This is a genomic window from Sulfitobacter sp. EhC04 (genome assembly GCF_001650875.1).
Classification (GTDB): domain Bacteria; phylum Pseudomonadota; class Alphaproteobacteria; order Rhodobacterales; family Rhodobacteraceae; genus Sulfitobacter.
On the sequence record NZ_LXYI01000042.1, the window covers coordinates 55,122 to 111,282 of the forward strand.

Genomic DNA, 56,161 nt, shown 5'->3' on the forward strand with positions numbered 1-56,161 from the left:
CCATGAGCGCCTATCTGGCCGCAGCCTGCCGCAGTGCGGTAGCACCGCGTGACGGCGCGCTGTCCGCCCTGTCGCTGCATGAACTGGGCGCGCCGGTGATCACCGCCGTTCTGGCGCAGGCGGGGCTGGCTGGCGAGGATGTCGATGAGTTGATCGTCAGCAATGCGCTGGGGGCGGGCGGCAATCCGGCGCGGGTGCTGGCGCTGGCCGCCGGTCTGCCCGAACGGGTGGCAGGGCTGAGCATCGACCGCCAATGTGCAGGCGGTCTGGATGCGGTTGTCCTGGCGCGGCAGATGGTTCTGGCGGGCGCTGCGGATGTTGTTGTGGCGGGGGGCGTCGAAAGCTACTCGCGCCGCCCCCTGCGCCTGCGGCGCTTTGCGGATGGCCGCCCGCCAGAGGCTTATGAGCAGGCCCCTTTCACCCCCTGGCCCGACCGTGACCCCGACATGGCAGAGGCCGCGCAGGCGCTGGGGGCCATGCTGGGCATCAGCCGGGAAGAACAGGACACCTGGGCCATGGCCAGCCATGCCAAGGCGCGGGCGCATGTAGCGGCGGCCGGAGAGATCACCCCCGTCGCGGGGCTGACGGTGGATGCCTTTACCCGTGATCTGCGGCCCGCATTATGTAGGCGTGCCAAGGTTCTGACCGGCGACATCACCACGGCCAATACCGCCGTGGCCGCAGATGGCGCGGGATTTGTGGTTGTGGTGTCCAACCGGGTTTCCCGGCACCTGCACGGGCCAACGATAAAAATCCTCGGCGGGGCGACGCGCGGCGGCACCCCGGACATGCCCGGTCTGGCCCCGGTCGCCGCAATTGAACATGTGCTGGCCAGTGTCGGCAGGGCCGCGCGTGACCTGCAGGCCGCCGAGGTGATGGAGGCCTATGCGGTGCAGGCCATCGCCTGTGTGCGCGGGGCTGGCATTGATCCGCAGATCGTCAACACCGGCGGCGGGGCGCTGGCGCGCGGGCATCCTGTGGGAGCCTCCGGCGCGATCAACGCCGTGCGGCTTTATCATACGCTTTGCAGGACGGGCGGGACCGGGCTGGCCGCCATTGCCGCTGCCGGCGGCATCGGGACCGCCCTGTTGTTATCCGCGTGACAGCAGGCTTGCGGGACGTGCCCGCGCCAGACCGGCGGTGATCAGGCCTGCCAGGACGGCCTTGACCAGATCCCCTGGAATGAAGGCGGTCACCAGGGACAGCGACTCAAGCGCGCTCTTGTCCAGCGCTCGCATCAGGCCCGCGACGCCGAAAACATAGATCACGACGATCCCGCCCAGCACCGATGCGATCCCGGCGGCCCATGCCACCGGCAGGCGGCGGCTCCGCTCCATGATCAGGCCACAGACAAAGGCACCGACCGGCCAGCCGATCAGAAAGCCGGTGCTGGGTGTCGCAAAGACGCCGAGGCCGCCGCGCCCGCCCGCCAGCAGGGGAAGGCCAAGGGCCACCAATGCGATGAACAGCAGCACGGCCAGACCGCCGCGCCGAGCGCCCAGAACCGTCCCGCAGAGCATGACGCCCAGCGTCTGCGCCGTGATCGGCACGCCGAAGCCCAGGGTGAACTTGGGGATCAGGCCAAGTGCCGCGATCAGGGCCGCGAACAGGGCGATGAGGGTCAGTGAGCGTTCCATGGGCAGGTTCCTTTTTTCTGTGACCCGCAGCGGTAGGGGCTGCTGGCGGAGCCGTCAAGCTACAACCCGCCCCGCGCGCGCAGGGCGTCGGCCACATGTTCCGCATCGTCAATGGCCAGCACCGCGAAGGGCGTGATGATGCGCCAGCCCACGCGCCGGACGGCGCGGGCGCGCCATGCCAGTGCCAGCATGCGGCCCTTGTCGGCAAGGACGGGGGTAAAGCGGATCACCAGCGCCATCGCCAGTTCCACCACATCCGTGCGCAGGCCAAAGGCCCGAAACGGGGTGAGCAGCCAGCGCACAACACCCATCATGTCGCTGAGGCGGGTGGTCATGGTGACCAGATTGGCCAGCGCCACGGCGGTCATCATGCGCATCACGATCACCAGCCCTGCCAGAAGGTCGGCGGTCACCAGATGCCACAGCAGGATCACCGCCGCAAAGATCCACAGCGGTTTGAGCCGGACAACCCCAGTGCGCAGGAACAGCGCCCCCGGCAGCGCGTAAAGCCCCAGTGTCAGGGCCAGAAAAACCCCGTGCCACAGCAGCGCATCGGTGGCGAACAACACCACCGTCGCCGCGCAGAGCGCCGCCAGCTTGGCCCCGGCGGGCCAGCCGTGGGCGCGGGTCTCAACCGGCGAGGTCAGAGAGATCATCAGCCGCCCCCAGTTCCATCATGCGTGTCTCGAATGCCTGCAATACGGTCTGCGGCCTGCCCTGCTGCATCACCGCGCCCCCCTCCAACCAGAGCACATGATCGTAGTCGCGCACCATGCCGGGATCGTGGGTGATATGAACAAGGGTCGCGTCCAGCCCCTTCAACACCCGCGACAGGTGCATGGAGGTGGGAATATCGAGCCCGGCAAAGGGTTCGTCCAGCAGGATCACCTGCGGGCGCATGGCGAGGATCGACATCAGGCAGACCAATTGCCGCTGGCCCTGCGACAGCTGATGGATCGCGGCGCGTGCCCAATGGCCCTTGTTGAATTGCCCAAGGATCGCCTGCACCCGATTTGTCACCTTTGCAGGCGCAAGGCCCATCTGGGTAAGGCCAAAGGCGATTTCCTCTTCCACGGTGGGAAAGATGATCTGGTGGTCAGGGTTCTGGAACAGGATGCCCACGGCAGAAAGCGCCGCCTTGCGGTCCTTTGCCACCTTGGTCCCGGCGATGCGGACCTGCCCGCTGTCAGCCGCGACCAGCCCTGCGAGCACACGTGCGAAGGAGGTCTTGCCCGATCCGTTGCGCCCCACCACGCCGATGCGGCGCGCGTCGCTGACCAGGGTAACATCGGACAACACGGTCGCACCATTCGGCGCATATGTGATGTTCTGTGCGTCTATCAGCGGCATGAGACGAGACTGTTCCGGCTGGGTTCAAGGCGCTATCGCCTAGCATGTCTGGCCGGGGTGTAAAGACAACGGCGGCCGATTGCACCCGTTTTGGCCCGCGTTCCTGAGGCGGATTAATCCCGTGGCGCAGTCCAAGACCCGGGCAGATCGCCCTTGGGAAAGCGGTTGGGGGCCTTGATGTGGCTGAGAATCCAGTTCGGGCCCGCCATCAGCTTGCTCAGGGTCGGGCTCTGGTTCACCTGCGCCTTGAGCTTTTCGATCTGCATCACATTGTCGACGCGCCGGTCCAGAAAGGCCCAGCTGCGCGCGTGGCCTTCGCTGTCGTCACCCAGCCAATACAACACGGTCGAGGAATAGACACCGGCCAGGGTGGCCCGTTTGGTGTACCAGTTTACATCCTCGGAGGTGTCGCCCAGCGCATCCCAGATGGCATCGCAGGTTTCCCAGATCAGTTTCGCCCCATCGGGCGCATATTGCGGCAGGGCAAACAGGGTGGTGCCGCGCCGGACCAGTTCCTTGTCCTGCACCTGCTCCAGCCGCAGGCGAACCGCCCGTGCCACGCGGTCGCGGAACCGCAGGTCCTGAAGGTTTTCGGATTTCAGCGCGGCCAGCATCGCGGCGTCCCCCTGCCGGTGATAGGCCACGGCCAGATCGACCGCCCCGCGCGGACAGACCGCGCGCGCCACTGTCGGGTCCACACCGCTCTCGTCGATGGCGGCCTTGAATGTCACCTCCGACCAGCCATCGAAGGGCACATGCATCAATGCCGCATCCAGCAGTCTGAGCTTGGGGTCGCTTGGTGCCTTGGTCATGTTGCGCTCCTTTTTTGCGGTCCTGTCGGACTTGTTTTCTTTTTCTGCGGTCCTGTCGGACTCGACAAACAGTTTCAAGGTTGATATAGGGCCATTTCCTGCAAATCCTTGCAACTTTTTCCTAGAAAGGTGGTGACAACCACATGCAGGTTAGTGTTCGCGACAACAATGTCGATCAGGCCCTCCGGGCTCTGAAGAAAAAGCTCCAGCGCGAAGGCGTGTTCCGTGAAATGAAGCTCAAGCAACATTTCGAGAAACCGTCCGAGAAAAAAGCGCGCGAGAAAGCTGAAGCGATCCGCCGTGCCCGCAAGCTGGCACGCAAAAAAGCGCAACGCGAAGGCATGATGTAAATCATTCCCGCGATGCCGGAAATCAGAACCCCCGTGGCCCCGTGCTGCGGGGGTTTTTCATTGGCCGCAGGGCCTGACCCGCGGGCGACACATCTGGTGGCCGGTGTGGCGCAGCGCCATAGCACCCCGCCTCAAATTTGCTTCGCCAATTCCCTGCCGCGCTACGCGCTCTCCGTACATTGGCGATGTGGTCTACCTCAGGTCAAAAGCGGGACGCTGTAGTCACACTGGAAGCGCGGTTGTCTTGCAAACGGTGCGCAGGGCAAAGCTGGACTGCATTGTCTGTACACCCGGCAGCCGGGCGAGGTGCTGGCGGTGGATGCGTGCGAAGTCCTCGGTGTTTTCGGCCACCACTTTCAACAGGTAATCCGCAGAGCCCGCCATCAGGTGGCATTCCAGCACATCGGGAATCCGCGCCACCGATTTTTCAAATGCGTCCAGTGTTTCGTCGGCCTGGCCTTGCAGCGTGATCTCGACAAAGACGGTTGTCGGCACACCCAGTTTTCTGGGGTTCAGCAGGGCGACATAATCGCTGATATACCCGGCCCGTTCCATCCGCTGGACCCTGCGGTGGCAGGCGGAGGGGGACAGGTGGACGTCGTCCGACAATTCGGCGTTGGACATGCGTCCGTTGCGTTGAAGTGCCCGCAGGATACGGCGATCAATCTCATCAAGAGTCATCGGCGCAATACTTTGGCGTGTTTGTTCATCATGACGCAATGATATCCTGAATAATACCGATCACACCACCTAAATTCGTGCCCCTTTGCATGCCGGATCGCCCATGCTTCCGCCAATCAATCAACAGGGGAAACATCATGAAAATCGGCTGCCCGAAAGAGATCAAACCGCAGGAATTCCGCGTTGGGCTGACCCCGTCGGCGGCGCTTGAGGCAACGACAGCGGGGCACGAGGTCCTGATCGAAACCGGCGCAGGTGTTGGCGCAGGTTTCGAGGACAGCGATTATCAGGCCGCCGGTGCGCAGATCATCGGCACCGCGAAGGAGGTTTTCGCCGCCGCCGACATGATCGTGAAGGTCAAAGAGCCGCAGGTCGTGGAGCGCAAGATGCTGCGCGAGGGCCAGGTGCTGTTCACCTATCTGCACCTTGCCCCCGACCCCGAGCAGACCCGCGACCTGATGGAATCCGGCGCGACTTGCATCGCCTATGAAACCGTGACCGACCGCATGGGTGGCCTGCCCCTGCTGGCACCGATGTCAGAGGTTGCGGGACGTCTGGCACCGCAGGTCGGCGCATGGACCCTGCAAAAGGCCAATGGCGGGCGCGGTGTGCTGATGGGCGGCGTGCCCGGTGTGAACCCCGCCCGCGTGATGGTGATCGGCGGCGGTGTTGTCGGCACACATGCGGCGCGGATCGCGGCGGGCATGGGCGCGGATGTGACCGTGCTGGACCGGTCCCTGCCCCGGATGCGCTATCTCGACGATGTCTTCGGCGGCACCTTCAAAACCGCCTATGCCTCGGCCCAGAATACCATGGACCTGGCGCGTCAGGCCGACATGATCATCGGCGCGGTGCTGATCCCCGGTGCCGCGGCCCCCAAGCTGATTTCCCGCGCGCAGCTTTCCGAACTGAAACCCGGTGCAGCACTTGTCGATGTGGCGATCGACCAGGGCGGTTGTTTCGAGACGTCAAAGGCGACCACCCATCAGGACCCGATTTATGAGGTTGATGGGATCATGCATTACTGTGTGGCCAACATGCCGGGTGCGGTTGCGCGCACCTCGACCATCGCGCTTGGCAATGCGACCATGCCCTTCATGCTTGCACTGGCCAACAAGGGCTGGCGTCAGGCCTGCGAAGAGGACGAACACCTGCTGAACGGGTTGAACGTGCATGCGGGCAAGCTGACCTATCACGCGGTGGGCAAGGCGCTGGGGATCGACGTCTTGTCGCCCCGGCTTGCGCTGAAGGCCTAGCAGCAGCGAGGCGGCTTGCGCTGCAAGCCGCCGGGCGACAACTGCCTTGGCCGGAAACAGGAACGGATCACTTGCCCTTGGCAAGCTGGTCGCGGATTTCCAGCAGAACATCCAGTTCCGACGGGCCGGTTTCGACTTCTGGAGCGACCTCTTCTGGGCTTTCGGCAGCCGCTTTGACGCGATTGACCATCTTGACAAGCATGAACACCACAAAGGCAATGATCAAAAAATTGATGACCGCCATGATGAAGGCACCATAGGCAAAGACAGCGGCACCCGCCTCGCGCGCCGCTTCCAGTGAGGCACCGGCAGGCACGTCACCGGCCAGCACGGCATAGTTGTTGGTAAAATCCGCACCGCCCGAAACCAGGCCGATGATCGGATTGATCAGATCGCCGACCAGCGAGGTCACGATGGCGGTAAAGGCCGCGCCGATGATGATACCGACGGCCATGTCCATGACATTGCCCTTGGCGATAAAGTCCTTGAATTCGTTAATCACAACATGTCCCTCTCTCCGGTTTTCGCGCGGACGGCTTGCGGTCCGTTCAACGATGCACATTTGTTAGCACACCTTTGCACAGGCGGAAGTCTGTTACTGCGGGGAAAAACAACTACGTTGCATCATGGAACCAAAGGAGCCCTCCATGTCAGCTTTCGATTCTTTCCCCATCGCCCGCAAATGGCCCCCGCAGGACCCAAGCGTCCTGCAGCTTTATTCCTTTCCCACCCCGAACGGGGTCAAGGCCTCCATCGCGCTGGAAGAAATGGGAATTCCCTATGAGGCACACAAGGTCACCCTGTCAGACGCCGATGTGAAAAGCCCGGAGTTCCTGTCGCTCAATCCCAACAACAAGATTCCGGCGATCATCGACCCGAACGGGCCCGATGGCACGCCCATAGGCCTGTTCGAATCCGGCGCGATCCTGATTTATCTGGCGGAAAAGTCAGGCAAGCTGATCGGCAGCACCGCGACCGAAAAGGCGCAAATCATCCAGTGGCTGATGTTCCAGATGGGTGGCCTTGGCCCGATGCTGGGCCAACTGGGGTTCTTCTACAAATTTGCCGGGTCCGAGTGGGAAGACAAGCGACCCCGGCAACGTTACATCGACGAGGCCAAGCGCCTGCTGAATGTGCTGAACCTGGAACTTGCCGACAAGGACTGGATCGCCGGTGACTATTCGATCGCCGACATCGCCATCGCACCCTGGCTGCGCGCGCTTGATTTCTATGGCGCGAAAGACGTGCTGGCCTGGGAAGACCATACCAATCTCGTGGATTACCTGAAACGGTTCACCGACCGACCGGCAGTGCAGAAGGGTCTGGTGACACCCCCGAGGGAATGACTGGCACCACCTCCGGGACGGCGGGCAAGCTGTCTGTCAGCATTGGCGGCATGTCAAAGCCGTTGCGCCAGACCACATAAGCCATGATCGGCTGCGCCCCGGTTTCCATCGCATGGGGCTGGTTGCTGGCATGCGTGCTGGTGTCGCCCGCGTGCAGGACTTCGGGTTCGCACCCGGCGCGCATGAACAGGGCATCCCCCGCCACGGTCAGGTACATTTCCTCGGCCGGGTGGTGGTGCCAGCGGTAGTGCAGGTGTGGCGGCATATAGACCATCCACGCGCGCATCCGGTCACTGTGAAACGCGCCGCCCTCGCCGATCAGGCAAAAGCAGCCAAACCGGTCCATGAAATCCTGGCCGATGTCCGTATCCTTGTAGGTTTCGTGCCAAAGCGCTTGGGCACCGGCGGCAAGGAAGGCATCGCGCAGCGCGTCGTTACACCCATCGTACAGCCCGTTTTCAGCCGCCATAAGGGCCGCCGCAGGCACATCGAACGGCACGACATCCTGCCCGCGCAGATCGTCCGGAAAAGGGCAAAAGGCCTGAAGGTCGGGATGCGCCTCGTGGGTGGCGCGGGCCGTGGCCAGAAGATGGTCCCAGACTTTCCGATCCGCCGCTATCGTTTGCATCATCACGCCCTCCCCCAAGCTGGCCGGAGATGTACGAAAGGGCGCATCGCGCGACGCGCCTGATTGCGACGCGGAAAGGTCGAAAACGGGCCGTTCTCAGCCTGGCAGCTTGCCGGTCAGGACATAGCGCAGGATCTGCACCACCTGCGCCGGTTCCGAGGCGACCGCGAGCGCCGCGGCATCCACTTCCTTCAGCGCATGAGCATGGTCAGGCCCGTGCAGGATGATCAGCGATTTGCCCAAGGCGGCGGCATATCCCGCGTCGAATGCGGCGTTCCATTGCTTGTACTGATCGCCAAAGCGCACAACCACCACATCCGCATCCGCAATCCCCTTGCGGGTGCGGATGGCATTCATCTGCGCGCCCTTGCGGTCGTGCCAGAACTTGTCCGCCTCCGCACCCAGGATCGCCACGCCGCAATCGTCGCTGGCGGCGTGATCGGTGACGGGGCCGCTGAACGTCACATTCAGCCCTTTCGCACCTTCGACAATCTGTTCACGCCAGTCGGTGTGAATTTCACCGGACAGATAGACCTTGAGCATCTGTTCCCCCTTAACCGCGCAGAACGCCGCCGGTGGCCTTGGTGACCTTCTCGATCACCTTTGCCCCGACCGCCTCGATATCCGCGTCTTTCAATGTGGCTTCGCTGGGCTGCATCCGTACCGTGATCGCCAGCGACTTTTTGCCCTCGCCCAGCGATCCGCCGATGAATTCGTCGAAAACGCGCACATCCTCGATCAGCGCCTTGTCGGCCCCCAGAGCTGCGTTCACCAACGTCAGGGCCTCGACTTCGGCATCCACCACAAAGGCAAAGTCACGCTCAACCGCTTGCAGATCGCTGATCCGAAGCGCGGCGCGGGTGGCCCCGGCCTTGCGCGGCATGGGGATTTCGTCAGGCCAGATGGTAAAGGCCATGGCAGGCCCCTTGACGTCCATCGCGGTCAGGATCTTTGGATGCACTTCGCCAAAGATACCCAGGATCTTCTTGGGTCCAAGGCAGATGATACCGTGACGTCCCGGATGCCACGCGTCCGGTGCGCCGCGCAGGATCTGCACCCGCGCCGGGGCGCCCATCGCCGACAGTACCGCCTCCGCATCCGCCTTGACGTCAAAGACATCCACAGACCGGGATGCGCCATGTACATCCTTGGGTCCGCTGCGCCCGATCAGCAACCCGCTGATCATCTCGGTCTGTTCGCCCGGCTCGCCGCCCTGAAATGCCGGACCAACCTCGAACAGCGCCATATCCGCATGCCCGCGCGCCTGATTGCGTGCTGCCGCCTGCAACAGTCCCGGCAAAAGCGCCGGGCGCATATGGCTCATGTCGGCAGAGATCGGGTTTTCCAGCCGGGTCTCATCCGTGCCGCCCCCGAAGAGCGCGGCAGAGGCCTGATCAATAAAGCTGTAGGTCACGCATTCGTTGTACCCCAGCGCGGCGGTGGCACGGCGCGCCGCGCTGATCCGACGCTGTGTCGGCGACAGGACAGGGCGCGGCACGCCGGTGGTCAGGCGCGGCAGCGGGCGGCCCTCCAGCTTGGTCAGCGACGCAATCCGCGCCACCTCTTCCACCAGATCCGCCTCTCCCTGCACATCGGGCCGCCATGTCGGCACATGGGCCATGTTGCCCTCCAGCCGGAAGCCAAGCGAGGTCAGCGTCTGGCGCTGATCGCTCTCGGGAATGGTCATGCCCACCAAGGACTGCACCCGTGCCGCATCTAGCTTGTAGGCGCGGGACGTGTCTGGAATCTGCCCCGCCACCACGACCTCGGAAGGCTCGCCGCCCGCGTGATCCAGGATCATCCGGGTTGCATGTTCGATGCCATAGGGTGTCCAGGCCGGGTCAATCCCGCGCTCGAACCGGTAGCGCGCGTCTGAATTGATCTTGAGCGCCCGGCCCGTGTAGGCGGTGCGCACCGGATCGAAATAGGCCGCCTCGACGAAGACATTGGTGGTCTCAGCGGTACAGCCCGACGCAGTCCCGCCCATGACGCCGCCAATGCTTTCCACGCCGTCGGCATCGGAAATCAGGGTCATGCCCGCTTCGAATGTGTATTCCTTGTCGTCCAGCGCCATCATCGTCTCGCCGCCCAGGGCGCGATGCACCCGCAGCGCATTGCCCGCGACCTTGTCGGCGTCAAAGACGTGCAGGGGGCGATTGCGGTCATAGGTGAAGAAGTTCGTGACATCCACAAGGAAGGAGATCGGACGCAACCCGATGGCACGCAGGCGGTCCTGCAACCAGGCTGGCGACGGCCCGTTGGTCACGCCCCGGATCACGCGGCCATAAAAGACCGGACATTGGTCGAGGGTATCTTCTTCAATGCTGACGGTGATCGGACAGGGGAACTGCCCCTCCACGGCCTCGACATCACGCGGCTTCAGCTTGCCCAGCCCCCGCGCCGCCAGATCGCGGGCAATGCCGCGCACGCCCAGCGCATCGGGGCGGTTGGGGGTAATTGCGATCTCGATCACCGGGTCAACCTTGGCCGGATCGTTCTCCGCCAGCCAGTCGACAAAGCGCTGACCGACCTCACCCGAGGGCAGTTCGATGATACCGTCGTGTTCCTCGCTCAGTTCCATCTCGCGTTCGGAAGCCATCATGCCATGGCTTTCGATGCCGCGGATCTTGCCCACCCCGATGGTGGTGTCGATGCCGGGCACATAGACGCCGGGCTTGGCCACAACCACGGTGATGCCCTCGCGCGCGTTGGGGGCGCCGCAGATGATCTGGGTAACACCCTCGTCGGTTTCGACCTGACAGACGCGCAGACGGTCCGCATCGGGATGCTTTTCCGCCGACTTCACGTAACCGATGGTAAAATCCGCCAGTTTCGCACCGCGATCCTCGACCCCTTCGACCTCCAGACCAAGATCGGTCAGGGCATAGGTGATTTCATCGACCGAAGCGGTCGTATCCAGATGCTCTTTCAGCCAGGACAGGGTGAATTTCATCGCGCGGTTCCTCGTGCATGCGTATCACGGGTTCGGTACCCGCAAACGCCGGGGGTTTCAATGAAAAGCCCTGCATTCGGCGCGCGACGCCCCACCCTTTCATTGTTCTTCAAATACACCAATGCCCGGCCAGCCCCATGCGCCACCCTGACGGTGAAGGCACATCCGGTCCCGGCCTGTGTCAGTCCCGCCCGTTCGCGCGCGCGGCAAGGTCTTCCAGATCGCCGAGGCGGTACAATTTCACCTCGCGCCACAGGCGCAATGTCGGTTTGGCGGCAAAGAAGAACGACCCAACCAGAAACAGCCAGGTGCCTGTCACCTGCCATGCGTCGGAAAAGAACATCACAGACCCGATGATGAACATCAGGGCAGCCAGAAAATCGACCGTGGTATAGGCGATCTCGAACCGAGCATAGATCCGGCGGTGCGCCGCTGAGTCGTCTCGCCTGTCACGGTGAAACAGCCTCATCTGCGCCCCTTACCTGCTCAACCCACCATGCAAATTCGGTTGATCCAACGATGCGAACCCATAGTGCCGCAGCCAGCGCAGGTCTGAATCAAAGAACGCCCGCAGGTCCGGCACGCCGTATTTCAGCATCGCGATCCGGTCGATCCCCATGCCAAAGGCAAAGCCCTGCCACTGCTCCGGGTCCACGCCGCCAGAGCGCAGCACATGCGGGTGTACCATGCCACTGCCCAGCACCTCCAACCAGCCGTCGCCTTCGCCGATGCGCAATTGGCCGTCGACCCAGGAACACTGGATATCGACCTCTGCCGAGGGTTCGGTGAAAGGAAAATGCGAGGCGCGGAAGCGCGTCTTGATCCCGTCGATTTCGAAAAACGCGGCAAAGAACTCCTCAAGCACCCACTTGAGGTTCGCCATGGAGATATCCTTGTCGATCGCCAGCCCCTCGACCTGATGGAACATCGGCGTGTGGGTCTGGTCATAATCCGCGCGGTAGACACCGCCGGGGCAGATGATGCGCAGCGGCGCGCCCTGTGCCTCCATCGTGCGGATCTGCACCGGGCTGGTATGGGTGCGCAGCACATGCGGCGGGCGGTTATCACCTTCCGCGCGCGCCATATAGAATGTGTCCATCTCGGCCCGTGCCGGGTGGTGGCCGGGGATGTTGAGCGCGTCGAAATTGTACCAATCGGTGTCGATGCGCGGCCCTTCGGCCACGGAAAATCCCATTTCGGCGAAAATCGCTGTCAGCTCCTCGGTCACCTGGCTGACCGGGTGGATCGTGCCCTGCCGCCGGGCGCGGGTGGGCAGGGTCACATCCAGCCATTCGCTGCGCAGGCGTTCATTCAGCGCCGCATCGCCCAGCGCCGCCTTCTTGGCGGCCAGGGCCGAGTTGATTTCGTCCTTGAGCGCGTTCAGGGCGGGGCCGGCGACCTGCCGTTCTTCCGGGGTCATCTTGCCCAGCTCGCGCATCTTGAGTGCGATTTCGCCCTTCTTGCCGACAGCGGTCAGACGGATGTCCTCCAGCGCGGCCTCGTCGCGCGCGTCAGCGATACGGGAAAGGTATTTGGTTGATAGGTCTTCCATGGCGGCCTCGCATGCTTCTGCTGCCCTGCTAGCCGCACTGCCCCTCGATTGCAAGATGGCGGGCGGGAACCAGGGCGTGGCGTCGATGGTTGCCCCGGTAAGCACCCCTAAACGAGAGAATTTCATGTCCCGCAAAACGAATGTCCCCCCGACCACAACCGATGGCGGTATCCGCGTCCAGAGCGACGAACACTCTTTGACCGTGGGTCCGGATGGCCCCATCCTTCTGCACGACCACTACCTTCTGGAACAAATGGCGAATTTCAATCGGGAACGCATCCCCGAGCGTCAGCCGCACGCCAAGGGGTCCGGTGCCTTTGGCCATTTCGAAGTGACACAGGATGTGTCGCGCTACACCAAGGCCAAGGTGTTCCAACCGGGCGCACGAACCGATGTGCTGATGCGGTTTTCCACCGTCGCCGGGGAACGCGGCAGCCCCGACACCTGGCGCGACCCACGCGGCTTTTCGGTCAAGATGTACACCGAAGACGGCAACTTCGACATGGTGGGAAACAACACGCCCATCTTCTTCGTCCGCGATCCGATCAAGTTCCAGAACTTTATTCGCAGCCAGAAACGCCGAGCGGACAACGGGCTGCGTGACCACGACATGCAGTGGGAATTCTGGACCTTGTCCCCGGAAAGCGCGCATCAGGTTGCATATCTGATGGGGGACCGCGGCATCCCGAAGACCTGGCGCGAGATGAACGGCTATTCCAGCCATACCTATTCGCTTGTCAACGAAGCGGGAGAGCTGTTCTGGGTCAAGTTCCACTTTCACACCGATCAGGGCGACGGCAACGCTCATTTCACGCAGGAAGAGGCCGACAAGATGGCCGGTGCCGATGGCGATTACCACCGCCGCGATCTTTTCGACAACATTCGCGACGGCAACCACCCGAGCTGGACGCTGAAGTGGCAGATCATGCCCTATGAGGATGCCAAAACCTACCGGATCAACCCATTCGATCTGACCAAGACCTGGCCGCACGCGGACTATCCTCTGATGGAGGTGGGAAAGCTGGTACTGGACCGCAATCCCACCGATTTCCACACAGAGATTGAGCAGGCCGCTTTTGAGCCGAACAACATGGTTCCCGGTGTCGGCCTGTCCCCGGACAAGATGCTTCTGGCGCGTGGATTTTCCTATGCCGATGCGCACCGCGCCCGGCTGGGGGTAAATTACAAGGAAATTCCCGTGAACAAGCCGCAGGCTCCGGTTCATTCCTATACCAAGGATGGTGCGGGGCGGACCCGGAATGTGACCGATCCGGTATACGCCCCCAACTCCTATGGCGGCCCCGCCGCGCAACCCCTGCCGACCGAGGCCGGGTTGTGGCACGCGGATGGCGATATGGTGCGCAGCGCCTACACGCTGCGCAAGGACGATGACGACTGGTCGCAGGCCGGCGCATTGGTGCGCGACGTTATGGACGACGCCGCGCGTGCGCGGTTGGTGAACAATGTCACCGGACATCTTTGCGACGGCGTCAGCGAGAAGGTCCTAATTCGGGCGTTCGAATACTGGCGTAACATCGACGACGATATCGGCAAGCGAATCGAAGAAGCGGTCCGCGACAAGCTGGGAGGTGAATCCAAGGCTCCCGGCATGGCGTCTGCGGTCAGCATCGGCGGGGGCGGGAACGCGGACTGACGCATTCTGCTCCATGGGCCTCACAACAAAAAACCCCGCCGATCCGGCGGGGTTTTGCGTATTTCTCAGGGCCGTAAGTCTTACGCGGCGAGTGACGCCTGCGCCTGCTTGACGATCGCGCCAAAGGCTTCGGGCTCGTGCACGGCCAGGTCGGCCAGAACCTTACGGTCCACTTCGATACCGGCCAGGTTCAGACCATTGATGAAACGGCTGTATGTCAGCGATTCGTCATGGGACCGCACAGCAGCGTTGATCCGCTGAATCCACAGTGCGCGGAAATTGCGCTTGCGGTTCTTGCGGTCGCGTGTGGCGTATTGGTTGGCCTTGTCTACCGCCTGCGTGGCGACCTTGAAGACGTTCTTGCGACGGCCATAGTAGCCTTTGGCCGCCTTGACGATCTTCTTGTGACGGGCGTGGGTGACTGTACCACCTTTAACTCGGGACATCTCGGTTCTCCTCTATCAGCGGTCGTAGGGCATATAGCCCTTGATGATCTTTGCATCGGGCGCCGACAGGACTGTCGTGCCGCGTGCGTCGCGGATGAATTTCTTGGTCCGCTTGATCATGCCATGGCGTTTGCCAGCCTGACCCCCGATGACCTTGCCGGTCGCCGAGACCTTGAAGCGCTTTTTGGCGCTCGATTTCGTCTTCATCTTGGGCATTTCCGTCTCCGTATGTTGAGTTCGGTTATCGCGCGACTCGGCATGCCACATTGGCCGGACGTGCGGGTTGAGTGAGGGCGTATAGGAGGGATGTGCCGATTTGGCAAGTGCCACTGTGCGGTCGGCGGCTCGGGGGACCAGAACCTTGCTCTCATGCGCCAGGTCCATTGGGTCTGCACCCAGTGTCAGGGCATGTAACGCGCGACCACGTTCACGAAAATGTCCGGCACCTCGTTAATTGTGTAGCCCTGCGGCTTGTTCTGCGCCGCATAAAGGATCAGCCCCCCCGCGATCAAGACGGTCAAGGCCGAGGCGCGCGGTGCGCGTTTATCGGACAGGGCCGACAGGATCGACGGGATCGAAAGCGCCCCGATCACGATGCCAAGGACAAGTGCCAGATCAGGGTCCATTGCCGACCACTCCTGATTGAGAAAAACCAACTACTTGAAAAGGCTACTCCGGATCGGATGCAAAAATCAAACGTTCGTCGCAGGGGGCAACGCGCAGGATATTGGTGGTGCCCGGCACGTTGAAGGGCACGCCAGCGGTGACGACAATCAGTTCTTTCTCTTGTGCGAAGCCTTCGGCGAGGGCCGCCTTGACGGCAGCGACAACCGCCAGCTTGAACCGGTCCAGCGGTGGTGTGATCACGCAGTTCGTGCCCCAGCTCAATGCAAGCCGTCGGGCAGTACGCACATCGGGGGTCAGCGCGATGATCGGCACGCGGGGCCGTTCGCGCGCTGTCAGCACGGCGGTGGTCCCGCTTTGGGTAAAGCAGCAGATCGCCTTGATCTCGGTGGTTTCCGCAATCTCGCGGGCCGCGGCAACGATGGCGTCGGCCACGGTTTCGCGATCCGCGATCCGCGAGGCTTCGATGATCTGGGTATAGGTCGGGTCCAGTTCCACCTCGGTGGCGACGTTGTTCATGGTCTGCACCGCCTCGACCGGATAGTCCCCGGCGGCGGATTCCGCCGAAAGCATGACCGCATCGGCCCCTTCATAGATCGCCGTTGCCACGTCAGACACCTCGGCACGGGTGGGCATTGGGCTTTCGATCATGGATTCCAGCATCTGGGTGGCCACGATCACCGGCTTGCCCGCCATACGGCATTTGCGCACAAGACGTTTCTGGATCGGCGGGACGTTCTGCACCGGCAATTCAACACCCAGATCGCCGCGTGCGACCATGATGCCGTCACTGACAGCCAGAATATCGCTGAACCGCGTCACCGCCGAGGGTTTTTCGATCTTGGACAGGATTGCGGCCCGCCCCTTTGCCAGATCGCGTGCCTCGGTCACGTCTTCGGGACGCTGTACAAAGCTCAGCGCCAGCCAGTCCACTCCCAGGTCACAGACGAATTCCAGATCCGCGCGGTCCTTGTCCGACAGCGCCGCCAGCGGCAGCACGACATCGGGCACGTTCACCCCTTTGCGGTTGGAAATGATCCCGCCAATCACCACTTTGCAATTGGCAAAGTCAGCGCCGCATTCCTTGACCTTCAGCCTGATCTTGCCGTCATTGACCAGCAGGGTTGCCCCCGGCTCAAGCGCTTGGAAAATCTCAGGATGGGGCAGGTTGACCCGGCTTGCATCGCCTTCCGCCTCATCGAGGTCGAGCCGGAAATCGGCACCAGGATCAAGTTGCTCGCTGTCGCCCGCAAAGACACCCACCCGCAGTTTCGGCCCCTGCAGATCGGCCAGAATGCCGATGGTGCTGCCAAGGTTCTCTTCGACCTCGCGGATGATCCGGTGCTTTTCGCGGATTTCCTCATGGCTGCCGTGGCTCATGTTCAGGCGAAAGACGTCGGCCCCGGCCTTGTGCAGGGTTTCGATCATTTCGTAGGAGTCGGATGCAGGACCCAAGGTTGCCACGATCTTTACGTTGCGCAAGCGTCTCATGTGCTGTTTCCCTGTTCTTTCATCTGGACCGACGGCCCGTTAAACTTCTTTCCGTTAGCGGTAACACGCATTGCCGCCCAGATGAAGCCCTGCCTTGATAATCACCCAAGGTTTCATGAATGCTAAGCTTGAGCCAGACCCATCCGCCAATCACAGGGTGATTCCGGTTCTCTTCGGCGCATCTGCTTGACACCTGTGCGATGGCCCCCCAGCTTTCAGCAAAAAGGAGATCACCATGCCAAGCCAGCAAGAGATCGAACTGCAAGCCGCCGCCTTTCGCCGTTTGCAACAACATCTGATGCAGGACCGCACCGACGTCCAGAACATCGACCTGATGAACCTTGCCGGGTTCTGCCGCAACTGCCTTAGCCGCTGGTATCAGGAAGCGGCCAACGAGAGGGGCATAGAGATGGGCAAGGAAGAAGCGCGCGAATTGTTTTACGGCATGTCGATGGGGGACTGGAAAAAGAACTACCAGACCGACGCGACATCCGGCCAGCAAGCAGACTTTAAGGAAGCCTTTGCCAAGAATGTCGGCGAAGGCTGACAGGCGATCCGCGCGCCATCCTTCGTTGCAGTGTCTCAGCCGTAGGGGTTGCGCGCGCCGCGATCCTCGCTCAGCGACATCTGGCTGCGCTCCACGATTTTCAGCACCGCGTCGGCCAGATGGGTCCGATCGATTGCCTTGTCCCCCCGCGCGACGCGCAGCTTATGCGCCTCCAACATGACCTCGGCATGGCTGCTGCCCCGCGGCGGGATGAAGGTGTAGCAGGCCAGTTCGATCAGAAACCCCAGCGGGTCCTTGAAATAGATCGAATGCATGAACCCGCGATCCTTGACACCCGAGTTCGGGATGCCACGCTCTGCCAGCCGGTCAAGCACCTGTTCATGCGTCGCCTGATCGACCTCGAACGCCAGATGATGCACGCATCCGGGGTCGGTCGGGGTTCTGTCATGCACGGGCTGGCGGGTTTCGTTGGTGAATATCGTGATCAGCCGCCCGTCGCCGGGATCGAAATACAGATGCCCCTCGTCCGGGTTGTCCAGATTGGGCTGGTCAAAGATGAAAGGCATGCCCAGCACCCCCTCCCAAAAGTCGATCGAGGATTGTCGGTCGGCACCGGTCAGCGTGATGTGATGAACGCCGAGTGACTGAATTTTCTTCATTTGATAGCTCCCCCCTCTGTTTATCCCGCCCAGCCTAACCCAACGGCGACAAGATGCCGAGACTTCCAAGAGCCCCCCTTTCGCCTCAGCGGAGCGAAGCCTATAAGGGCTGCGCGCCCGCCTCTGTCAGAGTCGCGGGCTGATTGGGCTTTTAATCAAGGTTTGCACCGCATGAACATCTTTGGAAATCTCCGCGGCATGTTTTCTTCCGACATGGCGATTGATCTGGGCACGGCGAATACGCTTGTCTACGTCAAGGGTCGCGGGATTGTTCTGTCTGAGCCGTCGGTCGTTGCCTATCATATCAAGGACGGGGTCAAGAAGGTGCTGGCCGTGGGCGAGGACGCCAAGCTGATGCTGGGCCGCACCCCCGGCAGTATCGAAGCGATCCGACCGATGCGCGAGGGCGTCATCGCGGATTTCGACACCGCCGAGGAGATGATCAAGCATTTCATCCGCAAGGTGCATAAACGCTCCACCTTCTCCAAGCCCAAGATCATCGTCTGCGTGCCACATGGCGCGACCCCGGTGGAAAAACGCGCGATTCGTCAGTCGGTTCTGTCCGCGGGCGCGCGGCGCGCGGGGCTGATCGCCGAACCCATCGCGGCGGCCATCGGTGCGGGGATGCCGATCACCGACCCCACCGGCAACATGGTGGTGGACATCGGCGGCGGCACCACCGAAGTCGCGGTGCTCAGCCTGGGTGACATCGTTTACGCCCGCTCCGTCCGCGTCGGCGGCGACCGCATGGACGAAGCGATCATCAGCTACCTGCGCCGTCAGCAGAACCTGCTGGTGGGGGAAACCACCGCCGAGCGCATCAAGACATCCATCGGCACAGCACGCATGCCCGACGACGGGCGCGGCACCTCGATGCAGATCCGTGGCCGCGACCTGCTGAACGGCGTACCGAAAGAGATCGAGGTCACGCAGGCCCAGATCGCCGAGGCGCTGGCCGAACCGGTGCAGCAGATATGCGAGGCGGTGATGACCGCGCTTGAGACAACTCCGCCTGACCTTGCGGCTGACATCGTGGACCGTGGCGTCATGCTGACCGGCGGCGGCGCATTGCTGGGTGATCTGGACCTTGCGCTGCGCGAGCAGACCGGGCTGGCCGTGTCCATCGCTGACGAGAGCTTGAACTGCGTCGCCCTTGGCACCGGCAAGGCGCTGGAATATGAAAAACAGCTGCGCCACGCCATCGACTACGACAGCTGAATCCTGATACCATCGCCACGCCCGCCCACCGGGCAGGAGCCTTTGTGACATGGCCAAAGACCGCTCAACCAGCAGTGATTTTACCGGCCCTCTGCGCCGGTTGCTGCTGGCTGTGCTGATCCTGGTGCTTGGCGCGACCTTTCTTTTGTGGCGCATCGACAGCCCGCGCGTCGAACGGTTCCGCGCCCAGATCACCGACCGGCTGGTGCCCAATATGGACTGGGCGATGGCCCCCGTGACCGGCACGATCAACCTGTTGCGCGACTTCCAATCCTATCAGCGGCTGAGCGAACAGAATCAGGAGCTGCGCAGCGAATTGCGCCAGATGCAGGCCTGGAAGGAAGCGGCCCTGCAACTGGAACAGGAAAACGCCAGGTTGCTGGACCTGAACAAGGTCCGGCTCGACCCGCGACTGACCTTCATTACCGGGGTTGTGCTGGCTGATTCCGGCTCTCCCTTCCGGCAGTCCGTGCTGCTGAACGTGGGCGCGCGCGACGGGCTGGTGGATGGCTGGGCGACGATGGATGGCATTGGCCTTGTCGGTCGCATTTCCGGCGTGGCGCAGAACACCGCACGGGTGATCCTGCTGACGGATGCCTCCAGCCGTATCCCGGCAGTGATCCAGCCTTCGGGCCAGCGCACCATTGTCGCGGGCGACAACTCTGCCGCCCCGCCGCTGGATTTCATCGAAAGCACCGATCTGGTGCGTCCCGGCGACCGGGTGATTTCATCCGGTGACGGGGGCGTGTTCCCGGCGGGGCTGCTGATCGGACAGGTCGCCGAGGATCCCGGCGGGCGTCTGCGCGTGCGCCTTGCGGCAGACTATGAACGGTTGGAGTTCCTGCGCGTGATGCGGCACTACGGCACGGAGAAGGTGACCGACAATGCCCAGGTGATATCCCCCGCAGGCCCCCTGCCCGCGCAGGCCGAAGCAGAGGCCGAGGTGGTCGAATGAACGATCTGTCGCAAACCCGGCTTTGGGCAATGCGGGCGGCGTTCCTGTTCCTGGCGCTTGTGATCCTGTTTTTTCACCTGCTGCCGATGGAAACCACGCCGCGCCGCTGGGCCGGGCCTGACCTGCTGCTTTGCTTTGCCTGCGCGTGGAGCCTGCGGCGCCCCGAATACGTGCCTGCCCTTGCGCTGGCCATCGCCTTTCTGATGACCGACCTTCTGCTGCAACGCCCGCCGGGGCTGTGGGCGCTGCTGGCCCTGATCGGCTGCGAAAACCTCAAATCGCGGGGCCGGTCGCTGCGCGATGGCGGCTTTGCCGCCGAATGGCTGACGGTTGGGATGATCATGGTGCTGATCATGGTCGCGAACCGGCTGATACTTGCCCTTGTTCTGGTGCCTGTGCCGGGCCTGACACTCAGCCTTTCGGAACTGGGCATGTCCCTGCTATTCTATCCCCTGATCGTGGCCGTCACCCATGGGCTGATGCGGGTGCGCAAGACCGCCCCCGGCGATCTGGATGCTTTGGGCCAGAGGGTCTGAGAGGGCATGACATGAGACGCAACCGCGCCGAAAGCGATGCAAACCACACGAAGCTGACCCGCCGTGCTGCCCTTCTGGGTGGCGCGCAACTGCTGTTCATGGGCGGGCTGGCGGCGCGGATGCGTTATCTTCAGGTGGATCAGGCCGACCAGTTCCGACTGCTGGCCGAGGAAAACCGTATCAATATCCGGCTGATCCCGCCCGCACGCGGCGAGATTTTCGACCGCAACGGCTTGCGGCTGGCACAGAACGTGCCGAGCTACCGCATTGTTATGGTGCGCGAGGACGCAGGCGATGCAGAGGCGGTGATGGACCGTCTGGGCCAGATCATCACCCTTGATCCGGAAACCCGCGAACGCGCCATGGCAGAGATCAAACGCTCTGCGCCGTTCCTGCCGGTCACCATCGTCGATGATGTCAGTTGGGATGATGTCAGCCGGGTCAGCGTCAATGCGCCCGCCCTGCCCGGCGTCACGCCCGAGGTCGGGCTGACGCGGGTCTACCCGCGCGGGTCGGACTTTGCCCATGTGGTGGGCCGCGTCGGCCGGGTCAGCCAGGCTGACCTCGACGCGCTGGAAGACCCCGACCAGGTGCTGCGCATCCCGCGTTTCCAGATCGGCAAGATCAATGTGGAGGCCCGGCGCGAGGACATCCTGCGCGGCAAGGCGGGCACCAAGCAGGTGGAGGTCAACGCCACCGGCCGGGTGATGCGCGAACTCTCCCGGCGCGAAGGCGAAGCGGGCAAGGACATACAGCTGACCGTGGACGCCAATCTGCAACAATACGTCCAGGCCCGCCTGAGCGAGGAAAGCGCCGCCGTCGTCGTGATCGACTGCGAAAACGGCGATCTGGCTGCCATCGCGTCAGCGCCCTCCTATGACCCGAACCTCTTTATCGGCGGGATTTCGTCCAAGGATTACAACCCGCTGCTGGAATCAAAGTACCGCCCGCTGGTGAACAAGACGGTGCAGGGCACCTATCCGCCCGGATCGACCTTCAAGATGATGGTCGCCATGGCCGCCATCGAGGAAGGCATCATCGGCCCCGACGAAACCGTCTATTGCCCCGGCCACCTCGAAGTTGCGGGGCGGCGGTTCCACTGCTGGAAGCGCGCGGGTCACGGATGGGTCGATCTGGAAAACTCGCTGAAGCAATCCTGTGACGTCTATTACTACGATCTCGCCCTCAAGGTCGGGATCGAGAAAATCTCGGCCATGGCGAACCGCTTTGGCCTTGGCATCAAACATGAACTTGCGCTGTCCTCTGTCGCCTCGGGCCTGACGCCGACCAAAAGCTGGAAGCGCGAAACGCGCGGTGCCGACTGGGTCATCGGCGACACGGTCAACGCCTCCATCGGGCAGGGCTTCATGCTGGCTTCTCCGCTGCAACTGGCGGTGATGAGCGCGCGCATCGCGACAGGCCGGGCCGTGACCCCGCGGCTGGTCAAGACCATCGACGGCGTCGAACAGCCCAGTGGCGCGGGCGAACCGCTGGGCATGAATGAAAACAACCTGCGCAAAATGCGCCGCGCGATGTTCGAGGTGGTCAACAACCGTCGCGGCACCGGCTACCGGTCGCGCATCATCGCCGAGGAATACCGCATGGCCGGCAAGACCGGCACCAGCCAGGTCCGCAACATCACCGCCGCAGAACGGGCGCGCGGGGTCAGCCGGAACGAAGACCTGCCCTGGGAACGCCGTGACCACGCGCTGTTTGTCAGCTTCGCCCCCTTCGACAAACCCCGCTACGCCGTGTCTGTACTGGTCGAACACGGCGGCGGTGGATCGACGGCCGCCGCACCGATCGCACGGGACGTGATCCTGCAGGCCCTTGCAGGGGGCGAGCCCCCGCTTGAGGCCTATCCATCCGCCGACCGCGGCCGGATCAAGACCCAGCAACGCAAGCTGCGCGAGATGCAGCCCCAGGCCGCGATCAACGGAAACGATCAGGCATGAGTTATCTTGAATACACGGTCAAATCGGTCCCTTCCGGTTTTCGCAAGATCCTGCACCTGAACTGGCCACTCACGCTGCTTCTGGCGTCGGTCTGCGGGATCGGTTTCCTGATGCTTTATTCCGTGGCGGGCGGGTCCTTCACCCCCTGGGCCGAACCGCAGATGAAACGCTTCGGCCTTGGCCTTGCCCTGATGTTCGCAGTGGCAATGATCCCGATCTGGCTGTGGCGGAACCTGTCGGGGCTGGCTTATGGCGTCTCCCTGCTGCTGCTGGTTGCCGTGGCGGTCCTCGGAGAAGAGCGCAAGGGCTCGCAGCGCTGGATCGACCTGGGGTTTATGGACCTGCAACCCTCCGAACTGATGAAAATCACGCTGGTGATGTTCCTGGCCGCCTACTACGACTGGCTGCCCGCCAAGAAGGTATCGCGCCCGTTCTGGGTGCTGTTGCCGGTCATGATCATCTGCGTGCCGACCGTTCTGGTCCTGCAGCAACCCGACCTCGGGACGTCGATCCTGCTGCTGACTGCAGGCGGCGGGCTGATGTTCCTGGCCGGGGTGCACTGGGCCTATTTCGCCGCTGTCATCGCCTCGGGCACGGGGCTGCTGACAGCGGTCTTTCAATCGCGCGGCACCAGCTGGCAGTTGCTGAACGACTACCAGTACCGCCGCATCGACACCTTTCTCGACCCCGCTGCCGATCCCTTGGGCGCGGGCTATCACATCACCCAGTCCAAGATCGCGCTGGGGTCGGGCGGCTGGACCGGGCGCGGCTTCATGCAAGGCACGCAGTCGCGGCTGAACTTCCTGCCCGAAAAGCACACCGATTTCATCTTTACCACCCTGGCAGAGGAATTCGGCTTTGTCGGCGGGTTCAGCCTGCTGGCGCTCTATGCGATGATCATCCTGTTCTGCGTGGTGACCGCGATCCTGAACAAGGACCGTTTCTCTTCCCTGCTGACCCTTGGCATCGCGCTGAACTTCTTTTTGTTCTTTGCGGTCAACATGTCGATGGTGATGGGGCTGGCCCCGGTTGTCGGCGTGCCCTTGCCGTTGGTAAGCTACGGCGGGTCGGCGATGCTGGTCTTGCTGCTGGCCTTCGGCCTCGTGCAATCCGCCCATATCCACAGACCGAGGTAATCCATGACCATCAACGTCCTCTTCGCCGCCAATTCCGAGCGGTGGGAAACCTATGAACAGCCCCTGCGCAAGGCGCTTGCTGATGCGGGCCTCGATGCGCGGCTCAGCACGGATATTCCGCCCGCCGAGGTCGATTACATCGTCTATGCCCCCAACAGCGACCTGCAGGATTTTACCCCCTATACCCGTGCCAAGGCGGTGCTGAACCTCTGGGCGGGGGTGGAAAACGTGGTGGGCAACGACACATTGCAGATCCCGCTGGCGCGCATGGTCGATCCCGGCCTGACCAAGGGGATGGTGGAATGGGTCACAGGCCACGTGATGCGCTATCACCTCGGACTGGACACCGACATCACCCGCACGGATGCCAGGTGGGAGCCGCGCACACCGCCCCTGGCGCAGGAACGTTCCGTCGTGATGCTGGGCCTCGGTGCCCTTGGCAGTGCTGCGGCAAAAGTGCTTGTGGATATCGGCTTTCAGGTGACCGGATGGTCGCGCAGCCCAAAGGACGTCGCCGGCGTCACCTGCCTGCATGGTGACGACGGGCTGAAACAGGCGCTTGGCCGCGCCGAGATCGCTGTGCTGTTGCTGCCCGACACCCCGGCCACCGAAAACACGCTGAACCGCAAAAGCCTGGCGCTGATGCCGCGCGGCACCTTCATCATCAATCCCGGTCGCGGCCCGCTGATCGACGATGACGCCCTGCTTGAGGCCTTGGACAGCGGGCAGGTCGCCCATGCCACGCTGGACGTGTTCCGCACCGAACCTCTGCCGCGGGACCATCCCTACTGGGCGCATCCCGGTGTGACGGTCACGCCGCATATCGCTGCCGAAACACGGGCCACGACGGCCTCACAATCCGTCGCCGAAAACATCCGTCGCGGCGAAGCGGGCGAGGACTTGCTCAATCTCGTTGATCGCGGCCTGGGGTACTGATCGACAGGACCCTGGTTTCGGAGCCGCCCTTGCGTGCGCCCGGACAGACAGGGCGCTGGCCGGTTGCCAAGGAAAATCGACGAGGGGCCCCGCAGCGCGGGGAGACGCCGATTATCCTTGGCAAATGGTTGGCGGCCTGTCAGCACGGGGCCGCGCAAGGGAGGCTTCGAAACCCTGGGTTTGGTGAGACCCGCAGCGCGGCAGCCTCTCAGGCCGCGATCAGCCCACGGCCACGCAACAAGGCCTCGACCCCCGGCAACCGCCCCCTGAATGCCACGTAAAGCTCCGCCGCATCGCGGCTGCCGCCGGTGGACAGGATATGCTGCTCCAGCGCTGCCGCCGTCCCCGGCTCGAACGCACCGCCCGCTTCTCCGAACGCCTCGAAGGCATCCGCATCCATGACTTCGGACCACATGTAGCTGTAGTAGCCGCTCGAATAGCCATCGCCGGAAAACACATGAGCGAACTGCGGCGTCGCGTGACGCATGCGGATCGCCTCCGGCATGCCGATGTTCGCCAGCACTTCGGCCTGCCGCGCCATCGGATCGGCGGGTGCCGCGCCGTCATGAAACGCCAGATCGACAAGGGCAGAAGCCACGTATTCAACCGTCTGGAACCCCATGTCGAAGGTCGCGGCGGCCAATACCTTGTCCAGCATCTCCTTGGGCATCGGCGCACCGGTCCGGGCGTGGATCGCAAATTTGCCCAATACCTCGGGCACCTCCAGCCAGTGTTCATAAAGCTGGCTGGGCAGTTCCACAAAATCACGCGCCACCGAGGTGCCGCTGACCGATTCATAGGTCACATCCGACAGCATCTGGTGCAGCGCATGGCCGAATTCATGAAACAATGTGCGCGCATCGTCATAGGACAGCAGCGCCGGATCGGACTTGGCAAAGTTGCATACGTTGATCACCACCGGGCTTTGCGCTTTGGGGAACTTCGCCTGCGCGCGCATGGCCGAACACCAGGCCCCCGACCGCTTTGATCCACGGGCAAAGTAATCCCCGATGAACACGGCGACATGTTCGCCGTTGCGCGTGACCTCCCAGGCCCGGCAATCCGCGTGGTAAAGTGGAACATCAAGGGGCGCGAATTCCAGACCGAAGAGCCGGGTGGCGCAGTCAAAGGCCGCGTCGATCATACGGTCCAGCTGAAAATAGGGTTTCAACGCGGCCTCGTCCAGATCATGCTCCGCCGCACGCCGTTTCTCCGCATAATAGCGCCAGTCCCAGGGGGCCAGGTCGCCGTTGACGCCATCGGCGTGCATCATGCGTGTCAGCACCTCGGCATCGGCATTGGCCTGCGCCCTTGCAGGTTCCCAGACATCCATCAACAGGCCCCGCACCGCCTCCGGCGTCTTGGCCATTTCGGTTTCCAGCTTATAGGCCGCGAAACTTTCATAGCCCAGCAGCCTGGCGCGTTCCTCGCGCAGGGCAAGTGTCTCGGCCGCGATGGCGCGGTTGTCGGTGTCGCCCCCACCTGCGCCCCGCGCCTCCCAGGCACGAAACGCCTTTTCACGCAGGTCGCGGCGCGGCGAGAATTGCAGGAAAGGCACGATCAGGGACCGCGACAGGGTCACAACCGGACCCGAAGCGCCCTTTTCCGCGCCTGCTGCACGGGCGGCATCGACCACGAAATCAGGCAGACCGGCCAGTTCATCCTCGGACAGTTCCATGAACCACGACCGTTCGTCTGCCAGCAGGTTCTGGGTAAACTGGGTGCCCAGCACCGCCAGCCTGCCCTTGATCTGCTTCATCCGCGCCTCCTCCGCCCCTTCCAGCGCGGCACCGGAACGGACAAAGCCGCGATGTGTCAGCATCAGCACCCGCGCCTGTTCGTTGGTCAACGCCAGGCTGTCGCGCCTGTCCCAGACGGCGGCGACCCTGGCAAACAGCGCCTTGTTCGCCGAAATCTCGGAAAAATGTGCCGCCAGTTTGGGGGAAAAATCGCGCTGCAACTTTTCCCGCGCGGGCGTGCTGTCGGCCCCCGCCACGGTAAAGAATACGCCCAGAACCTTGTCCAGCGCCCCGCCTGCGGCTTCCAGCGCCTCGATGGTATTGGCGAAACTTGCCTCATCCGGATTCTGCGCGATCGCCTCAATCTCGGCATTATGGGCGGTCAGCGCCTCTTCCAGCGCAGGGGCGAAGTCTTCGTCGGAAATCCGGTCGAAGGGGGCGAGGCCAAAGGGGGTTTGCCAGTCTTGCAGCAGGGGGTTTGTCATGGGGATCTCCTTTGCGCTCAAGCTAGGGCGCGGTGGCGGCAGATACAATGCACCGGCCGGCAATGTCGGCTGATGTTGCCCGCTGTCAGTTTTCTGCAGATGTGCCGCAGGTGGGGCACGCCGCGCGGCGCTGCACCGCGATGCTGCGGTTCTCTCCAAAGAGAGCGTCATAAATCACCATCTGCCCGCGCGCGGGCGCGCCCGCACCGGTGATCAGCTTGATCGCCTCTACCGCCATCATCGACCCCACCACGCCGGGCAGCGGCCCGATCACCCCGGCTTCGGCGCAGGAGGGTGCAAGGTGCGGCGCGGGGGGCTTGTCGAAGATGCACTGGTAACAGGGCGCGCCACGTGCCGGGTCGAAGACCGAAAGCTGCCCTTCCCACTGGCTCAGCGCCCCAGAGATCAGCGGCACCCCGGCCCGCACGCAGGCGGCATTGACCAGATAGCGGGTTTCGAAATTGTCGCAGCCGTCGATCACGAGGTCATATTCAGCCACCAGTTCGTCGGCAATATCCGCTGTCAGTCGGCGGTGATAGGGGCGCACGGTGACAAAGGGGTTCTGCGCCTGCATCGCCTGTTGCGCGGAAAACACCTTGGGCATGCCGATGGCACCATCATGGTGGATCACTTGCCGTTGCAGGTTTGCGTTCTCAACCAGATCATCGTCGATTACGCCGATGGTGCCGACCCCGGCGGCCGCGAGGTATTGCAGCACCGGCGCGCCCAGACCACCGGCACCGATGACCAGCACGCGCGCGTTTTTCAGCGCCTTCTGACCCGCGCCGCCGACCTCGCGCAGGACGATATGGCGGGCATAGCGGTTCAGTTCCGTGTCCGAGAATGGACCGACAGGTTTTGCATCATCCGGCGCGGGTATGCTGCCCGCCGCGCGTCGGCGCAATGCGCGGATCAGCGCGCGGTAGGCCAGAAAGATCACCACAGCCCCGCCCAGCAACAGCCAGAGTGCGGCGCTGCCACCGGTATTCACCGCCATCGGATGGGTCTTGGGAAAGGTGATCTGAATGCCCAGAACCGCGAGATAGAGCAGACCAAGCAGGGTCAGCCGGATCTGCCGTGGCGCGCCAACCATGCCGCCGCCGAACCAGATCACGGCAGCCATGATCGCGACCAGCAGCATCAGTTCACGCCTGTTGATCCAAAGCCGCCGCCACCCCGTGCGGTATCGTCCAGGGTTTCTTCAACCTTGAAACCCGCCTGCACCACCGGGGCAACCACCATCTGCGCGATCCGCATGCCATGGGTGACTTCAAAGCCCTCCGTCCCGGTGTTCAGCAGGATCACCCCGACAACGCCGCGATAGTCTGCATCAATGGTGCCGGGGCTGTTGGGCAGGGTCAGGCCATGCTTCAGCGCCAGGCCCGATCGCGGCCTGATCTGCACCTCGAACCCTTCCGGGATGGCCATGTGCAACCCGGTGGAGATCAGCGCCCGGCCCGAAGGGGGCAGTGTCACCGGCCCCTCCGGCAAGTTCGCGCGCAGGTCCGCACCGGCAGCCCCGGTGGATTCATAGGCGGGCAGGCCCAGTGTCTGATCGGCCCCTTCGGCCCAGCGCAGCGTGATCGTGACCATCTGCGCGCCCTAACCCAATGCCTGCGCGATGCGCGCCGCCAGTTTGCGGGCGACCGCATCCTTGCCCATGCGCTGCCAAACTTCCGCGCCCGCGTCGGAAATCAGCGTGACCGCGTTTTCTGAGCCACCCATGATGCCGGTGGCCGGGGACACGTCATTGGCCACGATCCAGTCGCAGCCCTTGCGTGTGCGTTTGGCGGTCGCGTTGTCGACGACATCGTTTGTCTCGGCGGCAAAACCGACGACCAGGCCGGGCCTGCCTTCGGTCATCCGGCTGACGGTCTTAAGAATATCGGGGTTCTCTGCAAAGGTCAGTTCGGGCATGCCATCCTTGGATTTTTTCAGTTTCCGGTCACTGGCCGAAGTCACGCGCCAGTCGGCCACCGCGGCGGCAAAGACGCCGACATCTGCGGGCAAGGCCTCCTGCACCGCCTCCAGCATCTGCAAAGCGGTCTGGACAGGGATCACTTCGACCCCATCGGGCGGTGGCGTGTCGGCAGGTCCGGTGACAAAGACAACATGCGCGCCCAGCGCCGCCAGCGCCCGGCCCAGCGCCGCACCCTGCGCGCCGGACGACCTGTTGGCGATATAGCGCACCGGGTCGATGGGCTCATGGGTCGGCCCCGAGGTCACAAGAATGCGTTTCCCCTTGAGCGGTCCATCGGCCAGCCGCGCCTCTATCCCGGCCACGATCTCAAGCGGTTCGGCCATGCGACCGGGGCCGAATTCACCGCAGGCCATGTCGCCGTCATTGGGGCCAACCATGCCGATCCCGTCTGCCCTGAGGGTCTCAAGGTTCCTCTGGGTTGCGGGGTGCTGCCACATGCGGACATTCATCGCGGGCGCGATCAGAACCGGCGTATCGGTGGCGAGCAGCAGGGTGGAAGCAAGGTCATTGGCCAACCCCTGCGCCATCTTTGCCATCAGGTCGGCTGTTGCCGGGGCGACAACCACCAGATCGGCCACACGGCTCAACTGGATATGCCCCATCTCGGCCTCGTCGTTCAGATCGAAAAGCGCCTGGAAAACGGGCTTGCCCGCCAGAGCCGATACCGACAGGGGGGTCACAAATTCGGACCCGGCCGCCGTCAGGACCGGCGTTACCTCGGCCCCGCGTTCGCGCAGGCGGCGTATCAGGTCAAGCGACTTGAACGCGGCGATGCCACCGCCGATGATCAGCAGAATGTGTTTGCCTGCCAGCATAATATGCCCCTTGCCAGATCGCGCCTCGCCGGGACCATAAGCGGCAGTCGGGGAATGTGCCAGCCCCGGTTGGTCAGTTCAGGAAATGCATGACCTCGCGCGACTGCCCTTCCAGCGACTTGCGCATTTTGACAAATGCGGCCGCCTCCAGTTGGCGCACGCGCTCCTTCGACAGGCTCAGCTCGTCGCCCAGACTTTCCAATGTGCGCGGCTGGTCCCGCAGTTTGCGTTCCCGCACGATGAACTGCTCGCGGTCGTTCAGCTCTTGTATCGCGGTCAGCAGCCAGGTGCGCAGCTGCGCCGTGTCGTGGACGTCTTCGACCCGCTCTGCTGCCTGCGCGCTTTCATCCACCAGTGCGTCGATCCATTCGCGGCCCTCATCCTCTGCCGATTGGGTCGCGTTCAGGGAATAGTCGGAGCCGGACAATCGCCCCTCCATCATCTCCACATCATGCAGGGGCACGCCGATCTCGGTCGAGATCATCTGGCGCAGCTGATGCCGGTCCAGTGTTTCGCCAGCCGCCGAGGCTTCGCGCTCTAGCCGGGCCTGAACCCGGCGCATGTTGAAGAACAGCGATTTCTGCGAAGAGGTGGAGCCGGTGCGCACCATCGACCAGTTGCGCATGACATGGTCTTGGATGGAGGCCTTGATCCACCAGACCGCGTAGGTCGAGAACCGGACCCCGCGGTCAGGGTCGAACTTGTCCGCTGCTTTCATCAGCCCCAGACCTGCTTCCTGAATCAGGTCGTTCATTGGCGCGCCGTACCGCTTGAACTTGCCCGCCATCGAAATGGCCAGCCGCATATAAGCGGTTATCAGGCGATGCAGTGCCGCTTCATCCCGTTGATCGCGCCAGGCATAGGCCAGTTTCAGCTCGGTTTCGGCATCCAGCAGTTCCGCTTTCATGGCGGTCCGCGTAAGGGAAAACTCTCTGGCTGTTTGCGTTGACATAATCATATACCCCCTGAAATCATGGCAAGCCTTGAGACCGCCCTTTGACAAAGGTACGCATGACCCGGCGCCTTAGTTCCGATTTAAGGAAAAAAATGTTGACCCAATCCACTCTTGTCCTAGGTGGGGCCGCTTCCGGAAAATCGGCCTGGGCCGAAGCGCTTCTGGAAAATGACGGCCGGCCAATGGTTTACCTCGCCACTGGCCGTATTCTTGACGATGAGGTGGCGCAGAAGGTGGCTGTTCACAAAAAGCGGCGCGATGCGAGATGGCGGACGATCGAAGCGCCGCTTGATCTGGCACCGGCGCTGGCGGGGGTGACAGGCAAGGATTGTGTGCTGATCGACTGCGCGACCATGTGGCTGACCAATCACATGATGGATGGCTCTGACCTAGCCCTGGCACAGGATGCACTTTTGACCGCGCTACGGGACTGCGCGGCACCCTGGGTCATCGTCTCCAATGAGGTTGGTCATGGCATCGTGCCCGACAACGCCCTTGCACGGCAATTCCGCGAGGCACAGGGCCGGTTGAATATCGCATTGGCGCAAGAGGCCGCTTTGGTAGTTCAGGTGACGGCGGGGTTGCCGGTGGTCCTGAAAGGCCGCCTGCCATGACCACCTGGCATTGGGTCCGGCACGGTCCCACCCATGAAAAGAACTTTGTCGGATGGCGCGATGTGCCTGCGGATCTGTCCGACACGGCACGCATCGCGCGGCTGAGCGCGTTCCTCCCGGAAAAGGCGCTTGTGGTCTCTTCCGATCTGATCCGGTCAATCACAACCGCCGATGCGCTTGAGATGCCGGGCCACCGGCGGCTGCCGCATCGCCACGACCTGCGCGAGCTGCATTTCGGGGACTGGGACGGGAAACATTTCTCTGAAGTGTCCGACATGCATCCCGACCTATCCCGCGCCTATTGGGAAACCCCCGGAGACGTGGCCCCGCCCGGCGGCGAAAGCTGGAACGCCGCCGCAGACCGTGTACGGCGCGCAGTCGATGAGTTGAACGCGCGCCACCCCGCGGCACATATCATCGCAGTGGCGCATTTCGGCGTGATCCTGACACAGGTTCAGCGAGCCATGGGCGTGACGGCCAATGCGGCAATGGCCCATAAGATTGACAACCTGTCGGTGACCGAACTGCATCACGACGCGGGGACCTGGCAGGCGCGCCGGATCAATCACCGCCCGTGATAATCAGCCGCACAAAATTGCGTTTGCTCCATTTTTCATATCAAGGCTAGGTGACGTCATGACATATGACCTTTTCATCGGCGATCGCACTTTTTCAAGCTGGTCCCTTCGGGGCTGGCTGATGCTGGAAAAATTCAACCTGCCCTACAAGGCCCATATGGTGGGCCTTTACAGCGGCACGATGGCGGATGATCTGGCACCACTTGCCCCGGCGAAACTGGTGCCAGTCCTGCGCACGCCCGAAGGCATGGTGATCGGCGAAACCCTCGCCATGGCCGAAACGTTGGCAGAACGGCACCCTGACGCGGGCCTGTGGCCAGATGGTGCAGCAGCCCGTGCCACGGCGCGCTGGCTGTGCGCGGCGATGGCATCCGGCTTTACCGCCTTGCGCGGGGCCTGCCCGATGCAATTGCAGCATGTGAACAAGGGTTTTGTGGTCACCGACGCCGTGCAGGCGGACCTAGACCGGATCGAAACCCTCTGGACCCACGCCATGCGCAATGCGGACCTGCGTGGGCAATGGCTTTTCGGGCGGTATTCGCTGGCAGATGTGTTTTACGCCCCTGTCGCCGCGCGCATCATCGGCTATGACCTGCCCGTGTCCGACGCCGCGCGCCGCTATTGTGAAATTGCAATCAGCGACCCGGCGTTCAAGGCATGGCGCGCGGAAGGGCTGAAAACCACCTACGACCCCTTTCCCTACGACTTCGGCACTGAAACCGCGCCATGGCCGGGTGACGGCACTCGTTAACCATTCCTAAACCACGGCAAATTATCCCTTAACCACGGTGAACAAGGGGATGACAGATGGTTTCACGCGCCTATACCGTCGCGTTTCAGGGGGTCGAGGCGCGCATGGTCGAGGTGCAATGCGCCGTGACGGCGGGCCTGCCTGCCTTTTCCATCGTCGGCCTGCCGGACAAGGCCGTGTCGGAGGCCCGCGACCGCGTGCGCACGGCGCTGACCTCAATGGCCATCGCGCTGCCGTCAAAGCGGATCACCGTCAACCTCAGCCCTGCCGACCTGCCCAAGGAGGGCAGCCATTTCGATCTGCCCATCGCGCTGTCGCTGCTTGCCGCACTGGATATCCTGCCCGACGACGTGGTGCAGAATGTCGTCGCCCTGGGCGAATTGTCACTGGACGGCACGCTGGTGCCCGTGGTGGGTGCCCTGCCCGCCGCAATGGCCGCCGCAGAACAGGACCGCAGCCTGCTCTGCCCCGCCGGATCGGGGGCGGAGGCCGCATGGGTGGGCAAGACCCAGGTCATCGCGGCGGCGACCTTGGGCGACGTGGTGCGGCACTATACCGGGCAGGCCCCATTGCCTCCTGCCGAACCGGGCGAAGTATCAGCGCCGCCGCAGGGCCGCGACCTGCGCGACGTCAAGGGACAGGAGCGGGCCAAGCGGGCGCTGGAAATCGCCGCCGCCGGGCGGCACCACCTGATGTTCGTGGGCACACCCGGTTCAGGCAAAAGCATGCTGGCCGCGCGGCTGCCCACGATCCTGCCGCCCCTGACCCCGGCAGAGGCGCTGGACACCTCGATGATCCACTCGCTTGCGGGTCTGCTGGACGAAGGCGGCATTTCCCGCGCGCGTCCGTTTCGCGAACCGCATCACACCGCCTCGATGGCCGCGATCATCGGAGGCGGGCGGCAGGCCAAGCCCGGAGAGGTCTCGCTTGCACATAACGGCGTCCTGTTCATGGACGAATTTCCCGAATTTCCCCGCATGGTACTGGAAACCCTGCGCCAGCCGATCGAAACGGGCGAGGTGATGATCGCGCGCGCCAATGCCCATGTGAAATACCCCTGCAAGTTCATGCTGGTGGCCGCCGCCAACCCCTGCAAATGCGGTTATCTCAGCGACCCTGCGCGCGCCTGTGCGCGTGTGCCGCACTGCGGGGAGGATTACATGGGCCGCATCTCCGGGCCGTTGATGGACCGTTTCGATCTGCGGGTAGATGTGCCCCCCGTCGCCTTCACCGATCTGGACCTGCCCGGCAGCGGCGACAGTTCCGCCGATGTGGCCGCCCGCGTTGCCGCCGCCCGCGCCACGCAGGCTGCACGTTTCGCAGATCAATCCGGCATGCAGGTGAATGCGGATGCCGAAGGGGACATGCTGGAACAGATCGCCACCCCCGATGCAGAGGCGCGGGCGTTGCTGGCCAAGGTGGCGGAACGGTTTCACCTGTCTGCGCGGGGCTATCACCGCGTGATCCGGGTGGCGCGCACCATTGCCGACCTCGACGGCGCGCAGAGCGTGCGCAAGCCGCATATCGCCGAAGCGGTCAGCTTTCGCCTGGGAAATCCAGCCGCTGGTTGATCCAGCCCGCCAATTCCCGCAGGCTCGACCGCGCCTCCGGCAGAGTGTTGTGCAGGATTGGCCAGACATGGGGCAGATCGCGGGCCTCGGTAAAGCTCGCATCGACGCCTTGCCCCCGCAACCGTGCCGCCATCCGACGCGAATCGTCGCGCAGGATCTCTGTATCACCCACCGTCAGCCAGACCGGCACCGCCCCGGTAAAATCCGCAAACAACGGGCTGACCGCCGGATCAGTCGCAGGATGATGTCCCAGATACATCCGGCCCATTTCATCCGCGCGATCTGCGACCAATACGGCCTCTGACCGCGCGTTCTGGCGGAAACTCTCGCCCGAATAGGTCAGGTCGGTGAGTGGTGAGAAACAGAAAACCCCGGCAGGTTGGGCCGCACCTTCGCCCGCCAGCTCGGCCAACAGGCCCAGCGCGAGTGCGCCCCCGGCGCTGTCACCGCCGACGATCACACGGCCCGGCTTCACACCGCTTGCAATCAACGCATCCCAGGCAGTGCGCACGTCGGTGGGAGCGGCGGGAAAGGGGGCCTCTGGCGCCAGACGGTATCGCGGCAGAACGGCGCGCATCCCCGTCAAATCGGCGATCTGGCCCAGCATCGCCGCATGGGTGCGCGGACTGCCAAAGACAAAGCCACCGCCGTGAATGTAGAGAATGACAGCGTCAGAGGTCAGAGCGCGCGGCACGACTTCCAGCGCATGGACCTGGCGGCCCGCCGCCTGCAGCACCTGCCACTGCTGTTGGGTGCCACGGGGTGCGCGAAAAAAATAGCGCGCCTGGCGTTCAAGGTTATCGCGCATCTGCTGTGGTGCTTTCGCCCGCGCCAGACGCGGCTTTTCCACCAGCCGAAGGTAGGTGTTCAGGATCGGGCGCAGGAGGCTCATGCGCGCCGCGCCTCGATTGCCTCCCATATCTTGGCGGCGATGTTGACGCCGTCAAAACGCTCAAGCTCCTGTATCCCGGTGGGAGAGGTCACGTTGATCTCTGTCAGGTAGTCGCCGATCACGTCGATTCCGACAAAAATCTGTCCCTTTTCCTTTAGCAGCGGACCGATGGCGGCGCAAATCTCACGGTCCCTGTCGGTCAGGCCGATCTTTTCGGGGCGGCCGCCCACATGCATGTTCGACCGCGTCTCGCCCTTGGCCGGAACCCGGTTGATCGCGCCCACGGCCTCCCCGTCGACGAGGATCACGCGCTTGTCCCCCTTGGACACTGCGGGCAGGAATTTCTGCACGATCAGTGGCTCGCGCGAGAACCCTGAGAAAAGCTCGTGCAGGGATGCCAGGTTGCGGTCATTCTCATCCAGCCGAAAGACCCCGGCCCCGCCGTTGCCGTAAAGCGGCTTGAGGATGATATCCCCGTGCCTGGCCTTGAACGCCTTGATGGTTTCAAGATCACGGGCAATCGTCGTGGGTGGGGTAAGCTGGGGGAAATCCAGCACCAACAGCTTTTCGGGATAATTGCGCACCCAGAAAGGGTCATTGACCACCAGCGTGGTGCCCTTGAGCCGGTCCAGCAGATGCGTCGAGGTGATGTAGTGCATGTCAAAGGGCGGGTCCTGCCGCAGCCAGACCACATCGTAATCCGCCAGATCGACCTCGCGCAGAGGGCCAAGCTGCGCATGATCGCCCTGAACCCGCTGGACGTTAAAATCATGCCCCCGCGCGGTGATCCGCCCTTCCTGATAGGCCAGATGATCGGGCCCGTAGAAGAACAACTCATGTCCCCGTGCCTGCGCTTCTTCGGCAAGGCGGAAGCTGCTGTCCGCGTTGATGTTGACGTCCCCGATCGGGTCCATTTGAAAGGCAATTTTCATCGGTCAATCCCTGCTGCTTGCCTCTTAGATGGCGCAGCGGGCCGTCAGGCGCAATGGGTCAGCCCTGACCAAAAGCGTTTTCGATGATCCGGGTCTGGCCCTGTGCATCTACAAGCGCGACGTCAAATCGCGTTTCTGTCAGGCTGCCCGCAGGTTCCGATCCAAGGAACTCTTCTGCCGCCAGATAGATGCGCTGCATCTGCCGGGCAGAAAGGCTGCGCGCGGCGCGGTCGAAATCACGGGCCTGTTTGACTTCGACAAAGATCAACCCGTCGCCATCGCGCAGGATCAGGTCAATTTCGCCGCCCTTGCCACGCCAACGCCTGCGCGCCAGGGCAAAGCCGCGCCGTTCATAGTCCTGTGCGATGCGGTTTTCCGCAGCAACCCCCGCCTGAAAAGCCATCGCGCCCCTATGGGTTCTGGCAGATCCTGTCATGTTTGACCCTTTCCCATTGCCAATGCCGCCTGATACACCTTGCGCCGTGGCAAACCGTGCGCCTGCGACACCATATCGACCGCATCGCGCATCGACATATCCGACAATGCGCCTCTCAATTCCGTTTCTAGGTCAATTTCCCTAACAGTTCCTGAACGGGCACGGTCCACCAGGACCACGATCTCGCCCTTGGGTGGCGATCCGGCATGGATTTCCGCCAATTTTTCCAAGGAGTGGCGCTGTACCTCTTCGAATTTCTTGGTCAGTTCCCGGCAGACTGCCGCTTTCCTTTCCGGGCCCAGCACCTCTGCCGCATCGCGCAACATCGCGCCCAGCCGTTTCGGTGATTCGTAGAACACCAGCGTGCCGGGCACCTCCTGCAACGCCTCCAGCGCCGCCTTGCGCGCGGTTGCGGCATTGGGCAGGAACCCGGCAAAGAAGAACGCATCCGTCGGCAATCCGCCCAGCGCGAGTGCTGTTGGCAGCGCGGAGGGGCCCGGCGCGCAGGTCAGGGGCAATCCCGCCTCCGCCACGGCGCGGGACAGTTCGAACCCCGGATCGGCGATCAATGGCATGCCGGCCTCGGAGGCATAGGCGACCGATTGCCCTGCGCGGATCGCAGCCAGCAGCTTGTCCGTCACGCCGGCACCGCTGTGATCATGCATCGCGACAATGCGGCGCGCCCCCAGTGGCACGCCGTGGATATCCATCAGCCGACGCAGGCTGCGGGTGTCTTCCGCCGCCAGCACATCCGCATTGGCCAGCACGTCGAGCGCGCGCAAGGTGATATCGCGCGCAGTCCCGATCGGCACGCCGACAAAGTATAATCCCGCCGACAAAGTGGTTTTAAGGTAATTCACGCTGGACCCGCCTTTCGCACTCTCTATGATTGCGCAGGTAAAACACCGGCGTCCCGACGCCGCCTGACCACCCGGAGAGTGAGTTCGACATGATTGCTTTTTTCGATGCAGGCCGCAAGAAGCTGCGGTTGCTGATCCTGACCCTTTTCGCCCTGGTCCTGGCTGCTTGCGAGCCGATGGCCATTGGCGGGCTGGCAAACACCGGCGGACCCAAGGTTGACACCAGCGCACCGATCCCGGTTGCCCTGCTGGTCCCGCGCGGCGGTTCGGCCAGCGACGACCTGTTGGCACAAAACCTTGAAAACGCAGCGCGTCTGGCCATCCGGGACCTGGACGGCGTCAAGGTGGACCTGCGCGTCTACGGCACTGCTGGCAATGCAGGCACTGCCGCCAGCATGGCCTCCCAGGCCGTGTCTGAAGGGGCCAAGATCATTCTCGGGCCGGTTTACGGCGAATCCGCCAATGCCGCCGGGGTCGCGGTAGCGTCCCAGGGAGTGAACGTGCTGTCGTTCTCCAACAACACGACCATTGCGGGCGGCAACGTCTTTGTGCTCGGGCCAACCTTTGCGTCCACCGCGAACCGGCTTGTCGGTCATGCCAAGCGCAGCGGCAAGGACCGGATCGTGATCCTGCATGGGCAGGATGTCGCCGGGCAACTGGGGCGCAACGCAATCCAGCAAGCGATCACTGCAAACGGCGCGACCCTCGCTGGCACCGTAGACTATGCGCTCAGCCAGGAATCCGTCATCGCCTCCGTGCCACGGGTCAAGGCGGCGATGGACAGCGGCAATGCCAACGCGCTGTTCCTGACAACCTCTTCGGCCAGCGCCTTGCCGCTTTATGCGCAAATGCTGCCCGAGGCCGGTATTCAGGCCCCTGCAACACAGTTCATCGGCCTGACACGCTGGGACATTCCGCCTGCAACCCTTGCCTTACCTGGCGTTCAAGGGGGATGGTTCGCCATGCCCGACCCCGGCGCGACGGGCGTTTTCCGGCAGAAATACAGCGCTGCATACGGGTCTGACCCGCATCCTCTGGCCGGTCTCGCCTTTGACGGGATCGCGGCCATCGGAGCCTTGGCCAAGACCGGCAAATCCTCGGCCCTGTCCGGCGCATCCTTGACGCAGGGGGCGGGCTTCCGGGGGGCAAGCGGTATTTTCCGCCTGCGCAAGGACGGCACCAATGAACGCGGTCTGGCCATTGCCGTGATCCGCAACAAGTCGGTTGTCATCCTCGACCCCGCGCCCAAGGCGTTTGGCGGCGCAGGGTCCTGACCCGAAAGTGACAGCTTCCCTCTCCACAACAGTTTCAGGCGCGGACACCGATCCGCGCCTGATCTGCGCCCCAGAGCTTATTTTCGACGCGGATGCCGTTCATGCGGCCTTGCATGGGGCCTGCGAAAGCGCAGAGCCCGGTGCGCGCCGCGCCGCTGCGGTGGAGGTGCTGCGGGAGGTGCAGGAAAACGGCCGTGCCGAGATCGCGCGCAGCTTTGCCGCCGCCCCCTTCGATGCACGCGGCATGACCCGGGCCTATACCTATCTCACCGACCAACTGGTCAGCGCCACACTGGACGTCGCCACGCGCCATTTGCACCCCAAACCCAACCCAACCGAGAGCGAACGCCTTTCGGTGATCGGGGTTGGCGGTTACGGGCGCGGGGAAATGGCACCGTTTTCCGATGTCGATCTGTTGTTCCTGATCCCCTACAAGGCCACGGCATGGACCGAGAGTGTCGTGGAAAGCATGCTCTACATTCTGTGGGACATGAAAATGAAGGTGGGCCACGCCACCCGCACCATCAAGGATTGCATCAGGCTGGGTGCCGAAGACTATACCATCCAGACCGCCCTGCTGGAACACCGCTTTATCGCGGGCGACTGCAAGCTGGCAAAGGCACTTGATGCAAGGCTGGCCAGTGATCTTTTCGACGGCAAGGGCCGCGACTTCATCGAGGCCAAGCTGGAGGAACGGGACAAGCGTCACCTCAAACAGGGACAGCGCTATGTGGTGGAACCCAACGTCAAAGAGGGCAAGGGCGGGCTGCGCGACCTGCATTCGCTGTTCTGGATCGCCAAGCTGATCTATCACGTCGACCGGATCTCGGACCTCGTGGGCAAGGGTGTGTTCCGCCCCGATGAATACAACACCTTTCGAGCGGCCGAAGATTTTCTCTGGGCTGTGCGGGGGCATTTGCACCTGCTGGCCGGGCGGGCGACGGAGCAGCTGACATTTGACGTGCAGGTCCAGGTGGCCGAGGCGATGGGCTACCAGGATACCTGCGGCAGGCGCGGCGTCGAGATATTCATGCAGGCCTATTTCCGACACGCCACGGCGGTTGGTGACCTGACCCGGATCTTCCTGTCCAGCCTGGAAGCGATCCACGTCAAGGCGGAACCGCTGCTGGAACGGTTCTTCCGCCGCCGCCCCAAGATCAAGCAAGGCTATGAGGTGGTGCATAACCGCATCGCCATCTCCGACGACAAGGCGTTCCTGACAGACAAGCTGAACATGCTGCGGATTTTCGAAGAGGGTCTGCGGACAGGGATGCTGATTCATCCCAATGCCATGCGCCTGATCAAGGCGAATCTGCACTTGATTGATGACGACATGCGCGAAACGCCCGAGGCGCAGCGCATCTTCTTTGACTTGCTGCTGAAACACGGCAATCCCGAACGCGCGCTGCGCCGGATGAATGAACTGGGCGTGCTGGCCGCCTTCATTCCCGAATTCGAACCCATCGTCGCGATGATGCAGTTCAACATGTACCACAGCTATACTGTGGACGAACATATCATCCAGTGCATCGCCAATCTGGCCAAGATCGAAAAGCAGGAACTGGAAGAGGAATTGCCAGTCGCCTCCTCCATCCTCAAGCGGGGCGTGAACCGCAAGGTGATTTACACCGCGCTTCTGCTGCACGACATTGCCAAGGGCCGCCCCGAGGATCACTCCGTTCTGGGGGCCAAGATGGCGCGCAAGATCGCGCCCCGGCTGGGGCTGTCACGGGCGGATGTGGATACCGTGGAATGGCTCGTGCGCTATCACCTTCTGATGTCGGACATGGCACAAAAGCGCGACATCGCCGACCCGCGCACCGTGCGCGACTTTGCCAAGGCGGTACAGACTGTCCGACGGCTTGACCTGCTGTGCGTCCTGACGGTCTGCGACATTCGCGGCGTCGGGCCCAACACCTGGAACAACTGGAAAGCGGTGCTGATCCGCGCGCTCTATCGCCAAACTAAACGAGGCCTGCAAACCGGGCTTGAGGACATCAACCGCGAAAACCGTGGTGCCGAGGCCCGCAAGGCGTTGACCGAGGCCTTGGCGGATTGGCCCAGCAAGGACCTCAAGGCCGAAAAGGCGCGGCACTATCCGCCCTATTGGCAGGGTCTGCATGTCACCGCCCATGTCGCCTTTGCCAATATGCTGCGCGACATCGGTAATGGTGATGTGCGCATCGACCTGCACCCGGATGAGGACCGCGACGCCACCCGCGCCTGTTTTGTCATGGCCGACCATCCTGGCATCTTCTCGCGTCTGGCCGGTGCGCTGGCTCTGGTCGGCGCCAATGTCGTGGACGCCCGCAGCTACACCACCAAGGACGGGTTCGTCACAGATGCCTTCTGGATCCAGGATGCCGATGGCAACGCCTACGAGTCCGCCAAGCTTCCCCGCCTGCGCCAGATGATCGCCAAGACGCTGCGCGGCGAAGTTGTGGCGCGCGACGCACTGAAATCCCGCGACAAGGTCAAGAAGCGCGAAAAAGCCTTTCGCGTGCCCACGTCGATCACCTTCGACAACGAGGGTTCGGAAATCTATACCATCATCGAGGTCGACACCCGCGACCGCCCCGGCCTGCTTTATGATCTGACGCGTTCACTGGCGGGGGCAAACGTCTATATCGCCAATGCCGTGATCGCGACCTATGGCGCGCAGGTGGTCGATACCTTCTACGTCAAGGACATGTTCGGGCTGAAATACCATACGGTTGCCAAGCAGAAGATGCTGGAAAAACGCCTGCGCGAGGCGATTGCGGATGGCGCGGAACGGGCAGAAAAATAAGGGCCGGATCGGCCGCCGCGGCTTGTGCGGGAAATCTGCGGATTTCCTGCACAAGCCGCCCCATTGCGCGGCTTCCCTGCAACGGCTAGGCAAAGTGCAACGCAATTCTCCGAGGCCGCCATGAAACCCATCCGCCTGATGTCCGGCTTTTTCACCGTGGGTGTCTGGACCTTGCTCAGCCGGGTTCTGGGTTTCGTGCGCGAGGTGCTGCTTTTGTCGCTCATCGGGCCGGGGCCGGTGATGGATGCCTTTGTCGCCGCCTTCCGACTGCCCAACATGTTCCGCCGCTTCTTTGCCGAAGGCGCGTTCAACGCGGCATTTGTGCCGATGTTCGCCAAGAAGCTGGAAGGCGAAGAAGGGGCCGGGCGCTTTGCCCGCGATGCCTTTAACGGGCTGGGTATGGTGGTGCTGATCCTGACCGGGCTGGGCATGGTGTTCATGCCAGCGCTGGTCTGGGCCACTGCCGAAGGGTTCGTGGGGGATGCGCGGTTCGACATGACCGTGGGTTTCGGTCGGATCGTTTTTCCCTACATCCTGTGCATGTCGCTGTCCGCGCTGTTTTCCGGCATTCTGAATGCCACAGGTCGCTTTGCCGTGGCTGCAGCGGCCCCGGTGCTGCTGAACATCTTTGTCATCACTGCGATGACCATCGGCGCGCTGACCGGCGGCGCTGTGGTGAACTGGCTGATCTGGTCGATCCCGGTCGCGGGCCTTGCGCAGCTTGCCCTGACCTGGCGCGCCGCAGCTGATGCCGGATTTGCCCTGCGCCCCGGACGGCCCCGCTGGACGCCCGAGATGCGCAACATGATCGTCATCGCCCTGCCCGCCGCCCTGGCCTCCGGCGTGATGCAGATCAACCTGGTGGTCGGCCAATTGGTGGCCAGCCAATATGACAGCGCCGTGTCCTGGCTTTTTGCGGCAGACAGATTGTACCAGCTTCCGCTGGGGGTCGTGGGCATCGCCGTTGGCGTGGTGCTGTTGCCCGACCTGTCGCGCCGGTTGCGGGCGGGCGATGACGCGGGCGCGCGAGGCGCGCTCAGCCGGGCCGCCGAAATCTCTTTGGCGCTGACGATCCCTTCAGCTGTGGCGCTTGTGGTGGTGCCGCTGGCACTGGTGACGGTCCTGTTTCAGCGCGGTGCCGCCGACGTAGACGACAGCGCCGCCATCGCCACCGCCGTGACGATCTACGGCCTGGGTCTGCCCGCCTTTGTCCTGCAAAAGATCCTGCAACCGATCTACTTTGCCCGCGAAGACACCCGCCGCCCCTTCTACTTTGCCGTCGTGGCCATGGTGGTCAATGCCGCCCTCGCCATCGGGCTGGCCCCCGTCGTCGGCTGGATCGCCCCCGCCATTGCCGCAAGCCTTGCCGGATGGGTCATGTTCGCCTGTCTCGCGATCGGAGCCCGCAGATACGGCGCAGCCGCAAAATTCGACGCCCGGTTTCACAAACGGATCTGGCGGATACTGGCAGCTTCTGCCGCGATGGGCCTGTGCCTCTGGGCCGCCAATGTCGCCTTCCAGCCCTTCCTTGGCATCCCGTGGTGGCGTGGCCTGACGCTTGTGGTGCTGATCTTGATCGGCGCGGTCAGCTATTTTGGCATTGGCCAGCTGATCGGTGCTTTCAAGCTCTCCGAATTCAAACGCGCCGTCCGGCGGGGTTGACGGCGCCGCGATCACCGCCGCCTGAGGCCCGCACGCATCCGCGCCCATTCCCCCGGTGCCAGCAGGAAACACAAGGCAAAGCCGCAGAAGAACCCCGCAAGCTCGGCCACCCAAAGCGTACCGACCTCAAAAAACACACCCCAGAGCAATTGCAGCCCCATCAGCATGCCAATCAGGGAAAAGGCCCGTGCCTGTTGCGCGCCGGTTCCCGCCAGCGAGCGCCACAGGACAAAGGAATAGGCCCCGATCAGCCCATAGACATTGGGATAGGCCCCGGTCAGCCACATCGGATCATCCAGCAACAGCGCATAGATCACCGCCCCGCCGACACCCGACAGCACGAAAATGACCGCAAATGCCATCTGCCCCATGACCTCGGCCACCATCTTGCCCAGCGCCAGCAGCAGCACCATGGCAAATATGCCATGGGTAAAGCCCAGATGAACAAAGGAATAGGTCACGACCCGATGCAGCTCGGACACCGGAAACTGCCCATTCGCGACCATCCAGTCAAATATCTGCCCGGAAAAGCCGTAGTCCCGGACAAGGCCGAGCCGCCAACCCACGGCCCCCGGCCCGCCGATCAGACCGGCCTCGCCCAGTGACAGCCCTGCCTCCACCCCGGCGATGGCCAGAAAAAACAGGATCACGACGGGGGGCATCGGATTGACAGGTGGTTGGAAATCGGGTGCGGACATGGGCGCTCCTTGACGGCATTGGCCCCCATGAGTAAGCCGTGCCCACCGCCTTTTCCAGCCCCAGAGGTCATCCATGTCCAAGACATCCTTTACCCCGCGCGTCTTTTCCGGGATTCAGCCCTCTGGGGGTCTGACGCTGGGCAACTATCTGGGCGCGATCAAGCGGTTCGTCTCGATGCAGGACGAGGCCTTCGAGACGATCTATTGCATGGTCGATCTGCATGCGATCACGGCAAAATTCCTTGAGCCTGACGTTTTGAGCCGCAACACCCGCGAACTGGCGGCGGGTTTCATCGCCAGCGGCATCTCGCCCGAGAAATCCATCCTGATCAACCAAAGCCAGGTGCCGGAGCATGCCCAGCTTGCATGGATTTTCAATTGCGTCGCACGGATGGGCTGGATGGGCCGCATGACACAGTGGAAGGACAAGGCGGGCAAGAATGCCGAGGCAGCCTCACTGGGGCTGTTCGCCTATCCGGCACTGATGGCCGCCGACATTCTGATCTATCATGCCACCCATGTCCCCGTCGGCGAAGACCAGAAACAACACCTTGAGCTGACCCGCGACATCGCGGCAAAGTTCAACCATGACTACGGCGTCGATTTCTTTCCGATCACCGAACCGGTGATCGAAGGGGCCGCGACCCGTGTCATGTCCCTGCGCGACGGGTCCAAGAAAATGTCGAAATCCGACCCGTCCGACGCCAGCCGCATCAACATGACCGATGACGCCGATGCCATTGCCAAGAAGATTCGCAAGGCCAAGACCGACCCGGACGCCCTGCCGTCCGAAGCCAAGGGCCTGGACGACCGGCCAGAGGCACGCAACCTGGTGAACATCTACGCCGGTCTGTCAGAGCAAACCGTCGATCAGGTCCTTGCAGAGGTGGGCGGCCAACAGTTCGGCACATTCAAGCCGTTGCTGGCGGATCTGGCTGTCGCCAAGATGGCGCCGATCTCTTCCGAGATGGCGCGCCTGATGGATGACCCGGCAGAGATTGACCGCATCCTGGCCAGGGGCGCGGAACAAGCCCGCGAGATCACGACACCTATCCTGAAAAAGACATATGAAATCATCGGGATGGTTGGCTGACGCTGTACGTTAGTAACCTGAAACTTAAGGTTCCTTAGGCGGCTTTCCGCTGCTAACCTGACATAGGTTCGTTTTTTTGTTCAGGGAAGTCTTATGCCGACAGTTGTTGATAATTACACCGCCATCCTTTCAGACGCCAGTTGGTCGGGCGAGGCGGCGACACCCACTGTGGTGACCTATTCCTTTGAAACTGTAGCTCAGGACTATCTGCTTGATCAGGGCTATTCACAGGCCTACGTCGACAGCTTCCAGCAATTTTCGAATGCCCAGCAAGCCCTGGCCCAATCGGCGATGAACGCCTGGGCCGCGGCCTCCGGCATCATCTTTGTCGAGGTTGAACCCGGCGAAGGCGACATGCGGTTTGCCAATTACAATTTCAGCGAAGACCCGGGCAACGCCGGTTTTTCAGGCTATGCCTATTATCCCGGCCGAAGCATCGGGCAATATGGTGCCTACGAATACGACCTCGGCGGCGACGTTTTCATCAACACCAGCCGTGCAGGAAACATGAGCTGGGGGCTTATCGCCCATGAGATCGGCCATGCCATCGGAATGGAGCATCCGTTCAGTGGCGACGTGATCCTGGACGCGCCCTATGACAATGGCACCTACACCATCATGAGCTACAATCGCGGCTCCGTGAACCGACTGGGCCTCTTTGACGTGGAGGCCGCGCAGCATATCTATGGCGGGCCTGATTTCACCCCTTCGACCACCGGCGGCATCACCAGCTTTTCGCTCAACGAAGCGGCCCTGCGCGTCACCCAGGGCTGGGGCTACGCCGCCTCTGCCATCACGGGAACCAGCCTGGACGATGTGATCGCGGCTGGGGCCGGGGACGACACCATCGGCGGTTTCGCAGGCAATGACACCCTTTCCGGCGAGGGCGGGAACGACCGGATCGACGGTGCAGGCGGGAATGACCGGATCGACGGCGGCAGCGGGAATGACGACATCCGGGGCGGTGACGGCAACGATACGATCGTGGGTGGCGCGGGCAACGACACGCTTTTCGGCGGAGACGGCTCCTCGGACTTCACATTTGTCGATGTGCTCGACTTCTCCGGTGCTCAGTCCGATATTTTCGTCGACCTCGACCGGTTCGAGACCAGCAACTTCTTGTCTGGCAATGCCGAAGGCGACGATATTGGCAACGATGTCCTATATGGTTTCGCAAATGTCCTGGGCGGTGCGGGCAACGACACGCTGGAAGGATCGCGTTACGACAACCTGATCCATGGCGGATACGGCGATGACAACATCGAAGGGGACAGTGGCAACGATACCCTGCGGGGCGGCGTCGGCAACGACCAGATCCTGGGTGGCGAAATGGCCGATACCCTGCTGGGTGACGGCGGTTTTGACACGATTTTGGGGGACGAAGGCGATGATTACATCAACGGCGGCTTCGGTGCGGACCTGCTGCGCGGCGGCACCGGCAATGACCTGATCTATGGCGGAGACGGGTTTGACAACATCTATGGCGATGCGGGCAACGATACCCTTTTTGCCGGCGACAGCGCGGACCGTGTGTTCGGCGGCGACGGTAACGATCTGATCCGGGGCGGCGCGAACTTTGGCACCTCTGTCGATGGCCTGTTTGGCGAGGCCGGCAATGACACGATCTTTGGTGAAGCCGGCTTTGACCTGCTCAATGGCGGCGCTGGCGATGATTACCTGGATGGCGGTAACCAGGCCGATAACCTATTTGGCGGTGCGGGCAACGATACGCTTCTAGGCGGCAACGGCCTTGACCGTCTGTTCGGCGGCACCGGCAACGATCTGCTGGACGGCGGGTCCATCGGTGATGCGCTGCTAGGTCAGGAAGGCAACGATACCATGCTGGCCGGCGAAGGCGACGACCGCCTGCTGGGTGGTTCGGGCAACGATGACATCCAGGGCGGCACCGGCAACGATTCGCTATATGGCAACGCGGGTTTCGACACGCTGACCGGGGGCGCTGGCAATGACCTGCTGCGCGGTGACTTCAACGGCGATACCTTCGTGTTTAACGAGGGCCACGGACACGACACGATCATCGACTTTGACGCAAACAGCGGCCTGGAGGTGATCGACTTTTCAGGCATCTCCAGCTTCCGCGCCTTTATCGACGTCATGCGGGAGGCCACCCAGGTCGGCAACTCGGTAGAGATTGTCACTGGCGTGGACAGTTCCATCATCCTGCTGGGTGTGGACCGGGCCGATCTGGACAGGGGCGATTTCCTGTACTGACCGCAGCGCTACTTTCGTCCTGCCAGAGACTGGCGCGCACGGTCCAGATAACCTGACTTGCGCAGGGTATTTGACGGATAGCTTTGATCAAACAAATAGCGTTCGATGCTGAAATCGGCCTCGATGGTTTTCAGTTCGTTGACCTGTTTCATGCTGTCGGCCGTCATGTTCTGCGCCGCGTGCAGCCCGATCAATTGCCGCCGGGGCGCGCGGTACGCGGGCGACCGGTCAGCCGCCAGTCTGGAACTTGCAACCGCCTCTTCGGTTCGTTGCAGGGAAATACACAGCAACGAATGGTGCAGGTTGCACATGGCCTCGAACTTGGACAAGGCAGAGATGAATTTGCTCTGGCGCGACAATTCATAGGCCTGATCCAGTTCCCCCTGCGCGATGCGACCCACGGACATGGCCTGCAGGGCAAACAGGTTGTTGGGGTTTTCGCGCAGCGCGCGGCGGGCCAGATTGACAGCACTGTCATGCCGCTCGAACAGGATCGCCTGCACGTTCGCACTGACCGCTGCCATCATCGCATCGCCCGGTGCCAGTTCTTCCGCCCGGATCAACAGCGCGGAGATTTCCTCAAGCGTCGCGGCATCTTCGACCAGGAAGCCCTCCATGATCATTGATGTCATCGCCCAGGCCTTGAGTGCCAGGTAAAGGCCTGCATCCATCTCGTCATTCGCGATGTCCAGCACCGAAAGGCTGGCTCGCATTTCCGCAGGATCAAAGGTCAGAACCTTGCGCAGCGCCTTTTGTACATGCCCCGACCGCATCGCCAGCGGGTTTTGGTCACGCCGCAGGCCGGGCAGTTTTTCCAGCGTCAGGTCCGCCACGTTCCAGCAGAACCGGCCCAATACGTCCTGACTGCGCAGGAAACTGTTCAGATCCTCGGCAAAGCAATGATCGGAATGCACGATTTCGTCCCGCACCGGGTCGATGACCTGAACAAGGATCGCGGCACCGTTTTCCTCTTCCTCGATGCTGGTGCGGATCACCAGATCGGCGCTGGTTTCGGTGATCGTGCGGCGCGACGCGGCGACGAAGTCGCTGATGATCTTGCCGACCTGGTCGTTCACGATCTGCTGTTTGACATTGCTGGCCGAGGACTGGTTCCAGGGTTCGCCGCACTGGATCGTTACCCGTCCCGGCAATTGCGCGTCCGACCGGTTCGCCCCGCTCCGCCGCAGCATCATGCGTTGCTGCATCAGCCAGTCGTTGAACTCAGGGTCGGGGATGACCAGACCCTCAAGAAACTCGCGGGTGCTCTGCGTATTGTCGATGTCGGTTTCGATGCGGTCGGACTCCAGCCAGACCGAGGTGCGATCAGACCCGAGGATGTCGGCAAATTCGCCAAGGCTCTTGCGAATGTCCACAAGTGTGGTGCGCAGGCTGCCCCGCGCCTGTTCACTGCCGCGATTGCTCCACAGTTTGTCTTCCAGCCATCGCCGCGACCGCGTGTGATTGTCGCTGCTGGCAAGCATCGCCAGCAGTCCCATGGCCTTCTTTCCCCTTGGGGTCAGCGCATCCCCCACTGGTGAGGAAATGCAGAAATCACCCCGCAATCTGATCTGTACAACCGTCATGACTCTGCCCCAGGCTCCCGCCTCGCGTGTAACCCCCTCAGAAGCAGTGAGAAAACCGTTAAAATCGGTCACATATCACGCTGTCTGTTGACCCAAGCCTATGCGCAGGCTGTACTGAATACAACGGTTCTCGGAGGGTTGGTATGACGGGTCTCAGCGCGCTTAACGGGCGGAATGGCCGAAACGGCAGGAATGGCAGAAACGGACGGAACGGCAGAAATGGCCGGAACGGGCGCAATGGCCGCGATGGCATCTTCTTTGCGGGGGGTGAAACCGACGGGCAGATCAGCGCCGCGCTGATGTCCACATTCGAAGGGATCACCCGCCAATGGGACGCAACGCGGCACCGGCCGCGCACCGCTGCCCCCACCACCAACCTGCCTGCGCTGTCGCCTGACCTTGCTGCCTTTGAGCGCCACGAGGGTTTTTTCCGCAATCACATCATCGACTATAATCTCGATCATCTGTTCGCGCCCCTCGTGCTGAATGCCCCGACAGAGGTGGTCCTGAAGGAGGCCGGTGCAGCCACGCCGATCTATACCCTGCCCCTGCCACAGGGCGCCGATCCGCAGATCCCGTTCCGCGAGGTGTTGAATGACTATCTTTGGGGCCAGATGCGTTTCGTCAAAAGCAGTGCCGCGCTGCGGGACGAACGGTTTGACGAAATCCACGTGCAGCAGACCGACACGCTCAGCTTTTTCGGGGCGCTGATGGCGCTGGACGACAATCGCACCCCCTGGACGCTGATGTTGCTGGACGCGATCCTGCGCTTTGGCACCTATATCGAAATGCCGGTCAAGCTGCATCTGTCCGCGACACGCCCGAACGAGATGTCAGGCTTTGTCCAGCCGATCATCCAGCCGCCAAGCCATGCCAGCTTTCCCAGTGGCCATTCGGTAGAGGCCTTTGCCGTGGCCACGGTCTTGCATGCGCTGTCCACTGACCCGCCGGGCAATGCGCCCTATTCGGCCCAATCCGCCTTTGCCACCACCCAGCCACCGACCGAGACAAGCCTGCTGATGCGGCTGGCCGCCAGGATTGCGGAAAACCGGACAGTTGCAGGTGTCCATTTCCCTGCGGACAGTTTTGCCGGCGCGGCAATGGGCATGGCGATTGGCGAATATCTGGTGAACGCGCTTAGCGGCGCTGCGCAGACCGGGGCCTATCAGCTTGAGACCGCCAATATCGCGGCGCTCGATTTCAACTTTGACACGCTTGCCTTTTCGGGCACGCAGAAAGCATTTGATCACGCGACTGCCTCCGTTGCGGTGGACGGGTCGATTGTATCGCCGCTGTTGCGCGACATCTGGGCGCGGGCGCGGGCGGAAATGCGGATCGCCGATTTCTAAGAGTTTGCTCAAATTGTCAGCGAACCTGCCTGGACCAGTTCACGGCTCAGGATCGCGGCAGCGCCACTTGACCCCGACAGGCGCGCGCCGGTGCCGGAATAGGTGCCGACCGTGCGCTGCCCATAGGTGAAAACCTGATCCACCACGCGATTTTGGGTTGCATCGCCTGACCCGACCCAGGGCGCGCCGCGCGACGCATAATCCGCCGCGGTGATCTGCCCCAATACGTCCTTTTGCGCCGAAACCGTGTGAATGCGTGGATGGGTGGCGCTGGCAAAGGCGCTGCAGGTGCCCTCATTGGTCAGCGGGGCCGCCACGTCCCAGCCGGGATGGCCATCATGGACAACGGGCACCGCGATCCCTTCGAAGAAAGACTGCCGCCCGCCAATGTTGAACCCCGGCGCGGTATCGCCACGCTGTATCTGGAACACAAGGTCGACCGGCACCGACGTGGTGTTGGTGATGGTGATACGCCAGTCACCCGCAGGCGCGATAGGCAGATCGGGGTCGATCCGCCGCGTCGGCGCGATGGCGAGGTTGTAGAAACCCAGGCAGTCCGGCCGCCCGTTAACCGCCCGTTCCGGGGCGTGGTAAAGCCGCACAGGCGCACCGTTCCGGGTGGCCCCCAGCGGCGGCACTGCCGTACCGGGCGGGGGAGCGGCCTGTATCACCTGGCCGCCATCCGGTGCCGTGACAGTCACCGCCAGCCCCTCAGGCAGGCTTGCCAAATGCGGCATCCTCCCACTGGTCAAAGTGCGTAACTCAAGGAAATTCGGGACCGGATCATCGGGTTGGATCACCCACACCAGCGGATCGGATGTCGCGCCCGGCGCGATCTGCACCCGCGCGACCTGCTGGGTGTTCAGGCTGTTGCCATAGGCATAGACCACATGCACCTGCTGGCCCAACGCCTCCGCAAGGGTGATCTCGCGCGCGATCTGCGCTTCGATGAACTTGCCGCCATCCTTCTGCCCCGCCAGAACGCCATAGCTGATGTTGATCACCAGCCTGGCCTGCGGCGCACGTCTGCGCGCCTCGGCGCACAGCCATCGAACCCCCTGAACGATATAGCTTTCGCTGTAGGTGCCGGTGGTGTCCACCGCCGCTTCGGGCGGCAATTGCACCGCCATCAGGGGAACGGCGCAGGGGTTATCCGACGCACACATGTCCTGACCATAGGCCAGATCGGCAACCGCGGTGCCATGGCTATCGCCGGGCGGGGGGCCGCGAAACGGGTCCCAGACATGCAGCGCATCGTTGATTTCGCCGTAGATGCGCACCTCATCGCGGGGATCATCGTGGATCATCGCGTCAATCTCGGGTTTGCGCAGTATGCGGCCAAGCTGCACCGCGTTGATCGGCGGCAGCGGCGTGCTGGCCAGGCATTCGCGCGACTGCAGCCAGATCGCCTCGACCCGGGTGTTGCCCGCGTCGGGGCCGTCGCGATGGCGAAAGGTCGTGTTCAGGAAACCAATGTCATTGTCGATGACCGCACCGATAACCTGCGCCTGCGGTAACGGCTGGCCGGCGGATTCTTGCGGCACCAATGCCATAAAGGGGGCGGGTGCAGGGCTGTACAAGGCCGGCGCGCCCAGGTCGATCACCTCAAAGATACTGTCATATTTCTGGTGCTCTGCCATGCTGTGGGCAAGCGGGCGATAAAGGAAAAATTCAAGCGGCGCATCAGCCAACAACGCATGTTCAAGACCGATCAGCAGGTCGTTGATATCAAACGCAAGGTCCTGACCGGACAGAAACGCCAGTTCGGGCAGCGCCAGCATTTCCGCATTGGCAAAGGGGGCGGGCCCCTGCAGAAACCGCTCAACCCGATTTTTCGAAACGGGACACAAACCGTTCCTCACCCGGACGAAAACAGGTTCGTAAACCGCCATCTCCGTTTCCAAAGCAACCTGTTCAAGCGAGGGGGCGGGGCCGTCAACCGCCCGATCCATCAGGTCGGCCCAATGAAGGTATCCATCCCAGAAATAATCTTGTTCAGCTTCTGTCATCTGTCCCTCGGATCAACCCGCCACATCCCTTTTATGGAGTCTGGGCGCGCAGATTGCCACCGGTCAAGCATGTCAGGTAGCCCCCTCAAATTTTAACGGTTTACTAACGTGCAACTCACAGCGGCCCAGGTAAACTGTAACTGGCTGTCTAGGCTGGTGTTTGTGACCCTGGTGGGGGTGAAGTTACTGCAGCGATCCCGGTCAGCGCAAAATGTTCCGGGTGAGTGGTCGGTGGCCGAGCTTTTGATTTTATGCTGCTTGGGTTGTGATCGCCTGGCGTGTGCGGGATGCATTACATCTTGTGCGCGCCACCTTCCCCTTCCGGGGTGGGAAGGGCGATCAAGGTAGGATTCAGCTGCCTTCGGGCAGTTGCGGCAATTGCGCCGAGCAAGAATGGCGCGGAGCCGATACCCGCACCGTTAAAGAGTAGGTATCGCGCGCCATGAGAATTGACTCATCGTCGCTATGCCCCCGACACCTCCCCGTCGGGCAAGGCCGGGTTGATCCCTTGTGGATCAACCCGGCCTTTTTATAGGCACATGCTGACATTGCACATTGCAACCACAAGCCTTCGGCAATCCGCCCCTGGGTCCCCTTGGCCAACCGTCCTCCCCGGAATGCCCCCATCCCGCCGACAATCGAAAGGACCGGCGCCATCGCCCCGCAAAAACGGGGTACGGGACCCGTCGCGCCCTTGACTTCCGGGGCGGCAAAAGGTGTACCTGCGCCAATTCATTCAGCCCTGAGGGGGACCGCACATGCACGCCTATCGCAGCCACACCTGCGCCGATCTGAACCTTGCGAACAAAGGTGATACCGTGCGCCTTGCCGGATGGGTCCATCGGGTGCGAGATCACGGCGGCGTGCTGTTCATCGACCTGCGCGATCACTATGGCATCACGCAGGTGCTGTGCGACCCCGACAGCCCTGTTTTTGCGCAGGTGGAAAAGGTCCGCTCTGAATGGTGCATCCGCATTGACGGCCTGGTAAAGGCCCGCGCGGAAGGGCTGGCAAACGCCAAGATCCCCACCGGCGAGATCGAAGTTTATGTCCGTGACATCGAAGTGCTGGGCCGCGTGAACGGCGACCTGCCCCTGCAGGTGTTCGGGGATCAGGAATATCCGGAAGAGACGCGCCTACGCTACCGCTACCTCGACCTGCGCCGCGAGAAGATGCAGAACAACATGGTGCTGCGCTCTGACGTGGTGTCCTCAATCCGCAAACGGATGTGGGATCAGGGCTTCAAGGAGTTCCAGACCCCGATCATCACCGCGTCCTCTCCCGAGGGTGCGCGCGACTTTCTGGTGCCGTCACGCCTGCATCCGGGCAAATTCTATGCCCTGCCCCAGGCCCCGCAGCAGTTCAAGCAGTTGCTGATGGTCTCGGGCTTTGACAAATATTTCCAGATCGCGCCCTGCTTCCGCGACGAAGACCCGCGCGCCGACCGGTCGCCCACCGATTTCTACCAGCTTGACCTTGAGATGTCCTTTGTCGAGCAGCAGGACGTGTTTGACACCATCCAACCCGTGATCACCGGCGTGTTCGAAGAGTTCGGCGGCGGCAAGAAGGTCGATCAGACCTGGGAGCAGATTTCCTACAAGGATGCCGCCCTCTGGTACGGCTCCGACAAGCCCGACCTGCGCAACCCGATCAAGATGCAGGTGGTGTCAGAGCATTTCGCAGGCTCGGGTTTCGCCATCTTTGCCAAACTGCTGGAACAGGACGGCACCGAGGTCCGCGCGATCCCCGCGCCGACCGGCGGGTCGCGCAAGTTTTGCGACCGGATGAACGCCTTTGCCCAGAAGGAAGGGTTGCCCGGCATGGGCTATATCTTCTGGCGCGAGAAAACGGCGGATGCCGTGGCACAGGAAATGGGCATTACCGTGAAGGAAGCCCAGGCCAAGCTGAAATCCGGCGAAGTCGAAGGTGGCATGGAAGCGGCGGGTCCGCTGGCCAAGAACATCGGCCCCGAACGCACCGAAGCCATTCGCCAGCAACTCGGCCTCGGTGTCGGTGACGCGGCCTTCTTCCTGGGCGGCAAGCCCAAGGCATTCGAGGCCATCGCGGGCCGCGCCCGCAACATCATCGGCGAGGAACTGGGCCTGACCGACAAGGACCGTTTCGCTTTTGCCTGGATCGTGGATTTCCCGATCTACGAAAAGGATGCTGAAACCGGCAAGATCGACTTTGAACACAACCCCTTCTCCATGCCTCAGGGCGGGATGGATGCGCTCATGGGCGATCCGATGGATGTGCTGGGCTTTCAATACGACCTGGCCTGCAACGGCTATGAACTGGTCTCGGGTGCGATCCGGAACCACAAGCCCGAAATCATGTTCAAGGCCTTCGAGATTGCGGGCTATGGCGAAGAGGAAGTGCGCAAGCGCTTTGGCGGCATGGTCAACGCCTTCCAATATGGCGCCCCGCCCCACGGCGGCTGTGCGGCGGGCATCGACCGGATCGTGATGCTGCTGGCCGAAGAACAGAACATCCGCGAGGTGATCCTGTTCCCGATGAACCAGCGTGCCGAAGACCTGATGATGAACGCACCAAGCGACCCGACCAGCGACCAGTTGATGGAATTGGGGCTGAGGGTGATCCCGCAGGAGTAGGTGAAGAGGGCTGCATCTGTTGCAGCCCCTTTTTCGTCAATCCTCCAACGAATCTTCCTTCTTTTCCTCGATCAGCCCTCGCTCTTCTTTCTTGCGGGCTTCAAAGCGTGCGCCGAAACCCTCGATCTCCTTGGCGTCGATGACTTCCCTGGCGCGGGAGAATACATCCTCCTCCTCTTCATCCATGTGATGTTCGTAGTCGTGCCTGAGTGTCTTGAACCTGGTCAGCCAGCCCGATGACGACATGTCCATCTCGTTCAGCTCTTCCATCAAATCGTCAAGCTGCTGGTGTTCATGCACCGAATGGCGCGCAGCGTCCTGGCCCCAGGTCTTTGAAATCAGTTTGGAATAGAACGTCTCTTCCTCTGCGGCGGCGTGGGATTTCACGTCGTGATAAAACCTGTTCCAGGCGTTCTGACGCTCTGTGCTGTCGCCACTTGTTTCACCGATTTCCTTTAACAGGCTGCGGTGCAGATCGTGGTCGGCTTTGATCGCGTCATAGATCGTGTGCATGGGGGGTCCTTTCGGTCAATGCTGCCCAACGCACGGACACTTGGGACGGTTCCCGGCCAAATTCGGCCTGTGCCCGATTGCCAGGGATGCAAAATGCGCCGTGACATATTATCTTGGACACAGGGCCAGTTTGGAGACGACATGGGCTTTTCACCACATCTTGCCGAGCGGCGCTTTGGCTATGGCGCATCGCCCGAGATCGCGCCGCCTGCCTCTGTCGCGGCCATGCTCGACAATCTGCGCGGTGAAGACGTGATGGCCCGGCAGTTCCCGATCCCCGGGTTCCGCCCGTTGCAGGATGCCAGTATCGTCAAACGCCGCTTTGATTCCTTTGCCCGCAAGGAAACCACATCCTCCGAACAGGCCGCGGAAGCCCGCAAAAAGTCTGACGCGATCGTGCATGATTTCATCCGTCAACGCCTCCGGTCCTTTGGGCAGATCCAGCTGCGGCGCATTTATGGCTCCGACACTTTCCGCGAGCGGCTGGTTGTCTTCTGGGCGGATCATTTCACCGCACAGGGAAAAGCTGCGATGCTCAAACAGGCGGTCCCCGCCTATGTCGAAGAAGCGGTCCGCCCCCATGTAACCGGGCGCTTTGCGGATCTGCTGACCGCCTGCGTCATCCATCCCGTAATGCTGGAATATCTGGACCAGACAACATCCATCGGACCGGGCAGCAAAAGAGGCCAGCGCAAAGGCAATCGCCGGGGTCTGAATGAAAACCTGGCGCGCGAATTGCTGGAGCTTCATACCCTGGGCGTCGGTTCCAGCTATGGTCAGGACGACGTGCGCCAGATGGCTGAATTGCTGACGGGCATGAGCCGCACGCGCGACTATACTTTTGTCTTTCGCAAGGGTTGGGCAGAACCGGGCAGAGAAACCGTGCTGGGCAAGACCTACAGCGACCGCAAGGACATGACGCCGATCCGCGACGCGCTCAACGATCTGGCCATGCACCCCGACACGGCCCGTCACCTTGCCACCAAACTGGCGGTGCATTTCGTTGCCGATACCCCGCCAGAAGAGCTGGTTGCGCGGCTGACTGCCGCCTACCTG

General features: G+C 62.5%; 54 protein-coding genes (2 of these 54 only partly in view). 25 read left to right on the plus strand and 29 right to left on the minus strand.

The annotated features are described in order from the left end of the window. Together A8B82_RS17020 and A8B82_RS17025 are read left to right on the plus strand one after the other, a co-directional pair. On the plus strand, positions 1-6 hold the 3' portion of the coding sequence (locus A8B82_RS17020) for an AMP-binding protein (RefSeq protein ID WP_067295042.1). It extends 1,230 nt beyond the left edge of the window; the window shows 6 of its 1,236 coding nt (coding positions 1,231-1,236); the start codon falls outside the window, past its left edge; it ends in the stop codon at positions 4-6. After that, positions 3-1,103 carry a thiolase family protein gene (locus A8B82_RS17025; RefSeq protein ID WP_067295045.1) on the plus strand — a complete coding sequence of 367 codons (1,101 nt, stop codon included), beginning with the start codon at positions 3-5 and terminating at the stop codon, positions 1,101-1,103. Before A8B82_RS17020 ends, A8B82_RS17025 begins: the two co-directional genes overlap by 4 nt. On the opposite strand, the gene A8B82_RS17030 is transcribed toward A8B82_RS17025, so the two are convergent. The 4 genes from A8B82_RS17030 to A8B82_RS17045 all read right to left on the minus strand — a co-directional run bounded on the left by A8B82_RS17030 (position 1,092) and on the right by A8B82_RS17045 (position 3,799). Further along, a complete protein-coding gene (locus tag A8B82_RS17030) occupies positions 1,092-1,637 on the minus strand; it encodes a biotin transporter BioY (RefSeq protein WP_067295048.1) in 546 nt (181 codons plus the stop codon). The two genes, A8B82_RS17025 and A8B82_RS17030, sit on opposite strands and share 12 nt — an antisense overlap. Before the next feature lie 59 nt (positions 1,638-1,696). Then, positions 1,697-2,293, minus strand: a complete 597-nt coding sequence (locus A8B82_RS17035) for an energy-coupling factor transporter transmembrane component T family protein (protein WP_067295051.1) — start codon at positions 2,291-2,293, stop codon at positions 1,697-1,699. Then, on the minus strand, positions 2,268-2,987 hold the full coding sequence (locus tag A8B82_RS17040; RefSeq protein WP_067295054.1) for an energy-coupling factor ABC transporter ATP-binding protein: 720 nt from the start codon (positions 2,985-2,987) through the stop codon (positions 2,268-2,270). Before A8B82_RS17040 ends, A8B82_RS17035 begins: the two co-directional genes overlap by 26 nt. A gap of 113 nt (positions 2,988-3,100) precedes the next feature. Then, on the minus strand, positions 3,101-3,799 hold the full coding sequence (locus A8B82_RS17045; protein WP_067295225.1) for a COQ9 family protein: 699 nt from the start codon (positions 3,797-3,799) through the stop codon (positions 3,101-3,103). Between the two features lie 143 nt (positions 3,800-3,942). Here A8B82_RS17045 and rpsU point away from each other — a divergent pair, with 143 nt between their 5' ends. Beyond that, complete coding sequence (rpsU, locus tag A8B82_RS17050) at positions 3,943-4,149, plus strand: 30S ribosomal protein S21 (protein WP_007118112.1); 207 nt, start codon at positions 3,943-3,945, stop codon at positions 4,147-4,149. A gap of 222 nt (positions 4,150-4,371) precedes the next feature. Here rpsU and A8B82_RS17055 read toward each other — a convergent pair whose 3' ends face one another. Further along, positions 4,372-4,830 (minus strand): Lrp/AsnC family transcriptional regulator, encoded by a 459-nt coding sequence (locus tag A8B82_RS17055; RefSeq protein ID WP_067295056.1) that lies wholly within the window; start codon positions 4,828-4,830, stop codon positions 4,372-4,374. A gap of 137 nt (positions 4,831-4,967) precedes the next feature. Here A8B82_RS17055 and ald point away from each other — a divergent pair, with 137 nt between their 5' ends. After that, a complete protein-coding gene (gene ald / locus A8B82_RS17060; RefSeq protein WP_067295059.1) occupies positions 4,968-6,086 on the plus strand; it encodes an alanine dehydrogenase in 1,119 nt (372 codons plus the stop codon). A 67-nt stretch (positions 6,087-6,153) separates the two neighbouring features. On the opposite strand, the gene mscL is transcribed toward ald, so the two are convergent. Continuing rightward, on the minus strand, positions 6,154-6,588 hold the full coding sequence (gene mscL, locus A8B82_RS17065; protein WP_067295228.1) for a large conductance mechanosensitive channel protein MscL: 435 nt from the start codon (positions 6,586-6,588) through the stop codon (positions 6,154-6,156). A gap of 145 nt (positions 6,589-6,733) precedes the next feature. Between mscL and A8B82_RS17070 the strand changes: the two genes are divergently transcribed. Next, positions 6,734-7,432 (plus strand): glutathione S-transferase family protein, encoded by a 699-nt coding sequence (locus A8B82_RS17070; RefSeq protein WP_067295062.1) that lies wholly within the window; start codon positions 6,734-6,736, stop codon positions 7,430-7,432. On the opposite strand, the gene A8B82_RS17075 is transcribed toward A8B82_RS17070, so the two are convergent. From A8B82_RS17075 to pheS, 5 genes are all read right to left on the minus strand, one after another. Beyond that, positions 7,380-8,063, minus strand: coding sequence for a dimethylsulfonioproprionate lyase family protein (locus A8B82_RS17075; RefSeq protein ID WP_082899351.1), 684 nt, complete (start codon positions 8,061-8,063; stop codon positions 7,380-7,382). The two genes, A8B82_RS17070 and A8B82_RS17075, sit on opposite strands and share 53 nt — an antisense overlap. Before the next feature lie 93 nt (positions 8,064-8,156). After that, on the minus strand, positions 8,157-8,603 hold the full coding sequence (locus tag A8B82_RS17080; protein ID WP_067295066.1) for a YtoQ family protein: 447 nt from the start codon (positions 8,601-8,603) through the stop codon (positions 8,157-8,159). Positions 8,604-8,613: 10 nt separating this feature from the next. Continuing rightward, entirely contained in the window at positions 8,614-11,013 is a 2,400-nt protein-coding gene (pheT, locus tag A8B82_RS17085) for a phenylalanine--tRNA ligase subunit beta (RefSeq protein WP_067295069.1), read from the minus strand. 181 nt (positions 11,014-11,194) lie between these two features. After that, a complete protein-coding gene (locus A8B82_RS17090) occupies positions 11,195-11,482 on the minus strand; it encodes a YrhK family protein (RefSeq protein WP_067295072.1) in 288 nt (95 codons plus the stop codon). 9 nt (positions 11,483-11,491) lie between these two features. Continuing rightward, a complete protein-coding gene (pheS, locus tag A8B82_RS17095; protein WP_067295075.1) occupies positions 11,492-12,565 on the minus strand; it encodes a phenylalanine--tRNA ligase subunit alpha in 1,074 nt (357 codons plus the stop codon). Between the two features lie 124 nt (positions 12,566-12,689). Here pheS and A8B82_RS17100 point away from each other — a divergent pair, with 124 nt between their 5' ends. Beyond that, positions 12,690-14,219 carry a catalase gene (locus A8B82_RS17100; RefSeq protein ID WP_067295231.1) on the plus strand — a complete coding sequence of 510 codons (1,530 nt, stop codon included), beginning with the start codon at positions 12,690-12,692 and terminating at the stop codon, positions 14,217-14,219. Positions 14,220-14,299: 80 nt separating this feature from the next. Here A8B82_RS17100 and rplT read toward each other — a convergent pair whose 3' ends face one another. The 4 genes from rplT to pyk all read right to left on the minus strand — a co-directional run bounded on the left by rplT (position 14,300) and on the right by pyk (position 16,780). Beyond that, positions 14,300-14,665: a 50S ribosomal protein L20 gene (gene rplT / locus A8B82_RS17105; protein WP_067295078.1), complete on the minus strand. Its 366-nt coding sequence runs from the start codon at positions 14,663-14,665 to the stop codon at positions 14,300-14,302. A 15-nt stretch (positions 14,666-14,680) separates the two neighbouring features. Further along, entirely contained in the window at positions 14,681-14,881 is a 201-nt protein-coding gene (rpmI, locus tag A8B82_RS17110; RefSeq protein ID WP_067295081.1) for a 50S ribosomal protein L35, read from the minus strand. Positions 14,882-15,066: 185 nt separating this feature from the next. Beyond that, on the minus strand, positions 15,067-15,291 hold the full coding sequence (locus A8B82_RS17115; protein ID WP_067295084.1) for a hypothetical protein: 225 nt from the start codon (positions 15,289-15,291) through the stop codon (positions 15,067-15,069). 43 nt (positions 15,292-15,334) lie between these two features. Continuing rightward, a complete protein-coding gene (pyk, locus tag A8B82_RS17120; protein WP_067295086.1) occupies positions 15,335-16,780 on the minus strand; it encodes a pyruvate kinase in 1,446 nt (481 codons plus the stop codon). Between the two features lie 235 nt (positions 16,781-17,015). On the opposite strand from pyk, the gene A8B82_RS17125 reads away from it, so the two are divergent. Beyond that, on the plus strand, positions 17,016-17,327 hold the full coding sequence (locus A8B82_RS17125) for a DUF1244 domain-containing protein (RefSeq protein WP_067295089.1): 312 nt from the start codon (positions 17,016-17,018) through the stop codon (positions 17,325-17,327). Positions 17,328-17,362: 35 nt separating this feature from the next. Here A8B82_RS17125 and A8B82_RS17130 read toward each other — a convergent pair whose 3' ends face one another. Then, entirely contained in the window at positions 17,363-17,947 is a 585-nt protein-coding gene (locus tag A8B82_RS17130; protein ID WP_067295092.1) for a VOC family protein, read from the minus strand. A 171-nt stretch (positions 17,948-18,118) separates the two neighbouring features. Here A8B82_RS17130 and A8B82_RS17135 point away from each other — a divergent pair, with 171 nt between their 5' ends. From A8B82_RS17135 to A8B82_RS17160, 6 genes are read left to right on the plus strand one after another with little or no spacing between them, the layout of a single operon-like run. Continuing rightward, positions 18,119-19,165, plus strand: coding sequence for a rod shape-determining protein (locus A8B82_RS17135; protein WP_067295094.1), 1,047 nt, complete (start codon positions 18,119-18,121; stop codon positions 19,163-19,165). A gap of 49 nt (positions 19,166-19,214) precedes the next feature. Then, positions 19,215-20,120, plus strand: coding sequence for a rod shape-determining protein MreC (mreC, locus tag A8B82_RS17140; protein ID WP_067295097.1), 906 nt, complete (start codon positions 19,215-19,217; stop codon positions 20,118-20,120). Continuing rightward, the gene (locus A8B82_RS17145) at positions 20,117-20,656 is read left to right on the plus strand and encodes a rod shape-determining protein MreD (protein WP_067295099.1); all 540 of its coding nucleotides are present in this window, start codon (positions 20,117-20,119) and stop codon (positions 20,654-20,656) included. Before mreC ends, A8B82_RS17145 begins: the two co-directional genes overlap by 4 nt. An 11-nt stretch (positions 20,657-20,667) precedes the next feature. Next, positions 20,668-22,611 carry a penicillin-binding protein 2 gene (gene mrdA / locus A8B82_RS17150; protein WP_067295102.1) on the plus strand — a complete coding sequence of 648 codons (1,944 nt, stop codon included), beginning with the start codon at positions 20,668-20,670 and terminating at the stop codon, positions 22,609-22,611. Beyond that, a complete protein-coding gene (gene rodA / locus A8B82_RS17155) occupies positions 22,608-23,747 on the plus strand; it encodes a rod shape-determining protein RodA (RefSeq protein ID WP_067295105.1) in 1,140 nt (379 codons plus the stop codon). Before mrdA ends, rodA begins: the two co-directional genes overlap by 4 nt. A 3-nt stretch (positions 23,748-23,750) precedes the next feature. Continuing rightward, complete coding sequence (locus tag A8B82_RS17160) at positions 23,751-24,683, plus strand: 2-hydroxyacid dehydrogenase (protein WP_067295108.1); 933 nt, start codon at positions 23,751-23,753, stop codon at positions 24,681-24,683. Between the two features lie 208 nt (positions 24,684-24,891). Here A8B82_RS17160 and A8B82_RS17165 read toward each other — a convergent pair whose 3' ends face one another. The 5 genes from A8B82_RS17165 to A8B82_RS17185 all read right to left on the minus strand — a co-directional run bounded on the left by A8B82_RS17165 (position 24,892) and on the right by A8B82_RS17185 (position 30,655). Continuing rightward, complete coding sequence (locus A8B82_RS17165; protein ID WP_067295111.1) at positions 24,892-26,907, minus strand: M3 family metallopeptidase; 2,016 nt, start codon at positions 26,905-26,907, stop codon at positions 24,892-24,894. A gap of 85 nt (positions 26,908-26,992) precedes the next feature. Continuing rightward, positions 26,993-28,048: a HesA/MoeB/ThiF family protein gene (locus A8B82_RS17170; RefSeq protein ID WP_067295114.1), complete on the minus strand. Its 1,056-nt coding sequence runs from the start codon at positions 28,046-28,048 to the stop codon at positions 26,993-26,995. Further along, complete coding sequence (dut, locus tag A8B82_RS17175; RefSeq protein WP_067295117.1) at positions 28,048-28,500, minus strand: dUTP diphosphatase; 453 nt, start codon at positions 28,498-28,500, stop codon at positions 28,048-28,050. Before dut ends, A8B82_RS17170 begins: the two co-directional genes overlap by 1 nt. 9 nt (positions 28,501-28,509) lie before the next feature. Continuing rightward, entirely contained in the window at positions 28,510-29,703 is a 1,194-nt protein-coding gene (coaBC, locus tag A8B82_RS17180) for a bifunctional phosphopantothenoylcysteine decarboxylase/phosphopantothenate--cysteine ligase CoaBC (RefSeq protein WP_067295120.1), read from the minus strand. Positions 29,704-29,776: 73 nt separating this feature from the next. Next, positions 29,777-30,655 (minus strand): RNA polymerase factor sigma-32, encoded by an 879-nt coding sequence (locus A8B82_RS17185; RefSeq protein WP_067295234.1) that lies wholly within the window; start codon positions 30,653-30,655, stop codon positions 29,777-29,779. A 95-nt stretch (positions 30,656-30,750) separates the two neighbouring features. Here A8B82_RS17185 and cobU point away from each other — a divergent pair, with 95 nt between their 5' ends. From cobU to A8B82_RS17205, 4 genes are read left to right on the plus strand one after another with little or no spacing between them, the layout of a single operon-like run. Beyond that, positions 30,751-31,272: a bifunctional adenosylcobinamide kinase/adenosylcobinamide-phosphate guanylyltransferase gene (gene cobU, locus A8B82_RS17190; protein ID WP_067295123.1), complete on the plus strand. Its 522-nt coding sequence runs from the start codon at positions 30,751-30,753 to the stop codon at positions 31,270-31,272. After that, on the plus strand, positions 31,269-31,850 hold the full coding sequence (locus A8B82_RS17195; RefSeq protein ID WP_067295126.1) for a histidine phosphatase family protein: 582 nt from the start codon (positions 31,269-31,271) through the stop codon (positions 31,848-31,850). Before cobU ends, A8B82_RS17195 begins: the two co-directional genes overlap by 4 nt. 58 nt (positions 31,851-31,908) lie before the next feature. Beyond that, positions 31,909-32,601, plus strand: coding sequence for a glutathione S-transferase (locus tag A8B82_RS17200; RefSeq protein ID WP_067295128.1), 693 nt, complete (start codon positions 31,909-31,911; stop codon positions 32,599-32,601). Positions 32,602-32,657: 56 nt separating this feature from the next. After that, the gene (locus tag A8B82_RS17205) at positions 32,658-34,172 is read left to right on the plus strand and encodes a YifB family Mg chelatase-like AAA ATPase (protein WP_067295131.1); all 1,515 of its coding nucleotides are present in this window, start codon (positions 32,658-32,660) and stop codon (positions 34,170-34,172) included. Here the strand turns inward: A8B82_RS17205 and A8B82_RS17210 are convergent. Genes A8B82_RS17210 through rsmI form a run of 4 tightly spaced genes read right to left on the minus strand, consistent with a single transcriptional unit; the run spans position 34,138 to position 37,292 of the window. Beyond that, positions 34,138-35,064 carry an alpha/beta hydrolase fold domain-containing protein gene (locus A8B82_RS17210; RefSeq protein WP_067295134.1) on the minus strand — a complete coding sequence of 309 codons (927 nt, stop codon included), beginning with the start codon at positions 35,062-35,064 and terminating at the stop codon, positions 34,138-34,140. The two genes, A8B82_RS17205 and A8B82_RS17210, sit on opposite strands and share 35 nt — an antisense overlap. Then, complete coding sequence (gshB, locus tag A8B82_RS17215) at positions 35,061-35,996, minus strand: glutathione synthase (RefSeq protein ID WP_067295137.1); 936 nt, start codon at positions 35,994-35,996, stop codon at positions 35,061-35,063. The genes A8B82_RS17210 and gshB overlap by 4 nt, the downstream gene beginning before the upstream one ends. Before the next feature lie 58 nt (positions 35,997-36,054). Further along, positions 36,055-36,432 (minus strand): YraN family protein, encoded by a 378-nt coding sequence (locus A8B82_RS17220; RefSeq protein WP_067295140.1) that lies wholly within the window; start codon positions 36,430-36,432, stop codon positions 36,055-36,057. Further along, complete coding sequence (rsmI, locus tag A8B82_RS17225) at positions 36,429-37,292, minus strand: 16S rRNA (cytidine(1402)-2'-O)-methyltransferase (RefSeq protein ID WP_067295143.1); 864 nt, start codon at positions 37,290-37,292, stop codon at positions 36,429-36,431. Before rsmI ends, A8B82_RS17220 begins: the two co-directional genes overlap by 4 nt. 89 nt (positions 37,293-37,381) lie before the next feature. Here rsmI and A8B82_RS17230 point away from each other — a divergent pair, with 89 nt between their 5' ends. From A8B82_RS17230 to murJ, 3 genes are all read left to right on the plus strand, one after another. Beyond that, positions 37,382-38,566: a penicillin-binding protein activator gene (locus A8B82_RS17230; RefSeq protein ID WP_067295147.1), complete on the plus strand. Its 1,185-nt coding sequence runs from the start codon at positions 37,382-37,384 to the stop codon at positions 38,564-38,566. A 7-nt stretch (positions 38,567-38,573) separates the two neighbouring features. Further along, positions 38,574-41,354, plus strand: a complete 2,781-nt coding sequence (locus A8B82_RS17235; protein ID WP_067295235.1) for a [protein-PII] uridylyltransferase — start codon at positions 38,574-38,576, stop codon at positions 41,352-41,354. A gap of 120 nt (positions 41,355-41,474) precedes the next feature. Continuing rightward, complete coding sequence (gene murJ, locus A8B82_RS17240; RefSeq protein ID WP_067295150.1) at positions 41,475-43,016, plus strand: murein biosynthesis integral membrane protein MurJ; 1,542 nt, start codon at positions 41,475-41,477, stop codon at positions 43,014-43,016. A gap of 11 nt (positions 43,017-43,027) precedes the next feature. Here murJ and A8B82_RS17245 read toward each other — a convergent pair whose 3' ends face one another. Further along, on the minus strand, positions 43,028-43,714 hold the full coding sequence (locus A8B82_RS17245) for a rhomboid family intramembrane serine protease (protein WP_067295154.1): 687 nt from the start codon (positions 43,712-43,714) through the stop codon (positions 43,028-43,030). Between the two features lie 73 nt (positions 43,715-43,787). Between A8B82_RS17245 and trpS the strand changes: the two genes are divergently transcribed. Together trpS and A8B82_RS17255 are read left to right on the plus strand one after the other, a co-directional pair. After that, positions 43,788-44,807 carry a tryptophan--tRNA ligase gene (gene trpS, locus A8B82_RS17250; protein ID WP_067295157.1) on the plus strand — a complete coding sequence of 340 codons (1,020 nt, stop codon included), beginning with the start codon at positions 43,788-43,790 and terminating at the stop codon, positions 44,805-44,807. Between the two features lie 93 nt (positions 44,808-44,900). Further along, positions 44,901-47,039 (plus strand): matrixin family metalloprotease, encoded by a 2,139-nt coding sequence (locus tag A8B82_RS17255; RefSeq protein WP_067295160.1) that lies wholly within the window; start codon positions 44,901-44,903, stop codon positions 47,037-47,039. 8 nt (positions 47,040-47,047) lie between these two features. Here A8B82_RS17255 and A8B82_RS17260 read toward each other — a convergent pair whose 3' ends face one another. Beyond that, on the minus strand, positions 47,048-48,622 hold the full coding sequence (locus A8B82_RS17260; RefSeq protein WP_138069793.1) for a hypothetical protein: 1,575 nt from the start codon (positions 48,620-48,622) through the stop codon (positions 47,048-47,050). A 143-nt stretch (positions 48,623-48,765) separates the two neighbouring features. Between A8B82_RS17260 and A8B82_RS17265 the strand changes: the two genes are divergently transcribed. Then, positions 48,766-49,971 carry a phosphatase PAP2 family protein gene (locus A8B82_RS17265; RefSeq protein WP_067295166.1) on the plus strand — a complete coding sequence of 402 codons (1,206 nt, stop codon included), beginning with the start codon at positions 48,766-48,768 and terminating at the stop codon, positions 49,969-49,971. An 8-nt stretch (positions 49,972-49,979) separates the two neighbouring features. Here A8B82_RS17265 and A8B82_RS17270 read toward each other — a convergent pair whose 3' ends face one another. Beyond that, positions 49,980-51,980, minus strand: a complete 2,001-nt coding sequence (locus A8B82_RS17270; protein ID WP_067295169.1) for a hypothetical protein — start codon at positions 51,978-51,980, stop codon at positions 49,980-49,982. 758 nt (positions 51,981-52,738) lie between these two features. Between A8B82_RS17270 and aspS the strand changes: the two genes are divergently transcribed. Next, entirely contained in the window at positions 52,739-54,592 is a 1,854-nt protein-coding gene (gene aspS, locus A8B82_RS17275; protein WP_067295171.1) for an aspartate--tRNA ligase, read from the plus strand. 36 nt (positions 54,593-54,628) lie between these two features. On the opposite strand, the gene A8B82_RS17280 is transcribed toward aspS, so the two are convergent. Further along, a complete protein-coding gene (locus A8B82_RS17280; RefSeq protein ID WP_067295174.1) occupies positions 54,629-55,105 on the minus strand; it encodes a hemerythrin domain-containing protein in 477 nt (158 codons plus the stop codon). A 141-nt stretch (positions 55,106-55,246) separates the two neighbouring features. Between A8B82_RS17280 and A8B82_RS17285 the strand changes: the two genes are divergently transcribed. After that, positions 55,247-56,161 carry the 5' portion of a DUF1800 domain-containing protein gene (locus tag A8B82_RS17285; protein WP_067295177.1) on the plus strand. 471 nt of this gene lie beyond the right edge of the window, so 915 of the gene's 1,386 nt are visible here — the first part of the coding sequence; the start codon lies at positions 55,247-55,249; its stop codon lies off the right edge, out of view.

What these genes read in the sequence shown, in the direction of transcription:
- A8B82_RS17025 (WP_067295045.1), top strand. Translation starts at nt 3, where the DNA reads ATGAGCGCCTATCTGGCCGCAGCCTGCCGCAGTGCGGTAGCACCGCGT.
- A8B82_RS17030 (WP_067295048.1), bottom strand. Translation starts at nt 1,637, where the DNA reads ATGGAACGCTCACTGACCCTCATCGCCCTGTTCGCGGCCCTGATCGCG.
- A8B82_RS17035 (WP_067295051.1), bottom strand. Translation starts at nt 2,293, where the DNA reads ATGATCTCTCTGACCTCGCCGGTTGAGACCCGCGCCCACGGCTGGCCC.
- A8B82_RS17040 (WP_067295054.1), bottom strand. Translation starts at nt 2,987, where the DNA reads ATGCCGCTGATAGACGCACAGAACATCACATATGCGCCGAATGGTGCG.
- A8B82_RS17045 (WP_067295225.1), bottom strand. Translation starts at nt 3,799, where the DNA reads ATGACCAAGGCACCAAGCGACCCCAAGCTCAGACTGCTGGATGCGGCA.
- rpsU (WP_007118112.1), top strand. Translation starts at nt 3,943, where the DNA reads ATGCAGGTTAGTGTTCGCGACAACAATGTCGATCAGGCCCTCCGGGCT.
- A8B82_RS17055 (WP_067295056.1), bottom strand. Translation starts at nt 4,830, where the DNA reads ATGACTCTTGATGAGATTGATCGCCGTATCCTGCGGGCACTTCAACGC.
- ald (WP_067295059.1), top strand. Translation starts at nt 4,968, where the DNA reads ATGAAAATCGGCTGCCCGAAAGAGATCAAACCGCAGGAATTCCGCGTT.
- A8B82_RS17070 (WP_067295062.1), top strand. Translation starts at nt 6,734, where the DNA reads ATGTCAGCTTTCGATTCTTTCCCCATCGCCCGCAAATGGCCCCCGCAG.
- A8B82_RS17075 (WP_082899351.1), bottom strand. Translation starts at nt 8,063, where the DNA reads ATGATGCAAACGATAGCGGCGGATCGGAAAGTCTGGGACCATCTTCTG.
- A8B82_RS17080 (WP_067295066.1), bottom strand. Translation starts at nt 8,603, where the DNA reads ATGCTCAAGGTCTATCTGTCCGGTGAAATTCACACCGACTGGCGTGAA.
- pheT (WP_067295069.1), bottom strand. Translation starts at nt 11,013, where the DNA reads ATGAAATTCACCCTGTCCTGGCTGAAAGAGCATCTGGATACGACCGCT.
- A8B82_RS17090 (WP_067295072.1), bottom strand. Translation starts at nt 11,482, where the DNA reads ATGAGGCTGTTTCACCGTGACAGGCGAGACGACTCAGCGGCGCACCGC.
- pheS (WP_067295075.1), bottom strand. Translation starts at nt 12,565, where the DNA reads ATGGAAGACCTATCAACCAAATACCTTTCCCGTATCGCTGACGCGCGC.
- A8B82_RS17100 (WP_067295231.1), top strand. Translation starts at nt 12,690, where the DNA reads ATGTCCCGCAAAACGAATGTCCCCCCGACCACAACCGATGGCGGTATC.
- rplT (WP_067295078.1), bottom strand. Translation starts at nt 14,665, where the DNA reads ATGTCCCGAGTTAAAGGTGGTACAGTCACCCACGCCCGTCACAAGAAG.
- rpmI (WP_067295081.1), bottom strand. Translation starts at nt 14,881, where the DNA reads ATGCCCAAGATGAAGACGAAATCGAGCGCCAAAAAGCGCTTCAAGGTC.
- A8B82_RS17115 (WP_067295084.1), bottom strand. Translation starts at nt 15,291, where the DNA reads ATGGACCCTGATCTGGCACTTGTCCTTGGCATCGTGATCGGGGCGCTT.
- pyk (WP_067295086.1), bottom strand. Translation starts at nt 16,780, where the DNA reads ATGAGACGCTTGCGCAACGTAAAGATCGTGGCAACCTTGGGTCCTGCA.
- A8B82_RS17125 (WP_067295089.1), top strand. Translation starts at nt 17,016, where the DNA reads ATGCCAAGCCAGCAAGAGATCGAACTGCAAGCCGCCGCCTTTCGCCGT.
- A8B82_RS17130 (WP_067295092.1), bottom strand. Translation starts at nt 17,947, where the DNA reads ATGAAGAAAATTCAGTCACTCGGCGTTCATCACATCACGCTGACCGGT.
- A8B82_RS17135 (WP_067295094.1), top strand. Translation starts at nt 18,119, where the DNA reads ATGAACATCTTTGGAAATCTCCGCGGCATGTTTTCTTCCGACATGGCG.
- mreC (WP_067295097.1), top strand. Translation starts at nt 19,215, where the DNA reads ATGGCCAAAGACCGCTCAACCAGCAGTGATTTTACCGGCCCTCTGCGC.
- A8B82_RS17145 (WP_067295099.1), top strand. Translation starts at nt 20,117, where the DNA reads ATGAACGATCTGTCGCAAACCCGGCTTTGGGCAATGCGGGCGGCGTTC.
- mrdA (WP_067295102.1), top strand. Translation starts at nt 20,668, where the DNA reads ATGAGACGCAACCGCGCCGAAAGCGATGCAAACCACACGAAGCTGACC.
- rodA (WP_067295105.1), top strand. Translation starts at nt 22,608, where the DNA reads ATGAGTTATCTTGAATACACGGTCAAATCGGTCCCTTCCGGTTTTCGC.
- A8B82_RS17160 (WP_067295108.1), top strand. Translation starts at nt 23,751, where the DNA reads ATGACCATCAACGTCCTCTTCGCCGCCAATTCCGAGCGGTGGGAAACC.
- A8B82_RS17165 (WP_067295111.1), bottom strand. Translation starts at nt 26,907, where the DNA reads ATGACAAACCCCCTGCTGCAAGACTGGCAAACCCCCTTTGGCCTCGCC.
- A8B82_RS17170 (WP_067295114.1), bottom strand. Translation starts at nt 28,048, where the DNA reads ATGCTGCTGGTCGCGATCATGGCTGCCGTGATCTGGTTCGGCGGCGGC.
- dut (WP_067295117.1), bottom strand. Translation starts at nt 28,500, where the DNA reads ATGGTCACGATCACGCTGCGCTGGGCCGAAGGGGCCGATCAGACACTG.
- coaBC (WP_067295120.1), bottom strand. Translation starts at nt 29,703, where the DNA reads ATGCTGGCAGGCAAACACATTCTGCTGATCATCGGCGGTGGCATCGCC.
- A8B82_RS17185 (WP_067295234.1), bottom strand. Translation starts at nt 30,655, where the DNA reads ATGTCAACGCAAACAGCCAGAGAGTTTTCCCTTACGCGGACCGCCATG.
- cobU (WP_067295123.1), top strand. Translation starts at nt 30,751, where the DNA reads ATGTTGACCCAATCCACTCTTGTCCTAGGTGGGGCCGCTTCCGGAAAA.
- A8B82_RS17195 (WP_067295126.1), top strand. Translation starts at nt 31,269, where the DNA reads ATGACCACCTGGCATTGGGTCCGGCACGGTCCCACCCATGAAAAGAAC.
- A8B82_RS17200 (WP_067295128.1), top strand. Translation starts at nt 31,909, where the DNA reads ATGACATATGACCTTTTCATCGGCGATCGCACTTTTTCAAGCTGGTCC.
- A8B82_RS17205 (WP_067295131.1), top strand. Translation starts at nt 32,658, where the DNA reads ATGGTTTCACGCGCCTATACCGTCGCGTTTCAGGGGGTCGAGGCGCGC.
- A8B82_RS17210 (WP_067295134.1), bottom strand. Translation starts at nt 35,064, where the DNA reads ATGAGCCTCCTGCGCCCGATCCTGAACACCTACCTTCGGCTGGTGGAA.
- gshB (WP_067295137.1), bottom strand. Translation starts at nt 35,996, where the DNA reads ATGAAAATTGCCTTTCAAATGGACCCGATCGGGGACGTCAACATCAAC.
- A8B82_RS17220 (WP_067295140.1), bottom strand. Translation starts at nt 36,432, where the DNA reads ATGACAGGATCTGCCAGAACCCATAGGGGCGCGATGGCTTTTCAGGCG.
- A8B82_RS17230 (WP_067295147.1), top strand. Translation starts at nt 37,382, where the DNA reads ATGATTGCTTTTTTCGATGCAGGCCGCAAGAAGCTGCGGTTGCTGATC.
- murJ (WP_067295150.1), top strand. Translation starts at nt 41,475, where the DNA reads ATGAAACCCATCCGCCTGATGTCCGGCTTTTTCACCGTGGGTGTCTGG.
- A8B82_RS17245 (WP_067295154.1), bottom strand. Translation starts at nt 43,714, where the DNA reads ATGTCCGCACCCGATTTCCAACCACCTGTCAATCCGATGCCCCCCGTC.
- trpS (WP_067295157.1), top strand. Translation starts at nt 43,788, where the DNA reads ATGTCCAAGACATCCTTTACCCCGCGCGTCTTTTCCGGGATTCAGCCC.
- A8B82_RS17255 (WP_067295160.1), top strand. Translation starts at nt 44,901, where the DNA reads ATGCCGACAGTTGTTGATAATTACACCGCCATCCTTTCAGACGCCAGT.
- A8B82_RS17260 (WP_138069793.1), bottom strand. Translation starts at nt 48,622, where the DNA reads ATGACGGTTGTACAGATCAGATTGCGGGGTGATTTCTGCATTTCCTCA.
- A8B82_RS17265 (WP_067295166.1), top strand. Translation starts at nt 48,766, where the DNA reads ATGACGGGTCTCAGCGCGCTTAACGGGCGGAATGGCCGAAACGGCAGG.
- A8B82_RS17270 (WP_067295169.1), bottom strand. Translation starts at nt 51,980, where the DNA reads ATGACAGAAGCTGAACAAGATTATTTCTGGGATGGATACCTTCATTGG.
- aspS (WP_067295171.1), top strand. Translation starts at nt 52,739, where the DNA reads ATGCACGCCTATCGCAGCCACACCTGCGCCGATCTGAACCTTGCGAAC.
- A8B82_RS17280 (WP_067295174.1), bottom strand. Translation starts at nt 55,105, where the DNA reads ATGCACACGATCTATGACGCGATCAAAGCCGACCACGATCTGCACCGC.